This is a genomic window from Iodobacter sp., assembly GCF_025352645.1.
Taxonomy (GTDB): Bacteria; Pseudomonadota; Gammaproteobacteria; order Burkholderiales; family Chitinibacteraceae; genus Iodobacter.
The window spans coordinates 1-56,683 of the sequence record NZ_JANXSO010000161.1 but is presented as its reverse complement, the minus strand read 5'-3'; the positions used below and the strand labels follow the sequence as shown (position 1 = coordinate 56,683).

The following is a 56,683-nucleotide window of genomic DNA, read 5'->3' as shown; positions in this document are numbered from 1 at the left end:
ACCAAGCCATATAACCAAAGAAGCTAGGCATTTTAATACCACGATCTTCCGCTACCGCTTTCACCATAAAATTAGGCGCATTACCAATATAACTAAGCGCACCCATAAATACCGCACCTGCTGAAATAGCCAATAAAGTGGATGCCATTGGCCCCATCATATGGGCCGCATCACCATGCGCCAAATTAAAGAACACTAAATAAGTTGGTGCATTATCTAAAAATGCCGATAACAAGCCGGTCATCCAAAAATACATATAGTCAACCGGGCCACCACTGGCATTCGATACGGTATTGACTAAAGGCGCTAAATGCCCAGCCTCACCCGCCCGTAAGATAGCAATTGCAGGCGCCATCACAATAAAGATGCCCGCAAAAAGCTTAGCCACTTCTAAGATAGGGCCCCAGTTAAAATCGTTGCCTGCACGTATTGGTTTTGGCGTAAATTTTAATGAAATCAGGGCAATAGTTAGCAATAGTAAATCACGCATTAAATCTTGGATCGCCAGCTCAGTGCCTGCAATATGCCAAGAAATACCTGGTTTCCAAATGCCCGACATCACCACGCTAGCCACAATAGCGGCAATTAAAAAGAAATTGAACTTGCCATGAATTTTAATCGGCGTGTCTTTAGTTGGGTCACGCGGCAATACGCCTTCCTTTTTAAAATAATAGCTATCGATAAAATAAAATACCGTTAGCAATACGCCTGCGGCAAAGGCCACCAAGGGCAACATATGGCTAAAGGTCCAGAAAAAATCAACGCCTTTTAAAAAGCCAAGAAATAAAGGCGGATCGCCCAATGGAGTTAAACCACCGCCAATATTTGCCACTAAGAAAATAAAGAACACCACCACGTGTACATTATGCTTGCGATTATCATTTGCCTTAATCAAAGGGCGAATAAGCAGCATAGCCGCACCGGTAGTTCCCATAATGGAAGCAAGCACAGTGCCTAAAGCCAAGATCCCAGTATTTAACTTGGGGGAGCCATGTAAATTACCCCAAACCAAAATACCACCAGATATGGTGTACAAGGCAAATAGAATCAAGATAAAGGGAATGTACTCATCAATCATGGCATGAGCGATCACCCCCAGCGAAGTAGACACGCCAAACACCGCGGTAAAAGGCAGCAAAAAACACGCGGCCCAAAACGCTGTTATTTTACCAAAGTGTAAATGCCAAAAGTGCGGCGCAAATAAGGGGAATAGCGCAATCGAGAGCAAAATACCCACAAAAGGCAGCGCCCAAGCCAAGCTTAAATCTGCACCATTAAAATCAGCGGCCAGCGCAAAGGCTGGCAACGCACTTAAAACTGCAAAGAGGATTTTTTTCATTTTTGAATAAATTCTATTTTGTAACCATCAGGATCTTCAACAAAGGCAATCACCGTGCTGCCATGCTTCATAGGGCCTGGCTCGCGCACAACCTTGCCACCCTTTTGACGAACATCTTCACAACAGGCGTAAATATCGTCGATTTCAATCGCGATATGCCCATAAGCGTTGCCCAAATCGTATTGCGTGGTATCCCAGTTATGAGTCAATTCTAATACCGTAGCGCTGGCTTCGTCGTTATAACCCAAAAATGCCAAGGTAAAACGCCCCTCAGGGAAGTCTTTGCTGCGTAATAAACGCATACCCAGTACTTCGGTATAAAACTTGATAGAAAGTTCCAAATTGCCCACGCGGAGCATGGTATGTAGCAAGCGCATGACGATTGTCCATATCATAGAAAAACTTAAGTTTACCGTGTTTCTATTCGCTTGCTGCATTCAAGGGTTTGCATAAATTCACGGTTTTTATAAAAAATATTCTTATTTTGCAATAGATCAATTGGGCAAATTCAGCGCCAATCAATCTAAACTTCTTGTAAATAAATAGTTATAAAAATCAGTAGTTAAGCGATGAACTGCTGGGGGCAAGCTAAATTTAGGATGTAAGGGGCTTGACACAAATTAAATTATCCTTATAATGCGACCTCTCTGAAGTGTGAGCGGGTCGTTAGCTCAGTTGGTAGAGCAGTGGACTTTTAATCCATTTGTCGCAGGTTCGAATCCCGCACGACCCACCAATCACACAATATTTGCAGGGCTGTTAGCTCAGCTGGTAGAGCAGCGGACTCTTAATCCGTAGGTCGACAGTTCGAATCTGTCACAGCCCACCAGTTAAATACAGTTGCCTTACCCCTATATGGGTCGTTAGCTCAGTTGGTAGAGCAGTGGACTTTTAATCCATTTGTCGCAGGTTCGAATCCCGCACGACCCACCAAGCATTCATCAAAAAGCCCAGTCTTCGGATTGGGCTTTTTGTTTGCGCCATCCAGCCACCTCCATCGCCTGCCAATACGCCACCACCGGTCTATAACGGTGCATCACTGTGTTGGAAGCTCTGCTATGCGTGTCTTATATGCCTTAACCTTGCTCAGCGCCTTCAGCCCCGCTGCTGAGCTTATGCCGCAAGCTGGCCAGTGGGAAGTCGTTAGCGAAATGCCCGCTGAACAAAAAGCCATGTTTAGTAAAATGAAGCCCGAGCAAATCAAGCAAATGCAGCAACCTAACATGCATTTCGACCCGAAGGCTGGGACGATCACGATGTCACTCTGTTTATCAAAAGAAAAAATGGGTAGCTGGCAGCAAATGGGGCAAAAGCCCTCACAAAACTGCGAGCCACCCAAGGTAAGCAATAGTGGTAATACCGTCAGCATGGATATGCAATGCCGACAGCCACACGCCGCCACCATCCACAGCGTGATTCAATTTAGCCCCGCCAGAGATAGCTACCAATACGAGCATCAGATTCAAGCCCAAGGGAAAAGCATGGCGCTAAAAGGCAGTGCGCGGCGCTTAGGAGAATGCAAATAGGGAGGCCGTTACGCCTCCCTATTTAAGTAGGGGCACGGTATGCCGCGCCCTATCAGCATTTTATTACAGTGAGTTAAGCCTGAATAAAGCCGCGAATATGGCCGAGCAACTCTTCTTCTTGGTAAGGCTTACCAAGGAAGGTGTTTACCCCCAGCTCAAATGCATAGTTTTTATGCTTATCTGCCGTACGCGAGGTAATCATAATGATAGGAATATGCCGTGTTCCCTCATTGGCGCGCACATTACGGGTAAATTCAAAGCCATCCATACGCGGCATTTCGATATCCACCAACATCACATCTGGCTTGATATCCGATAGCTGCTGCAAGGCATCTAAGCCGTCTTTGGCCGTTAATACTTGGAAGCCTTCCTTAGCCAATAGCCGCCCTGTGATTTTACGCACCGTCAGTGAATCATCCACAATCATCACTACCGGCGTGGTTTTCAGTGCTTCTGGGCTGATATGAATCGCGGTACTGCGTGTTTCACCACGAGCCAACAGCGAGAGTGGATTCATAATCATTACCACATCGCCGTTACCCAACACAGTTGCGCCGGTTACGCCTGGAATCCGCGCTAATTGCGGCCCAATCGCCTTCACCACCACCTCTTGATTACGCAGCAGCTCATCAACGTGCAAGGCCATACGACTGCTACCACTACGCAGCAATATCACGGTGTTATAGCGTTTTTGCTCTGGTACGGATTGGGTATCGCCTAATAACCTTGGGAAGTAGGCAAACGGATAACGATGATCCATCCATTCTTGGAAGCGATTTTCATAAACATGCTCCAGTGGCCCCAGCTTAATTTCCTGCACCTGCTCCACCATCCCTGATGGAATCGCATATTGCTGGCCATTAGCCTTCACCAAAACCACTTGCGTAACTGCTAAGGTCAGCGGCAGATAGATCGTAAACGTAGTACCTACGCCGGTTTCGCTGCTCACCTCAATGCGGCCACCCAAGTCCCCTAGCTTATTCTTCACCACATCCATGCCAATACCACGGCCAGATAAGGTGGTTAGGCTGCTAGCGGTGCTGATGCCCGGCTCAAAAATCAACTCCGTGATCATTTGATCGCTGGCATTGTTATTGATCAGGCCTTTTTCAAGCCCTTTAGTACGCAAGCTGGCTAAATCCAAACCCTTGCCATCGTCTTTTAGCAGCAAGACCAGCTCATTGCCTTCTTGGCGCACTTCTACCTGTACTTCACCAAACTCTGGCTTACCTAAGGCAAGCCGCTGCTCGGTGGTTTCTAAGCCATGATCGATAGCATTTCGCAGCATATGTTCAAAGGGCGACATCATTTGATCGAGCACACCACGATCGATCTCTACTCGGCCACCACGTAATTCCAAGTTGACCTTTTTGCCAACCTCTTTACCGGTCTGACGAGTCAGGCGGTAAAGACGCTCAGACAAGCTACTAAACGGCACCATGCGCACCCGCATCAGGCTTTGTTGCAGCTCCTTAGTCATCCGCGCTTGTTGGGATAGCGCCGAGCTAGAATCGTCGTGATTTTTCAACAAGTTTTGCTGAATAGTGGCCACGTCATTCACGCTTTCAGCAATAAAGCGGGTCACTTCTTGCAAGCGGGTAAAGCGATCGAATTCGAGCGGATCAAAGTTAGCTTCATGCCCTTCGTGCTCTTTCACCTTGGCCTGCATTTGCGATTCGGCTTGGATCTCCATCTCACGCAGCTGGCTGCGTAGGCGGTTGACGTTTTCGGTTAAATCGAGCAGGGATGATTTCATCGTCAGCATTTCAGCTTCGATCCGCGATCTGGCGATCGATACCTCACCGGCCTGATTCACCAGCTGATCCATCAGCTCTGATTTCACTCGGATCGTGGTACTGGTATCAACTTCCGCCTGCTGTACAGCAACAGGAGCAATGACTTCTTCCGGCTTCTTACCGCCTTTTAGCTCATCGGCCAGCATTTGAATCAAATCAAAATCGGCATCAAATGCATCTAATAGCGATGCAGAGTAATGGCTACCAGCGGCCAGCAAGCGGCTTTCCATCTGATGAATGACTTCACCCATCCGCATCGCACCCGCCATCCGCGCGCTGCCTTTAAAGGTGTGTAAAACACGCGCTAAGGCACGGGCATCTTTTTCATCAGGCTCTGGCAAACGCAAGCCGCGCAATGACGCGCTAATTTGCTGGATCAGCTCATCGGCCTCTTCAATAAACACCGGTAAGAGCTGCTCATCAATATCGTCAGACTGCTCGCTATCTAGCTCTGCTTTGCGCTGTAAATCGTGCTTATCTAACAAGGGATCTAATGATGCAGGGTCGATCTCCAACAAATCGGCAAGGGCCGCGTGCTGTTCAAACTCAACTTCCTCTTCAACCTCATCCAATAGCTCAGCAGGTATTGCCATGCCACTTAAAGAATCAACGTCCAGCAACCCATTTAATAAGGGCGAGGCAATATTTTCTAGCTCGTTTGCGCAGGCTGTTTGGGCCTGCTCAGCATCATCGACAAGAGACGGCTCTATTGCTAATAAGCCATCTAATACTGGCGATTCAATACGAGGAGCAACATCAGCTTCCGCCTCAACGGCCTGTTCGATACTTTCACTGGCAAGAGATGGCTCTGTTGCTAATAAGCCGTCTAATACAGGCGATTCAATATGAGGAGCAATGCCAGCTTCCGCCTCAGCGGCCTGCTCGATACTTTCACCGGCAAGAGATGGCTCTGTTGCTAATAAACCGTCTAATACTGGCGATTCAATATGAGGAGCAATGCCAGCTTCCGCCTCAGCGGCCTGCTCGATATCTTCATCGGCTAGGAATGGCTCTGCCAACAAGCTATCTAGCAAGGACAATTCAAGAGCATCGGTGGCCGTAGTCAACTCAGCTGACTCTTCTAATTTGCCCTCACTAAGGTCTAAAGAGGTCTCTAATGGAGCTTCTGCAGCTTCGCTATGAGGCTCATACAAATCTAAATCAAGCGGCGCTACTTCTGCTTCCTCATCTAAAGAAATATCAAAAGGTTGAGCACGCAATTTTTGCAGCGCAAAAATCTCTGCCTCCGCAAAGCCCGGTGCTTCCAGCGCAAAAATAGCCCCTAGCATAGAAGCAATGCGATTCACCGCCTGCTCTAGCACAGGCTCGTCTGCAATCACCATTTCGCCGAGTTGCTGCACCACATGTTCTAGGGTGTAGGCTAGCTCGCCTAAGCTACGGAAACCCGCCGTCGAGGCAATGCCTCCCAAGGTATGTGCCGCCAATAAATAGGCCGATGGGTCACTATTTTTATTTTGCAAGGTCGACAGATATTGCAAAGCTTCATTACAAAATAGCGCAAACAGTGATGCAGACACGGTTACGGTGCCGATCATCACTTCATCGTTTTCTGCCTGCTCAGGATCTACTGATAAATGTATGTGCTCTACTGGCGCTAAAGCAGCCTCACCCAATTGTTCTTTGATTTTGTCCACCAAGGCGATTAAATCACTCGCCTCAATCAGCGCCGCTCCAGTGGTAGAAAGCTGCTGCACCCAGCCAGAAAACGCCCGATGTGCTTGATCAAGCAAATCGATTAGCTCAACACTCGCTGGGCGTTCAATTTGCATCAGCTTATTCATCAGTTGCTCTATCGCCCAAGCCACTTGCCCCAAGTGATTCAAGCCCACCATCCGACCACTGCCTTTTAAGGTATGGAAACTGCGTCTTACAACGGTGAGTGCTTCGCGATCGTGCGGGGTCTGTTGACAAATCCGTAGCTGCTCTGCAATGCTAGCCAAGACCTCTGCAGCTTCTTCTAAGAACACTTCAAGCAATTCGGCATCTACCGCAGCATCTGACACCGGCAAAGGCTTAGATGGGTCTGCCTGCGGGGCCACAATCGTAGTAATGGCCTCCAGCTCTGGCTCTTCTTCTAGCACCTCAAGCAAGCTATCTGCCAGAGAATCGACCGGCAGCGCGCCGGATAGCTTATCAATCATGCCCAGCAAAGACGCAGGCTCATCGCGGCTTTGCGCAATATCATCCAGATAAAAACCAAGGCTAGATAAGCCCTCAGCCAAGAGCTCTAGCTCTTCTTGAGCGGGCAGCAATAATTCACTACGGACAAATTGCTCAATCCGCTTTTGGCATAGCTGCAATAACTCAACCGCCTGGTGCTTATCCAGCATTTGCAGTGCGCCTTGAATTTGACGCAGGCTAGGCTCCACTTTAACCAGTTCTGAATTGTGATCAGGATTACGGAACCATCCTTCCAACACATCTTCAACCATTTGCAAATTGCTACGCATTTCATGCGCTAGCTGCGCTTGCAAAAGACGCTCTTGCGCTTGGCGTGATACCGCATCTAAATGAGGTACTTCGCTATTTAAAGATGGATTTAACAAGCGCTGGCTCATTGCATCCACTTGCGCAGGGAAATCATCGGCCAAGAGTGGGTAAATGGCTAAGCCGTTATCGATCAACAATAGCGCTGTTGCCACTTCCAAGGCTTGGCCGTCGCTAGGAGCAAGTCGATTTAAGCGGTGAATCGCCTGATGCAGCGCCTGCCATAAATCATCTAAACCAGGAATACTTAAAGGGGCAGAACGGACGGCCAAAGGCTCAAAATCGGCTAAAAAGGCGACTAGACGCTCGGATTGACCCGAACAAATTCGGCTCCACGTGTCTTTACATACCGCCAGATCTTCACGCAAACTGCGGGCGAGCTGCTTACGCAAAACAGCCGCTGGCGAGAGCAAATCAGCATCTTTACTTGGCAATAAACTCTCCAAGGCAAAGGCTTTACGCAGCCCAAGCGCCAAAGGGCTCGTCGTTTCTATGATTAATAAAGCATATAAAATATCGCGATACAGCCGCTCAGCCACCTTGCCAGAGCCATCACTTAAGCGGCGTAGCTGTAAATTGAGCCGCAAGATAAGCGTTTTAAAATCGATATCCGCCGATGCGCGGTGGCTGCTTAGGCCATCTAACAAGCCCGCAGCTGCCCACCAAAAATGCCGAGAAACGACATTGGGCTGCGTCGCGGCAATCTCTGCCAAACTTTTCGCCATAATACTGGCGGCACCCACATCTTTGCTAATCCAATTTAGCAAGCCAGCCTCAAAACGTTGCCGACGCAAGCGAATAAAGCCGCTCATATCCGCAGCCGGTAAATTTTTTACCGGCAATCCTAAGGGCAGCACTAATTCGGATAATTGCGGGAAAAATAATTCAGCGCCGCTTTCCGTCGTTTGGCGTAAAGCCGCCATTTTCTTAAAACTAGACAACAATCTAAGTGGCTGATTAGGCGCTCCGGCAGAGAGCTGCTCTAAGTAATGGCTGGCTTCGGCAATCCCCCGCTGAATAACCTCTAGGGCATCAGCACTGAGCTCATCAAATACGAGCGCCTGCTCAATCTCTTCGCAAAAACGCGCCAAGCCAGTGAGCTCCACCATCTGCACAGCACCATGGGCTTGATGCAAAAAGGTACGAGCATGCTTAAGCAGTGCACTATCGTTGGTCTCGCCAAACTGAGCCAGCGCTTGCGCTGCTTTTTGTAATGTTTGCTCGATTTCGCTCTTGACCCAGACCAGAGAGCCCAGATCGAATTCGGTATGCGCGCTCATTTAAAGCCTATTTTTAAGTGACACTAATAATCATTGGTGAAGGCGGGCTTACAAGCCGCCCTATACGTATCAAGTTAAGCCAATGTCTGCAGGATGAAAACTTAGGGCGCAACCCGCCAAATTTAAGCATCAAAAAGCTAAAAATGGCAGGTTTCATCCGCCCTAAGAAAAAACACGCTCTATTGAAAAGTAGTATTTTTTTATGACAAATGTCTTAGTGATACGTATAGGCAGATCTACCAGCCCACCTACATACTTTTCAACTTAAAGCTTAAAGCCCGATGCCGAGTCTTTCAGCTCTTGCGCCAGAGCAGTCAACTGCCCCACCGCGGTTGCAGATTGCTTGGTACCTGCCGAGGTTTGCTCAGTAATCGCCAAAATGTCACGCATTGAGGTATTAACCTTACTCGCCAGCAAGGTTTGATCTTCGGTTTCATGCGCAATCGACTCAATCAAACGTGCCAAATCACGCGAAACTTGCCCAATCTCGGTCAGCGCACGGCCAGCGGCATCTGATAGCTTGGCCCCTTCAACCACACCCTGTGTTGACACTTCCATCGCGGCAACCGCATCGTGGGTATCGGTTTGAATGGTTTTCACAATCGCACTAATCTGCTTGGTCGCCTCGCCGGAGCGCTCCGCCAAGCGTTGCACTTCTTCCGCAACAATCGAGAAGCCTCGGCCTGCTTCACCCGCCGCCGCCGCCTGAATCGCTGCATTCAACGCCAAAACGTTGGTCTGTTCGGTAATGTCAGAAATCAATTCAACAATTTCACTAATTTCTTGTGAGCTTTCACCCAAGCGTTTAATCCGTTTCGCAGTTTCTTGAATCTGCTCGCGAATCTCACCCATCCCCTTAATCTGATTCTGTACCGCTTCAGCACCTTTTTCAGCGGCCATCAAGGACGATTGCGCCACGTTGGCAGATTCAGCAGCATTGCTTGATACGCCTCGAATCGACGTAACCATCTGCTCAACCGTGCTATTGGTATCTTTAATCTCAGTAGACTGACGTTCTGCAGCGGCCAGTAATTCATCCGAAATACCCTGTGCCTCTTGAGTGGCAGAGTTAACTTGGCCGGTGGCACGGTTAATTTTGGTAATCAGAGAGCGCAGCTCTTCAATGGTGTAGTTAATCGAATCGGCAATCGCACCGGTCAAATCTTCAGTTACCGAAGCACGCACGGTCAAATCACCGTCAGCCAAGTCGGCCATTTCATTCAGCAAGCGCAAAATAGCTTCCTGATTCTTTTTGTTTTCAGCTTCTAGCACTAGGCGACGACGTACCGCTTCTTGGTTAAATGTGCGTACCAGTAAAAACAGGGCCAGCAAAGAAACAACAATAAAAATCACTTGCAAAGCATTAATTAAAAAGCCACCCACTCTATTTTCATAGGTATCGGCTAATTCACTGGTTTCTTTCAGTAGTTTTTCAGAATCCAACACGATAGTTTGGTTGGCCAAACGCGAGCTCACCAAGGGCTGCATGTTTTTAGAGAAGGAAGTAACTACCACCTCAAAATCATGGAAGCGGGTACGAATGTCATTTAATTTGCTCGCCATTTGCGAGCTAGAAATCGCCCGAATCGGTAATTCTGGGTTTTTACCATCCAAAAATGCCGTCACGATTTCATTAAAGACCGATACATCTTTACCCAATAAAAACACCACTTCTGGGTTAATCAAATCACTACCCAAAACCGCATTAGCATTTTTAGCCATCCGTTGCGACAGCATGGATAGTTGGTGAGCATAATCCAACTCACGCATCGTGCCGCCATTCTCCCCAAGCATGGTGGAGAATTGCTGAGTGTTTTCCAGCAATGAGGCATCCGTACTATTAATCGAACCCACCGATTGGCCCAAGGTCACCAAGGCTTTTTCTTGCTTAAGAATGGTATCAACTGTTGGCCGGGATTTATTCGGTGCAAACGATTGCGCCCATGTTTGACGCACTGAATTAATTAATGCATCAGGACTTCTTGCCAACAAATTAAAGAAAAAATCACCAGCCGATAATTGCGTTAAATTGCTATCGAACTTGCCATAGGAATCTTTAAGTGTGGCAAACGCATCAGGCTTACCCTGTACCGCTTGCGTAGATGCACGCGCAATACGCTGCGAAAGCATCTGCATCTCAGTTGAAACCGCACGACGCTCGGCATTAAAAGAAGAGCTTTGAAAAGCAACAAAGGCCGTAACAATAAACAAGGCCGCTGAAACCAACATCACAATCAGTAATAAAGCCATTTGCTGCCGCAGCGGCAAGCCCCCAATCAAAGGAATGGGTTTATTTAGTTTTGAGTCGTCGGCATCAGGCAAACTGATCCGGCCCATAATTGTTGATTTTGCAGGCTCATAATTTTCTGGAACAGGAGCTGCTTTTTTAAGTCCGGAAAAGAGGCGTTTTACGCCATCCAGATTTAGTGCCATTTTGTATTACTCCCGATCCCGTATATGTATTTATGAATGCTTCAAATGAACAATGTCTTAAAAAATAACGCCCACCGGTGATCGCTACTTGCTCGAACACGCTTTAAACACACAGTTTATCACCAATAAATTGCACTTAAAGACGGGCTATATTTTTCAAAAAATGACTATATTTGGCCTGTTTGCAAGAAAGCAGGCTGTGCAACTAATGCTTGAATATCTAAACTACGCCAAGTCATGCCTGCGGCATCACGATATGCGTCCCCTACCCAGCTCCCCGACCTTTCTAATGCATGATCTGGCGTTAAATCAGCCAAATGCTTTAAACCAAGCATTCGGTCTACCAAAATAGCTGAATGCAAGATATGCCGAGGATGTAGAAGCAATAACCGAGCTGCTGGCGTGGCAGATAAGCTGCCTGTGCCAATAAATGCGGCTAAATCACTAACACTGACTAAATTACCTCGCAAATTTGCCACGCCTTTAAACCATGCATGCACTAAAGGCACCGGCGATATAGCGGGTAAGGGCATTACTTCGGCAACATCAGATAAATCGAGCAGCCAATTCTCTCCGCCTATCTTCACACCCAAACGGGCATCTACTTGAGCGGTAGCTGCAACGCTTCTTAAACGTGCCATTACCCCTTCTTGATATTCACGCAGACTAATCCGTTTGGCCATTATTTTTCCGCTTAATAGGCAGGCATTTGAAAACGCAATAAGTTATTTAATTTACTTTTAAATAAAATAAATTACTTATTACGTGATCGATTTAAAATTTTACAATGCTGCAATTTTAGCAAGCAACTCTTGAGAATCAACTGGTTTAACTACATATTCTACTGCACCTTGTCTACGTCCCCATACCATATCTGTTTCTTGGTTTTTAGACGTACACATAATAATTGGAATATGTTTTGTGGCTTCATCACGGCTAATGGTACGTGTTGCTTGAAAGCCATTCATGCCCGGCATCACTACATCCATTAAAATCAGGTCAGGCATAATTTCTTTGACCTTTGCCACGGCTTCTTCGCCTGATTCGGCAGTCAACACTTGAAAGCCATTTTTATTGAGCAATTCGCCCAAAAAGTGGCGCTCTGTTGGCGAATCGTCGACGATTAAAATTTTTCTAATACTCATTGATGTTTTACCCATAAATAAAATCAAGTACTAAGCTCGGTTAACCTTTGATTTATAGCACTGCTAAATGCAAGGTTAAGTAAGTTTGATATGTGCACCAACAGCCAGTAATAGGCTGTCTTTAGTAAAAGGCTTAGTCAAATACTCATCAGAGCCCACCATTCTGCCTCTGGCACGATCAAATAAACCATCTTTAGAGGACAACATAATAACGGGCGTCATTTTATAGCGTGGATTCTTTTTAATCAGTGAGCAAGTTTGGTAGCCATCTAGTCTTGGCATCATGACATCAACAAAAATCACATCAGGCAAGCGATCACTGATTTTAGCCAAGGCATCAAAGCCATCTTCGGCAAGAATAACCTCACACCCTGCTTGGCCAAGAAAAATTTCTGCACTTCTACGTATGGTATTGCTGTCATCAATCACCATGACTTTTATTCCGGCGAGCTTTGACATTGCATTCCTCTCCTGTTCTTTTATCGAAGCAGTATTGCGGATTACTCAACTCATTTCTGCAGCGAAAGATCATATACTCGCCACAGCACGAACACCACATTGTATCTACGGCGAGCAGCTACTGCACCGCAATATAAGACAATTCTAAAGGATTACTAAGCGAATAAGTCAAAGATAGGTGAAATAGAAAAAAGAAACCCCGGTCAGAGCATGCATCGACCGGGGTTATATACGCTTTGGCACGTTGCCAAAGTACCCGCTCAGGGAGGAAAAAGCGGGAGGTGCAGGGGCGCACCTAAAGTCAAGATAGGACGTTGATATAGAACTGCAAGCTAGATCACTCCCCGTCTGTCGGTTCTGAATTTTCCTCGTCTATGTCATCATCTGCAGCAAGCATTTCTTCACGGTAATTCATGGCGTCAAACCAACCACCAACAACCTTTTCCGTGATATCCACACCTAACTTTTTAGAACTAGAAAAGAGCTGAACGGTAATCATCGCCTCATCAGCAAACTCCGCTTCTACCTTACGTAGAATCGCAATTTGTTCCTGACGATTCAGCTTATCGCACTTAGTTAAAATACAATGAATCGGCTTACCCGTCGGGCGAAACCAATTCAGCATCTGCCGATCTAAATCAGTAAGTGGGCGACGGGAGTCCATAATGAGCACAAGGCCGATTAAATTTGTCCGACGGACCAGATATTGACTAAGCAATCTTTCCCAGTGTTGCCTAACTGACACAGGTACTTCGGCATAGCCATAGCCAGGTAGATCCACAAGGCGGTTATTCGCATTACCAAATTGAAAATAGTTGATGTGTTGAGTACGGCCTGGTGTTTTAGAAACAAAGGCAAGCCGCGTATGGTTGGCCAGTGTATTAATAGCACTAGACTTGCCGGCGTTGGAACGACCGGCGAATGCAACTTCCATACCGTCAGCCGGAAGAGCCTTCAGGTCATTGACGGTTGTCAGGAATTGCAAGCCTTGAAAAAGCGACATTGGGTAACCACTGTGGTTTGTGAACAGGTCTTGTTATAGAATACCAGCATTTGAATGATCGTCGGCCGGTTCAGCTCGGCCACATTGCACTTTTGAGGATAATACTTATGCGCCGTGCGCCTGTTGCAGCAATCATTGCCACACTTTTGATGATGGCCCCGACCGCATTTGCCACCGGCAGCACGAAAGCAGATCCGGCTAAAGGTAAAATACTGGTTGATCAAGTCTGTGCGGCCTGTCATGGCGTAGATGGCAATAGTGCGGCTTCTGCCAATCCTAGCCTTGCAGGCCAACATCCTGAATATATTGTAAAACAATTGACCGAATTTAAGGCGGGTAAGCGCAAAAATCCCGTAATGATGGGTATGGCAGCGCCTTTGTCTCCAGAAGACATGCAAAACATTGCCGCCTATTTCTCTACCCAACAAGCTAAGGATCGTGGCGCTTCTGATAAAGAGCTGATCGAAGCAGGTAAAAAGATCTATCGTGGTGGCGTCATGGCCAAGGGTGTTCCAGCCTGTATGGCCTGCCACGGCCCTTCTGGCGCTGGCATTCCAGGACAATATCCACGTATGGGTGGCCAACATTCGGCCTATATCCTGAGCCAACTCAATGGTTTCCGCAGCGAAGACCCTAGCACAAGTCGTGCCAATAATCAGGTTATGAAAGATATTGCCAGCAGAATGTCTGACAACGAAATCAAAGCCGTGGCTGAGTACATCCAAGCTCTGCATTGATTAGCCTTAACTTGGCAGCACTTCGTTCTTTAGTGAGCGAGCACTGCCACTCCCTACTGGAACTTTTTCCGGTATCAGGGATCTCTCGTGCAAATGTCACAGCTTACATTCACCACTAGGGATCCCCAGACCAAGGGGCTTTTGCCCCTTTTTGACTTCTTATGACACCCAAAACTTCCTTTTCTAAAGCACTCTACGAGCTATTCTCGTCCATGCGCTTTGCCGTCAGCCTGCTAAGCATTCTGGCTATCGCCTCTATGATTGGCACTGTGCTCAAGCAAAACGAGCCTTATCCAAACTATAAAATTGAGTTTGGCGAATTCTGGTTCCAAGTATTCCACCCACTCGGCCTATTCGACGTTTACCACAGCGCGTGGTTTTTGCTCATTTTGGTTTTTTTAGTGCTATCTACCAGCCTGTGCATTTGGCGGCAATGGCCTGGAATATGGCGGGATGTACGTGGCTATCGTGAAAACGCCACACAGAATTCGCTACGTTTAATGTCGCACCACCACGAGATTAATCGTGAGCTTGCAGCTGGAGAGGTGATCGATGCGCTATCTAATCGTGGCTACCGTAGCCGAGTTAAAGAAGAAAATGGCCATGTACTGATCGCCGCCAAAAAAGGTAGTTTTCAGCGCTTAGGCTATTTATTTGCCCATGCCGCGATTGTAGTGATTTGTGTGGGAGGCTTGCTAGATGGCAATGTGCCCCTCAAACTCACCGAGTTATTTGGCTTTAAAACGCCAGAAACACGCGATTTGCCACAGAGTAAAGTCCCCGCGCAAAGCCGCCTACCCGAAGATAATTTATCTTTCCGTGGTAACGTCACCCTGTCCGAGGGCACGGTAGGTGATGTGGTGTTTTTAAATGCAGGCCAAGGTTATTTTGTCCAAGACTTGCCCTTTGCTGTGAAGTTAAATAAATTTCATATCGAACATTACTCCACCGGCCAGCCCAAGTTGTTTGCCAGTGATATCGATTTGCTAGATAAGAAAACCGGCAAAGTACTTAAAAGAGCCAAAGTCGAAGTTAATAAACCATTAATTTACAATGGGGTAGCGGTTTATCAAGCCAGCTTTAGCGATGGCGGCTCCAAGCTCGATATGCAGCGCTGGGATTTAAACAGCAATACGGCACGGCCACTGATTGCCCGCTCACAAGCCACCCAAGCCATACAAATTAATGGCCAGCCTTATCAATTAGAAATGGGCGATTTTCGCGCGTTTAATATTGAAAATATGGGCAAGGTTGCTAATAACACTATGGCGGTGAGCAAATTCGCCCAAGCCATGGCCTCCGCACAAACGGTGCAAAGCGAGCACAATTTAAAAAATATCGGCCCGTCGATTCAATTTAAATTACGCGATAAAAATGGCCAAGCCACTGAGTACCTCAATTACTTTGCACCATTCTTTGAAAAAGGTGCGGGCTATGCCGTCACCGGCATGCGTACCGAAGTGGCAGCACCCTTTCAGTTTGTACGTATTCCACTGGATAAGGAGCTAGAAGCTAACACCTTTATGCGTTTACGTGCGGCCCTGCTGAATAAATCGCTCTACCCAGAAATTGCCCGCCGTACTGCCGCTAAAGCCTTCCAAAGTGGTGGTATTTCTAAGGCTGGTGAAGCGCAATTTAGTGATGTAACTAGCGGCGTATTGATGCGCTTTAGCGAAGGTGGCTTTCCCGCAATTGAAAGCTTCCTCGAGCAAAAAGTACCTAAAGATCAGCGCCAAACCGTAGCCCAAACCTATATCAAGATCTTGCAAGGTGCCGTTATTGACGTGATGGATGTGGCGCAAGAAAAAGCGGGGCTGGCGGTATTACCCATGGATGAAACGCAATATCGCTTTTTGATGGATAGTTTAGTGGCGGTGAGCAGCTTATTTGAATATGGCCCACCGGTATGGTTAGCCGCCAATCACTTTGAAGAAGTCAAAGCCAGCGGCTTTCAAATTACCCGCGCTCCTGGGCAAAACATTGTCTATTTTGGCTCGCTATTATTGGTAATCGGCATTTTCTGCATGTTTTATATTCGTGAAAATCGCGTTTGGGTTCGCCTTGCTGGTGGAAAAACCCTGATCGCGATGAGTAGCAATCGCAAAAACTCCGATCTAGATCGAGAATTTGCCGAGCTCAGCTCGGATTTTGCCGAAGGAAAAACCCCATGAGTTTCACTATCTCCAAACGCCGTGTATCGCTATTTGACATGCTGTTTGCCTTTGTCATTATTGCTGGCGGCCTGTTTGCGTATAAGCGCTACGCCAATTTTATGGATTATTACGAAGAAGGCATCTTGCTTGGGGCCATAGCAGCCATTGTGTGGTTTGGCCGCTTTTGGCCTGCCATGCGCGTCTTTCTGCCTATCAGTGCCCTCTTTGCCCTCGCAGGGATATCGCTCTACCAAGGCAACCTTGCCAATGGGCAAAGCGTATTCTGGCTGAAATATATTTTATCCAGCCAATCGGCAGTAATGTGGATGTGCGTGCTTTATCTACTCGCCACCTTAATGTATTGGTTGGGTATGTTGCGCCGCTCCAACACCGCTTTAGACATCGCCAGCAACCTCACTTGGGCGGCCGCTTCAGCCGCCTTGGTCTCTAAACTGGTGCGCTGGTACGAAAGCTATTTGATTGGGGCAGACGTGGGGCATATCCCCGTTTCTAATCTTTACGAAGTATTTATTCTGTTTTGTATGATCACCACTTTGATGTATTTGTATTACGAACAGAAATTTCAAAATCAGGGTAAAGCCAAAACCATGGGCGCATTTGTGCTGCCTATTATCATGGCGGCGGTGGGCTTTATTCTTTGGTATAGCGTGGATCGCCAAGCCCACGAGATTCAACCATTGATCCCCGCCCTGCAATCTTGGTGGATGAAGATCCACGTACCGGCTAATTTTGTTGGCTACGGTGCTTTTGCCCTATCTGCAGGGCTTGCAGCGGCTCAGCTGCTGGTTTCCAAAGGCATTTTAGCCAGCCGCCTGCCTAGCTATGAAACGTTGGGTGAGGTGATGTATAAGGCCATCTCTATCGGCTTTTTATTCTTTACGATTGCCACCATTCTAGGCGCAATGTGGGCAGCCGAAGCGTGGGGCGGCTACTGGAGCTGGGACCCAAAAGAAACTTGGGCGCTCATCGTGTGGCTCAATTACGCTTCATGGCTGCATATGCGTTTAGTAAAAGGCTGGCGAGGAAATGTATTAGCTTGGTGGGCCCTAATTGGCCTGTTTGTTACTAGCTTCGCCTTTATTGGCGTGAATATGTTTTTATCTGGTTTACATTCCTACGGCGGCCTTTAATAAGCCACTTCTACCTAATAATAATCGCCTCTATATGGGGCGATTTTTTTTGCTTAAACTTTAAGCCCAATCCTCTTTCTAAGCCACCGTTACAATTTAATGTCAGATAAATGAACTTTAAGTAAACATTTAATATTTTAATGTTGGCTTATATAGGGTCTTGGAGTAATCTCATCCAACACAACTCTATTTGGTCATCATCAATGGATCAGCAGTGCTACCGTAAAACGGCCAAAGGCAATAAGGAAATCGACGAGCGTAGTGGTTTGCTTTCTTCCACGGCACGTCGCCTGCTGATTATGCTTGATGGCAAAAGAACACGCAGTGAATTGCTTAAAGCCATGAGCTTAGATGAACTAGAAGAAGGCTTGGCTCGGCTAGAGCTACTGAAAATGGTCGAAGAAGTGAGTGCCCTTAACCAAATTGGCCTTGAAGGGATTGATAAGCAAGCCTTAGCGCAAGTATACAAAATGATGTTTATGAGTAATCAGCAGTATTTGGCAGGCAAGCTCGATCGCTTTTTAGAACAAGACTTTGCTCTTATCCAAAATAGAGCGGGGCTAGAAACAGTATTAGAACATTGGCACAAACTATTATGTGATGCTGGCCATGAAGTAACGGCTTATGCTTACTTAAAACAAATTAAATCGGCTTTAGGGTGGAATAAAAAAGTCCCATCGCTATAACGATGGGACTTTTTAAAAAGACTTTAATTAACTCATCAAGTCTCAAATAAAGCACAAAACTTAGCCTAACACTACCAAACACCACATCAGGGCTAAATTCAATAAACAAACCAATTGTGCTGCGCTGCCTAAATCTTTAGCACGTTTAGCAAGTACATGCCGCTCTAGCGAGGTGTGGTCAACTGCCGCTTCAATCGCTGAATTCAGCAATTCCACAATCATGGTGGCAAAGTGACTGGCAATTAAAATTGCACGCCCCCAATGGGGCAAGCCTGGAATAAAAAAAGCGCAGGCAATCCCTATGCATGCCAATAAACTGACTTGGCGAAAAGCCGCTTCATTCAACCAACCGGCCTTTAAGCCGTCTAAAGAATAGCCCAGTGCGTTAAAAACACGGGCAATTCCTGTTTTTCCTTTAAATGGACTTTCTAGCACGCGGATGCTCCATCAATGCCAATTGGCGTTGCTTCAAAAATTTCTTGGTAAGCTGCATACTGCATCAACATCATGACAGGCAGCACAATCAATAAGCCCAGCAATAAAGTAAATGCTGAGAAAACACACAGAACAATTGTAATCAAACCACTGACTAAAAACGCCTGCCAATTACGGCAAACGCCGGTAAAAGACAATTTCATCGCCTCTAGCGGCGTATATCCTTCAAACAAAACCAGCGCCGGAGCAAACCAAACGGCACAAATCATCGGCGTCATCAAAATTAAATTAAGTGAAGTATGCAAATACAATGATTTCATTTGTTCGGGTGTAGGCAAAGTTCCTGGAGTGATATCTGCCAAGCTGCCTTGATTACCAAATAAACTCAGCAATACCGTAACCAGCAGAACGGCGAGCACATTAATAAAACCAATCCGCAACAATGGTTTTACCTCAGACTTAAAAGCGGCAAATAAATCCAATGGGCCCACTTTATTCCCTATATCGCATTGCTTAGCGGCTAAGAATAGACCCGCAGAAAGAACCGGCGAAACTAGGGTATAGGCTATAGCGGCCACTGCAGGCAGCACGCTGGCCAGCAAAGCTAACACTAGAAATTGCAGCGCCAGCACAATCCACATGCCTGGTTGGCGACGAAATAGCTTGAATCCCTGCACATACCACTGCCAGCCTCGCCCAGCCTTTAGACGACGCGGTTCTGGCAATAAATCGATTACAGTGTCTTTATCCATTATTTTTTGTCCACTCGGACTCCGGCAAGGCCTGAAGGATACGTGAACCGGCTTCAAAGTTAAACCAAACAAAATCCATTTCAGGGTTGAATCGGTAATTAGATACGCAAAAAAAAACGGCCACATGGATCATCTCCAGTGGCCGTTTGATATGGCTAGGTATTTAAGCTGCTACACACTTTAAAGCATGGCGAGCAATCATCAGCTCTTCATTGGTTGGGATAATGTAAACAGGGATACGGCTGCTTGGCAGCGAGATGCAACGCGGCTCACCAGAGCGCTTAGCGTTTTCTACCTCATTCAGCTCCACCCCCATCCAACGCAATTCATTACACACGGTAGCACGGGCAATATCGTCGTTTTCACCAATACCTGCAGTAAACACCAGCGCATCAAAGCCTTGCATCGCAGCCGCCAAAGAAGCCGCTTCACGTACTACGCGGTGAGCAAAGTAATCGACTGCAAATTTTGCATGTGGATCTTTGCTAGCGTGTAGATCACGCATATCGCTAGAAATACCCGACATGCCCAATAAGCCCGATTTTTTGTACATCAGCTCTTCAATTTGCGCCACATCCATTTTTAGATGGCTCATAAAGTGCAGAACCAACGCTGGATCGATCGTACCGCAGCGTGTGCCCATAGGCAGGCCTTCTAAGGCCGTGAAGCCCATGGTGGTCGCTTGGCATACGCCATTAAGCAAAGCCGCCATCGACGAGCCATTGCCCAAATGAGCCACTACAGTGCGCCCTGCCGCTGCCTTGGCATCAATGGTAGGTAATACGCTGGCGATATATTCATAAGACAGGCCGTGGAAGCCATAGCGGCGAATACCATGCTGCTCGCTAAATTCATATGGCAGCGCGTATTGCTGCTCAAGCTCAGGCTGAGTGCGATGGAAAGCGGTATCAAAACACGCTACTTGTGGCACGTTTGGCAAGAGTTGGGCCAAAACACGCATCGGCATAATATTGTGCGGTGCATGCAAAGGAGCCAAAGGCACGGTCTCATCCAAGCCTTTTAATACCTCTTCTGTGATGCGTACTGGATGGCAGAAATTTAAACCACCGTGTACCACGCGATGGCCAATAGCCGCAATATGGCGGCCATTAATATGGCTATTTAGCCAAGCCAACATATGGCGTAGCGCAGAATCATGATTTTTGGGCATATCGGCTGGCATAGACTCAGACACCAGCTTGTTATCAGCTGCATCTTTGGCTACAAACTTTGGATCAACATAGATCCCATCAGCCAGGCCTTTAAAGAGCAAAACAGGGTCAGCTGCGCCGGTTTCAAACAGGGAAAACTTGATGCTGGACGAACCGGCATTGATAACTAGAACCAACTCACTCATAAACTACTCCTTAAGTATTGCACTGGCCGTGATAGGCATCGCCTTAGCACTAGCTTGTATCGATAGATCAGAACAATCACCTAGCCTAGCAAACTTCAAGGCAGGTAGATCGCCGTTTCTTCCCTGAGCTTACACATGCGAAAAAAGGGCCATGCTTGCTACGCCCCAATAACTTTTGTGGTTTTCGTGAACTACTTCATTTTGCTGAGCATCACTTAGCTGCTGAGGTAATATCCGTATAACAATTACCCTGTAGGGGCGAATGTTAAAAACAGCGATGCTGCACCGCAACGGAATAATTACTGCTGCATATTTTAAGCAACACCAAATCACCCCGTATTGGCCAAAATCAAGCTAAATCATCCCAAAATAGGTGCATATTCACCATGACGGCATTTACCACGCACCTGATTTGCGTACCTGAACTAGACAATACAGCCAGCGTAACAGCCTTACATATCTTGCCTGGCCAGCATGTCCAAATAAATACGCCACTACTTACTTTGAAATGTGGAGGTGAATTAGTAGAAATCTGCGCTCCAGAAACAGGCTGGGTTTCTCATATGATGGTGACGCTAACAGAAACGGTAGCCTGTGGTGATTTGCTCTTGCAAATGGAAATCGAAGAAGTACCCGTGCAAACGTTTGGCACAGAAGAGTTATCTTTTGCCAGCGCTTGCCAACTTGATTGGCCCGCGGCCCCTCTACTCAGCGTCAGCCCATTGGCGGCCCAACTTGCCGCCAAATTAGGCGTTGATCTCAGTACAGTGACTCCGCAGGGGCCATCGATTGAAATTGCCGATGTAGAAGCCCATGTGCGCTCGATCATGCTGCAATGGTTAGATGCTAGGTGCAACACTTAATGAGTTGAAGCAATCTACATCCATTGCATGGCATGCTTTAAGCACTCTGTATCTTTTATTTTTCCTGTAATTTTTCCATAATTTCTGTAGGGTTTTGGCTTGCAGCTAGCACTGCGCGAACTACATTAAACGCGGAAGCTGCCTCTGTAGGGTGCTTACCATACGACACCACACTGGCATGCTTCCAACCCGCGGAGAGCAAAGCATTACGCTTAAAATTAGTGCCCTCAATCCCCCCTCCTCCTAATTGCATCAGCGCTTGCTCAATCAAGACATGGGGCAGTGGGGTGCGAGAAATAATATTAAAATGATCTGGAATAACTTCATCAAATTGCATGGACTTGCTCCTTATTAGCTAATCCCTTGGTTTAAATCAGTACCGTAAAAGATCTTATTCAAGCCAGCCGATTTTCAATATTAGTAAAGAGTCTCACCAAATCCAGCAATTCCATGCCCTACGGTCAGGAAAGATAAGCCACAGCAACTCAACAAATGGTTTTTATCGCGTTTTCAATGCACTAGCAGATGTTATGCAATGCATAAAAACAGCAGCCACAAGCCATAAGAAAACCTCAGTAGGGACAGCGGCTTGCTGACCCTTACATAAGCAAGCTCTTGATTTTAAATGCAAAAACGCCTCGATTAACGAGGCGTTTTAAAGGGCTAAACTATCAAGCTATTAAATATGCACCTTGGCAATTGCACGGCGATCAACCACCGCCTTAGCCAAATCGATCAGCATGGTTTCGGTTTGATCCCAACTAATGCAACCATCGGTAATCGATTGCCCATAGGTCAGCGGAGTGCCTTCCACATGATCTTGGCGACCGCCCACGATATGGCTCTCAACCATCACACCAAAAATCGCATTATTACCACGGGCTAATTGAGCACAAACATCAGCCGATACATTCACCTGACGGCGATAATCTTTGCTGCTATTGGCGTGGCTAAAATCAACCATGATTTTTTGTGGCAAACCCGCTTTAGCTAAATCTGCCGCCGCAGCTTGTACATGATTGGTATCAAAATTAGGCTCTTTGCCGCCACGCAAAATAATATGGCAATCAGGATTGCCAGCCGTAGCCACAATCGCCGAATGGCCCATTTTGGTCACAGACAAAAAGTGGTGAGATTGGCTAGATGCGCGAATCGCATCAAGAGCAATTTTTAAATTGCCATCGGTACCGTTTTTAAAGCCAACTGGACAAGATAAGCCTGAAGCTAATTCACGATGCACTTGTGATTCTGTAGTACGCGCGCCAATTGCACCCCAGCTCATTAGATCCGCCATATATTGTGGCGTAATCATGTCTAGGAATTCACCGGCGGTTGGCATGCCTTCATTGTTTAAATCAACCAGCAATTTACGTGCAATACGTAAGCCATCATTGATGTTGAAGCTGCCATTTAGGTAAGGATCATTAATTAGACCTTTCCAACCTACCGTAGTACGTGGCTTTTCAAAGTAAACCCGCATCACAATTTCAAGATCGTTTTTGTGCAACTCGCGCAACACTTTTAACTTAGCGCCATATTCATGGGCAGCCGTTGTATCGTGAATCGAGCAGGGGCCAATCACCACTAACAGGCGATCATCCGAGCCTTGCAGGATGCGTTGAATCGCTTGACGAGTTTCAAATACCGTAACGGAAGCCACTTCACTGACTGGAAATTTTTCCATCACCGCAATAGGGGGGAGTAGTTCTTTTATTTCACGAATACGGACGTCATCTGTTTGGTATTGCATATGCTTCCCCTGTCGCATTGCCGTCTACACTGCGGCAAGTTTTGAGTTTCTATGTGGAGGGAAGAGATTAGCGTCTATCGACAGTCGGCGCAAATGCCTTTAACTGTGATTTCCACCGTACGTGCCATGAATTGCGCAGGTAAGCTTACAGGTAAATCGCTGCTAACATTTTCTAAACAGAAAAAACGCCCACATTCTTCACACTGAAAATGCGCATGATGGTGTGGAGCAGGTGCAACAGAAAAGCGCCAAACTCGATCATCCCCAGATAGCTTATGCGCCAAATGTTGTTCATTTAGCCAATCAAGCACCCGATAAACGGTGACACGATCAATGGCAGGCTGCAGCGCAGCCAAGACATCTAAATGCGATAGCGGCCGCTGTGCATCCAGTAAGGCCGCCAGCACCCGCACCCGTGCTGGCGTTGTGCGGGCACGGGTCTGGGCGACTAAATCTCGCGCTTTAGCGATTGTCTCAGCGCTATTACTCATCAAAACAGCACATTAATCTGCGTACTGTTTTTTCATACGTTCACGACGCTCTTGCGCTTCCAATGACATGGAGGCGGTAGGGCGCGCCACTAAACGCGGCAAGCCGATAGGCTCACCCGTGTCTTCGCAGTAACCGTAGTTACCCTCGTCTAGCTTACGCAAAGTGGAGTCGATCTTCATCAACAGCTTACGCTCACGATCTCGCGTGCGCAGCTCTAATGCGTATTCTTCTTCCAAAGTGGCGCGATCCGCTGGATCTGGCGTGGCTTCTTGTTCTTGCAAGTGTTGGCTGGTCTGATTGGCATTCGCCAAAAGCTCTGCTTTCATTTGCAGAAGCTTAGCCCGGAAAAACTCGAGGTGATCCGGGTTCATGTAATCATCTTCTGAACCGTTCCAGCTAATGATTTCTTGTTCCGTGAGTTTGGCCATGGTGGTTCTCCCTTTCTGCAAATGGGGGCGGGGCGTGTGTGCTGCTGCGTTGTTTCATCATATTGAAACAAATACTAGACAGAACATAAACTTACGAGCATACACCCCACCAAATGGGGAGGCAGCATAATCAAGTCGCAGCCGCAATGCAATAACTCGTTTTGCCATACGGGCGGTATGGTATTAATGAGACAACACCCAATGGATAATAATTTTTAAATCTTTCTCTTCAATTTGCTGTGCTGGCATGGGGATTTTCCCCCATTTTCCTCCTGGCAAACCTGCACGTACTTCTTTCATTAACATCTCTTCTGCATCTTTTTGTCCGCGATATTTTGTCGCAACATCCTTATAAGATGGGCCTACAATTTTACTATCAATTGCATGGCATCCCAAGCAATTGTATTTAGCAGCGACCTTGGCGCCATCCTCGGCCCAAACTAAAGGTGTACAGACCAGTAATAGCGGTAAAAAATACTTAATCATTATTTATTTATCCTTACAGGTAGATGAATGAACTATTTTAGCAGCAAGTGAGTATCCAGCGCTGTGCTACACTCCCGCGATTAAAAATCTTAAGTATGTACGGGCTAAAAATGGATAGAGCGCAACGTTTTATGGCTCTGGGCGTCATGTTATCGATACTGGCCCATGCCGTTCCAATTTTTGGCATGAAGTTTGTAATGCCCGACCCTAAAACACTCTTTTCTGCACAGCCACTTGAAGTAGTATTGGTTAATCAGCGCACTCTACAAGACGCGCTTAAAGCCGATGCACTTGCCCAAGCCAACCTTAATGGTGGTGGCAATACCGATGTGGCCAATCAGCACGTTAAATCGCCTTTACCTGCCAATGATAATTTGCCATCTAAAGAAGTGGAACGAGTTAAAGAGCAACAAAAGAAACTTGAAGCTGATGCAGAAAAACTCATGCTGCAGCTCAAAGCCGACACCCATATTGCACAAGACCTAGGCAAAAGCACGCAAGTGGCGGATACCGGCCAAGATAGCGAGCAATTAAAACAACAAGCGCGTGAAATTGCCGGTTTAGCGGCACAAATCAGCAAGCAAACCAGTGCTTATCAAAGCCGGCCTCGTATGGCCTTTATTGGTGCAAGGGCGCGTGAATATCGTTTTGCCCGCTATGTTGAAGATTGGCGGATGAAAATGGAGCGCGTCGGTGCGCTCACCTACCCGCTAGATGGGCAAGGCAATAAAATGTATGGCCGTTTATTGGTTTCAGTAGAAATTGATGCCAATGGCAATGTGCGTAAAGCAGAAATCAGCAAGTCTTCGGGAAATAAGGAGCTGGATGCTGCCGCATTACGCATCGTAAAAATGGCCGCGCCCTTTGGTAAGTTTCCTGATGAGATTCGTAAAGACACCGATGTCATTAGCATCAGCCGCACTTGGACCTTTGCCAAGGGCGATACCGTTTTAGGCAACGATTAATGCGTATTCTAGGAATTGACCCCGGTTCTAGAGTAACCGGCTTTGGTGTGATTGATGTCGATGGACAAAACCGAACGTATGTCGCTTCAGGCTGTATTCGCACCCCTGGCGGGGAATTGGCCGCCCGCATCAAATCTATTTTGCGTGGCATTGCAGAGGTGGTTGAAACCTATAAGCCTGATATTGCCGCGGTTGAAATTGTGTTTGTAAACGTCAACCCACAATCCACATTAATGCTAGGCCAGGCGCGGGGCGCGGCGATGTCGGCGCTAGTATTGGCTAATTTGCCTATCGGCGAATATACCGCGCTGCAAGTCAAACAAGCCGTGGTGGGTAATGGTCACGCCGATAAAGAGCAAGTCAGCCAAATGGTGCAACGCATGCTACGTCTAAACGGTGCACCGCAATCTGACGCTGCCGACGCGCTTGCCGTTGCCCTCACCCACGCCCAGCACGATAGCGGCGCGATGAAGCAACTCGCCAGCTTAGGCCTCACTATTAAACGTGGGCGGCTAGCTTAATTATTAACAAATGTAGGGGCGCTGCTTGCTGCGCCTAGGCTGAAATGGGTGCTGCTTGCCGCGCCCCTGCAGCGTTTAAGATTGCCAAGCGCTTTGAACCTTTACGCGGCAAGATGGCAGTTGGGCATTAAAGCGGGATAAGAAATCAGGCTCTTCTTTTAATAAATGATGCGAAAAATACACGCCTAACGGTTTATCTTCTTGTAATTCAGAGCGTACTTTTTGCTCTACATGGGCCAAATGAATCGCCTCATTCATGGCCAAATCACTGGCCAGCACCGCATCCACTCGGCCAGCAAGCAGCATTTTTAATAGCTGATCATGTGCTGGCGGCGTGGCATAAATGCGATAACCAGCATTTTTTAACCACGTCAGCATATTGGAACCAAAATAAGCCCCTACCGTTGCAGAAAGGCGAAATTCCTCGCTCAAAGGTTTGGCCAAGCTTTCGGAGCGAAAATACCAACGCCACTGCTGTGGAGCAATCATTTGCGAAAGCGTCGCGTAGCGATCTCGCTCACTATTTTGTGAAGCAGAGAAAAACCCATCCGCCTCGCCCAATTCAACGAGGTTTTGTGCGCGCTTCCAAGGCACAAACTTGATATCCACAGAGCGCTGTAACTTAATCATTACACAGCGTACCGTCTCCAAAGCAATTCCGCTCTGGCGGCCATCCATTTGCTGATTGCTATAGGGTAATTGTTGCTGCGTCAGCAATCGAACAGGCGCTGCATGGACTTGCAGCACACAGACCCAGCAAAAAATACCTAACGTCCAATTCGTCAAGCTAATCTCAGGCATTTATACTCCCCGCTTTCCTTTAGAGATGCACATCATGATCGGACGCCTTTCCGGAACCCTGATCGAAAAACAGCCCCCACAAATTGTGATTGAAACCAATGGCGTGGGCTACGAAGTAGATGTGCCAATGAGCACGTTTTATGTGCTGCCCCACCTAGGGCAACCAGTAGGCTTATTTATTCACATGGTTGTTCGTGAAGATGCACAACTTTTATATGGCTTTGCCACCAAACCAGAACGCGATACGTTCCGCTCACTCATTAAAGTAAGCGGTATTGGCGCAAAAATTGCGCTGGCTATTTTATCTGGCATGAATGCAGACGAGCTGGCACAAGCCATTGCCGCAGAAGACCTTGTTCGCCTTTCTAAAGTGCCTGGAATTGGTAAAAAAACCGCAGAAAGATTGGTGCTCGAGCTACGAGGTAAGCTAAACAACCTACCTATTATGACTGCTGTAAGCGATAAAAGCGCACTGTTTCAAACGCCTGCATCAAATAAAGATGATGTGCACCATGCATTAATTGCCTTAGGTTATAGCGAACGCGAAGCCAGTAGCGCGGTCAAAGAGCTCGCGACGGATGTTGATGTGTCTGATGGCATTCGACGTGCCCTTAAACAACTGGTTAAAATTTAAATGCGAACACTGGCTATCACCGCCCTTGCCGGCACCCTTATTTTTATTATTCTGGCCGCAGCTTTAGGTACTCCGCAGCTCAATGCATTCGATGATGCTATCGGCAACGCGCTTTACGGTGGCCCTCAAGCCTTCATTACGGCAAGCAAAGTGTTAGCTTGGTTTGGCAGCGCATTTGGATCCCTGCTACTGGCTGCACTGATTAGTGCCGGCATCTGGAGAAAAACCCGCCAACGCTGGGATGCGATCGGCCTTCCCTTGGCTATTTTAAGCGGCTGGGTACTGAATGCCCTGCTCAAATTTACCATTCTGCGCCCAAGGCCTAGCCTAGAATTCTTAGCCTCCGCCCACGGCCCATCGTTTCCCAGTGGCCACGCCATGAGCGCTTGGATTATGTCTTTTGTATTAGCCATCATCGCCACTCACTACCGCCCCCAGCAACGTAGCCTTTGGTTTAGCATCGCCTTTTGTGCCGCGATATTGGGCGGCTTGGCTAGGCTAGTGCTGGGTGTACACCATTTCTCCGATATCATTGCAGGCTTTAGTGTTGCCAGCGTTGTAGTGCTGGCTTATTGCTACGCCACAAGCCGCTTTACCCGACTGGATTGCCTGCCATGATCGAAACTGATGCGCTCTCTTCTGCGCCTGCTGATCGCTTGATCAGCAGCAAAAAAATGTCGACGCAAGAAGAGAAACAAGAACACGCGCTGCGGCCTAAATTACTTGACGAATACGTGGGCCAAGCCAAGGCGCGTGGGCAATTAGAAATTTTTATTGAAGCCGCAAAAAAACGCGGTGAAGCGCTCGATCACGTTTTACTATTTGGCCCGCCGGGCCTTGGCAAAACCACGCTGGCGCATATTATCTCCCGCGAGCTGGGGGTAAATCTGCGCCAAACCTCCGGCCCCGTACTGGAGCGGGCGGGTGATTTAGCGGCAATTTTGACGAATCTAGAGCCACACGATGTATTGTTTATCGATGAAATCCACCGTCTAAGCCCCGTAGTAGAAGAAATTCTCTACCCAGCGCTAGAAGATTTTCAGCTCGATTTAATGATAGGCGAAGGCCCCGCTGCTCGATCGGTAAAGCTCGACCTACCGCCATTTACCTTGATTGGTGCCACCACCCGCGCAGGCATGCTGACCAATCCGCTACGCGATCGATTTGGCATTGTGGCAAGGCTAGAGTTTTACACTCCAGAAGAACTAACCCGCATCACGACACGTTCGGCACAATTACTCAAGGTGAATATCGCACCTGACGGTGCCTTCGAAATTGCGCGAAGATCACGGGGTACGCCGCGTATTGCCAATCGCCTGCTACGCCGCGTGAGGGATTACGCCGAAGTACGCGCCGACGGCCATGTCACCCGTGAAGTAGCCGACGCAGCGCTATCAATGCTCGATGTCGATCACGCAGGGCTGGATGTCATGGATAGGAAGCTTTTATCTGCCATCTTAGAAAAATTTGCGGGTGGCCCAGTGGGGCTAGATAACGTAGCGGCAGCCATTGGTGAATCAAGCGATACCATTGAAGACGTAATTGAGCCTTACTTGATTCAACAAGGCTTTTTACAAAGAACACCACGCGGCAGGATTGCTACACTGTCTGCATACGAGCATTTTGGCTTTACACCCAAAGATTGATTTAAATATTGTCAGGGTTTGCGATGAAACAACGCATCACAGCAGAAGAAGTGGTTCAAGGCCAGCTTGATGCCTACAACGCACACGATTTAGAGCGCTTTGTGGCTTGGTACGCTGAATCAGTGCTTGTTTATCATGCTGGCAAAGCGGAACCTATCCTTCATGGCCGAGCAGCCCTAGCTGCGCACTATGCATCGAAGCGCTTCAACCTGCCGAACCTCCATGCTGAGCTGTTAAACCGCATGGTGATTGGCAATAAAGTGATCGACCACGAGCGGGTGGTAGGTGTGGGCGAGCATCCTATTGAAGTTGCCGCCGCCTACGAAGTCATTGATGAAAGTATTCAGCGAGTTTGGTTTTTTAACCCAAGCTAAGATAGTGTTTCATGCCGCAAAGCTTCAAATACACGTAGCTTTACTTTGACAACACGGCGAGCCAACACCCGCCTTTAAGAATGCAAGGAATAATGAAAGTGGACGTTGCTGCAGCAAATCAAGATTTATCAATTATCACTTTAGTCTTACACGCCAGCCCTGTAGTACAAGCGGTGATGGGGCTGCTGCTGATCATGTCATTTATGTCTTGGTGGTATATTTTCAGCAAGCATTTCTCCATTTCTCACGCCAGAAAACAAACCGAAGATTTTGAAAATCGTTTCTGGAATGGCGCAGACCTTGCCACACTCTACGATCAAGTACGCCGTGGCCAAACGCTGGGCATGGAGAAAATCTTTCAAGCAGGCTTTGGCGAATTCTTAAAACTACGCCAACGTGCCGGTGAGCGCGGCAATATGGAATTATCTGACGTCATGGAAGGCAGCCGTCGCGCCATGCGTGCCGCCTGCCAGCGTGAACTAGATGAGCTAGACGCGCATACCGCGTTTTTAGCCACAGTTGGCTCCATCAGCCCCTATATCGGCCTATTTGGTACGGTGTGGGGCATTATGAATGCCTTTACCGGCCTTGCTAACGTGGGCCAAGCCACCTTAGCCACCGTTGCCCCCGGCATTGCCGAAGCGCTAGTCGCTACCGCGATTGGTCTATTTGCAGCCATTCCTGCTGTGGTGGCCTATAACCGCTTTGCCAATGACGTAGACAAACTAGCCAACCGCTTTGATACCTTTATCGAAGAGTTTTCAAATATCTTGCAACGTCAGGTGAAATAATGGCTCGCCGCGCACGCAGGATTAAAAACGAGATTAATGTTGTTCCCTATATCGACGTGATGCTGGTTTTGCTGGTGATCTTTATGGTGGCCACGCCCATGATGCAGCAAGGTGTGGTGAATCTGCCCACCGTTGGCAAATCTGATCAAGAAGTAACTGTAGCCCCGCTGCGCGTGGAAATTGATGCAGCTGGTGCAATAAAGCTGCACGATAAAGAAGAAAGCAGCGATCTAGCCGATCTAAAAGCGCTCGTCGCCAGCGTGCAGGCCAAACAAGCCATCACTCCCAATCGCCCCGTGGTAATTGCTGCAGATAAATCCATCCGTTACGAGCAGGTCATGAATGCGATGGACGCATTAAAACAGGCCAATATTGCCCGAGTTGGCCTGCTCGTTCAGCCGAAGTGATATGAGACAAACCGTATATCGCAATGAGCATCGCAAGCTAGCCTTTGTGCTGGCGGCGGCTATGCACCTGCTGCTGCTGCTCGGCTTATTGCTCTCCATGAATTGGCAAACTAAAAAGCAAGAACCCGTTGTGGTTGAGCTATGGGGTGGCCCACCAGCAACCAGCCAGCAAACAACACCTGCAGTAGAAACGCCTCCACCCAAAACACCTAAGCAGGAGCATAAGCCAGAGCCAAAACCTGAGCCTTTGCCTGAGAAACCTGCTGAGATTGCCATTGCAAAAATAAAACCAACACTGGCACCACGGCCAACACCGACACCAACCCCTAAACCAACAGCTGCGCCTAAGGCCACGCCAGTGCCGACGCCTATACCTACTCTGCCGCCTAAAGTCAGTGTAAAACCAACGGCTGCCCCTGTTGCGAAGCCCACTACCGCTCCCAATCCGAAAGCAAAGAATAACAAATCGGAAATGAATTCTATTTTATCAGTCGACAGTTTATTAGAGCCAAGCAAACCAGGAGCCAAACCTAGCGGCAAAGGCAATAACCCCAATTCAACCGTCAATACTGGCCCAGGCTCGGGCAGCGGTAATAGCCCCATAGCTAGCAAAGGCTTGGCTGACTATCGCAGTAAAGTGTCGCAACTGATTCGATCCAAATTGGTTTATCCCAACCCTAAGGGCAACCCATCCGCAGAGTTCAAAATCAATCTGCTGCCCAACGGCGAGATTCAAGAAGTCACGTTGCTCAAATCAAGTGGCGAAACAATGTACGACGAGGCCGCAAAACGTGCCATTTTGGCCTTACAACGTATGCCTCCCCTGCCTGATGGGCAGGCATTTAGTGGTGATATGCGCAATATTAAAATATTGTTCCGTTTGAATGATTAGAGCCCAATCTCTCAAAAAAATACGGCAAGCCGCCTTCGGCACAGCGCCCCGTTAACCGAATGCAATAGCCATTTATGGAGAACACCAATAATGCTTTGGCGTAAACTTTTTAAGCTACTGACCGCAAGCTTGCTACTAAGCAGTGTGGCTCATGCGGATATGACCATTGATGTAGTTGGCGTAGGCGCATCGCAATACCCTATCGCCATCGCCCCATTTCAAAATGAAAACCAACAAAAACAAGCGCTCACGCCGGTTATTAACGATGACTTAACGCGTAGCGGGCTGTTTAAAGTGATTGGTGCAGGCGATCTATCGCCCGTGCCATTTGCACCAGAGCAAGTCAATTACACAACGGCTCTGGCAAAAGGTGCACAAACCATGGCCATCGGCCGAGTCACGCCTGATGCGGGTGGCTTTAAGGTGCAATTTTGGCTCATTGATTTGGCGAGCAAAAAACCACTGATTAGCTGGGAGCGCAAAGCCACAGCTGGGCAAATGCGCCGAGTGGCGCATCAAATTGCCGACCTAATTTATCAGCAAATCACTGGCCAGCCTGGTGCGTTTAATTCACGGATCGCCTATGTGCTTAAACAAGGCGCACGCTTTGAGCTACAGGTATCTGATGCTGACGGCTTTGGCTCGCAAGCCATCTTAGTTTCCAAACAACCCATCATGTCGCCAAAATGGTCACCAGATGGTGGCAAATTGGCCTATGTTTCTTTTGAAGATCAAAAACCCGTGGTATATGTGCACGAGTTGGCTTCTGGACGACGCTGGAAAGCCGCTGGTTTTAAGGGCAGCAACTACGCTCCAGCGTGGTCGCCCAATGGCCGTGAGTTAGCGGTAGTGCTCACCCAAAGTGGCAGTTCACAAATTTACCTCGTTAACACCGATGGTAGCGATTTACGCCAACTCAGCCGAGGCGGTGAAATCAATACCGAACCTGCGTTTTCACCTGATGGCCGCTTTATTTACTTCACCTCTGATCGCGGTGGCAGCCCACAAATTTATCGCATGAACAGCAATGGTAGTAATACAGAACGAGTAAGCTTTCAGGGTAGTTACAATAGCTCTGCCAAGCTCAGCCCAGATGGTAAAAATTTAACCTTTATCACCCGTGATGGTGGCTACCGAGTCGCTATTATGGATTTGAGTACACGCCAAGTTCAAACACTTACCGACTCCGGCGCAGACGATTCACCGAGCTTTGCACCAAACGGGCAAATGATTTTATATGAAGCAAAAACAGGTGGCCGAGGAGTACTGGCAGCTGTTTCAAGTGATGGAAGAGTCAAACAGCGCCTTAGAGCGCAAGCAGGAGATGTAAGACAGCCCGCATGGGGACCCGTTTTACGGTAAAGATACCACTTACGGAACTTATGCCAAGCTGAATGTCATATGACCAAAGTTTGGATTTATTTGATTTCTTTACGATGTAAGATCTAAGGAAGAATACAATGAAAAAAGTAGCGCTTAGTTTAATCATGACTGCCCTGCTCGCCGCTTGCGCCAGCACCCCAGTACCTAAAACTCCGGCAGATACTAGCGGCTCAACCAGTTCAAACACGACAACACAACCATCAACCAACCCAAGCACAGTTGATCTAACCCAAGGCCAGACAAAGTCTTTTACCGAGCTAACAGATCCAAACAATATCCTGTCTAGCCGCCGTGTATATTTTGATTTTGATTCCTTTATTGTGCGCCCAGATTTCCATGAGCTGGTTCAAGCTCATGCTAAATACCTAAACACCCATAAAGACGCAAAAATCATCTTGCAAGGCCACACCGATGAGCGCGGCACTGCAGAATACAACTTAGCCTTGGGCCAAAAGCGTGCAGATTCTGTACGTAAAATGCTGAATGTGCTGGGTGTACCAGATAGCCAGATCGAAACAGTGAGCTTTGGTGAAGAGCGCCCACTTGAAGCAGGCGATAGCGATGCGATTCGCGAACGTAATCGTCGTGCTGAAATCGTTTACAACGGTGAAGCGGCTCAATAGTCACTTGCTGCTGATATAAAAAACGCATAGGCTTTGCCACGGACGGGCTAGACTCGTCCGTGTTTCCCCTTCTCACTTCAAATCAGACCATCAATCTATGAAACGAATTGCTACTCTGCTTCTGCTTGCTTTCTCTATTCAGGCTCATGCTGGTCTTTTTGATGACAACGTAGCACGTCAGCAATTAAATGATCTGCGTGATGCTCAAGCTCAAGCTCAAAAGAAAAACGACGAGCGCTTAATGCAATTAGAGGCGGGCAATGGCCGTTCAATTGAATTACTTGGCCAGCTAGAAAAACTACGTCAAGAACTCTCCACTTTGCGTGGTCAGAATGAAGTGCTGCAATTTAACTTAGATGAAGCCGCCAAGCGTCAGAAAGATCTCTATACCGATCTGGATGCGCGGATGCGTGCGATGGAGCTGGCAAAAGTAGAAAGCAAAGCCGCCGCCGTGGTTTCAGAACAACAGCAATTAGACGATATCGTACAGCTAAGCCGCACGGGCAAGCACAAAGAAGCCATTTTAGGGTTTCAAAAATTTATTACAGATAACAGCAGCAGCGCGCTAGTCTCTACAGCATGGTATTGGATGGGCACGAGCCAAACCGCCTTAAAAGGGTTTAAAGGCGCACAAAATTCGTTTCAACAGGTACTGGCTAGTAATGATGAAACCCGTGCTCCCGATGCGCTATTTGGCTTAGCGATTGTAGCCAATGCTCAGGGGGATAAAAAGTCCTCACGCAAATACTTATTACAGCTTATCGAAAAGTATCCACAGGCAGAAAAAGCCGCAGCGGCCAAAAAGGCATTATTAGCCACCGACTAAACGTCACAAACTCCATCACTCAAGGCTAAAACTGAGTAAAATCACATTGAATTGGAGTACGCTAAAACACAGCACGCTTTTCTAAATGTAAACACGCAGTATTATTTCCTCGGCGTCACCGAATGGGTTGACGCCGTTTTTATTTCCACCGGACTGTTCTCCGGCCAGGAGCATTATCTTGAAAGACGCATTACGCATTACCGAAATCTTCTGCTCATTGCAGGGTGAAACCACCCGTATGGGCCTGCCTACCGTGTTTGTCCGCCTCACTGGCTGTCCGTTGCGCTGTGGCTATTGCGACAGCGCCTATGCTTTTACCGGCGGTGAAACCCAATCGTTTCAAACTATCCTTGATAAGATTGCCTCATTTAACACCCACCATATCTGCATAACGGGTGGCGAGCCACTGGCGCAAAAAGGCGTGCATGAACTAATGCGCTTGCTTTGCGATGCGGGCTATTCACTCAGCCTAGAAACCAGTGGCGCTTTATCGATTGCAGATGTGGACCCGCGCGTTTCCCGCATTCTGGATATCAAAACCCCAGGCTCGGGTGAATTAGCCAAGATGCACTGGGAAAACCTTGATCACGTGAATAAAGCAGACGAAATCAAGTTTGTTTTATGCGATCGTGGCGATTACGAATGGGCGCGCGATTTAATCCGCGAGCGTCGTTTAGAAACGCTGGCCCCAGTGCTCATGTCACCGGTATGGGAAACACTGCAACCCGCCAACCTTGCTGCTTGGGTACTGGAAGATCATTTGCCCGTGCGGGTACAGGTGCAACTACACAAAATACTCTGGGGTGAACGTCCCGGCGTTTAACAGGCAAGCACATGTATTGGAAACGCTGGCTAGTACGCATAAAACACTTACCAGAGCGCAGCCGCGCCACGCTGGCACTCTGGTTTGGTGCTGCCTTAGTGGGCCTTGTAGCAGTTGTTCTGGCCAAGGCGGCTGATGGTGCCCTGGGCATATTCCATAGTCTTAGCCAGCGCTGGGCGTGGTGGCCTTTTTTTGCCTTACCCTTTGGTGGCATGGCCATACGCTGGCTGATGCAAAGAATTGGCAAGGGCTCTGAAGGCAGCGGTATTCCACAGGCGATGGCGGCATTGCAAGTAACCGATCAGCCCACCATCATCCAGCAATTACTTAGCATCCGCATCGCCTGCGCCAAGTTTATTGCCGTGGTTGCTGGCCTTGGATGTGGCTTTGTACTAGGCCGCGAAGGCCCAACGGTACAAATTGGCGCAAGTTTAATGTATGCCTGCCGGCGCTTTATCCCACTATCCGATGCTGTTTTTCGCCGCCAGCTGATTCTGGCAGGCGGAGCCGCTGGGATTGCCGCCGCGTTTAATACGCCACTCGCTGGGATTGTGTTTGCCTTTGAAGAGCTGGCGCGCTCGGTTGAGGAAAAAACCTCGGGTAAATTACTGGGTGCGGTGATTCTGGCGGGGGTGGTTTCTTTAGCAATTCAGGGCGACTACACCTATTTTGGCCGTATCCATGTGCCAGGATTTAATTACAGCATTCTATGGCCAATGTTAATCGTGGCGGTGAGTGCTGGCTTGATTGGCGGCTTTTTTTCTTGGCTATGCGTGCATCAAGATCGCTGGTTGCCCGTAAAAGTAAGGATGTGGCGAGCAACTAGGCCCTATTTATTTATTGCAGCTTGCGGCTTTTTGATTGCCTGCATGGGGCTGGCAGCGCCCATTTTTGGCAGCGGAGCAGAAATCACCAGTGATGTGGTGAGTGGGCATGGCACGATGGCTTGGTACTTTTTGCCGCTGAAGTTTTTAGGCCTGCTGTCCACGTTTCTAACCGGTTTGCCTGGAGGCATTTTTGCCCCATCGCTGTCTATGGGTGCAGGGGTGAGCAGCTGGTTTTTGCCATGGTTTGATAGCAGCATCCATATCAAACTGATCGCCATTGGAATGGCTGCCATGCTGGCCGCAGTAACGCGAGCACCGCTGACCTCGGCCATTATTTTAATTGAGATGACTGACGGGCACACGATGGTGATTTCTATCTTGGCCGCCGCGATGATTTCATCCACCGTGGCACGCCTATTTGGCACCAATCTTTATCATGATTTGGCAGAAAAAGCCTTGCAGCGCTTGGCTCAGCCACAACTTTTAAAGTGATCCTATGCGCTATTTTCTAGCTGTATTTGCCTTGATGGCTACATTTGCTCAGGCAGAGTCCACAGGCCCAGATGGGATGACAGCCGCTCAGCTGGGTGAGTTTTTAAAATCACTGCAAACGGCTGTTGCCAATGGTAATGCCGCCAGCGTGGCTAAGCTGGCCCGCTTTCCCTTGCGAGTTAATCTGCCACATAAAAAAACACTGAAAGCACCGCAATTTATTGCGCAATATTCAAGCATTATCACCCCCAAAGTTAAAGCTGCTGTGCTGGCACAAACCACAGAAACCCTATTTCGTAATAGCAATGGTGCAATGATAGGCAATGGTGAGCTCTGGTTTTCTGGCATTTGCTTGAACAAAGAATGCAGCAAGCAAACCACCAAAATTATCGCCATCAATCCATAAACAACATCTATTTAAATTGAAAATATCATGACCAAAAAACCAGCTGTGATCTTACTATCTGGTGGCCTCGATTCCGCCACCTGCCTTGCCATTGCCAAAGCTGAAGGCTTTGCACCCTATTGCCTGTCTTTTGATTACGGGCAAAAGCATAACGCCGAACTTAAAGCCGCCGCTCGCGTTGCAGAAGCACTGGGCGCAGTTGAGCACCGCATTCTGAAAATTGATTTAGCCGGCTTTGGTGGCTCAGCACTCACCGATGCCAATATTGATGTGCCAGTAGACGGCGGTAAGCCCGGCGAAATCCCCGTAACCTATGTGCCCGCACGCAACACCGTGCTGCTCTCTTACGCGCTGGCTTGGTCAGAAGTACTAAAAGCCGATGATATTTTTATTGGCGTCAATGCCGTGGATTATTCAGGCTACCCAGATTGCCGCCCAGAATATATTGCGTCTTTTCAAGCTATGGCAAGGCTCGCCACCAAGGTGGGAGTAGAAGGCTCAAAGCTCACCATCCACACCCCGCTACTGAAACTCACCAAGGCAGAAATCGCCCAAAAAGGCACCGAGCTAGGCGTGGATTACGCACTCACCGTCACCTGCTACAAAGCCGACGACGACGGCCGCGCCTGCGGCGAATGCGAAGCCTGCCGCCTACGCAGCGCTGGTTTTGCCCATGCTGGGCTGGCTGATCCGACACGGTATCAAAAGTAAGGCTTGCTCGAAGCTTAGCTAGGCGACGGTGTTTGTCGATCGGCGATAGTGCAGTACGCCAGCAAGTAGACGTAAAAAAATCGGCTTCGTGCAAGCACGGAGCCGATTTACAAGAATGCTATACAAGTGGGCTTCACTGCATGTGCGTTAACCGAGCCTAAAAACAATGCTTTTTAGTGCCTTCGGCACATTGATTTAGGTGCGGGCGTCCCGCTGGACCTTCCTTTCTTGCGCGGCCAAGAAACGAAGCCAAGCCGCAACCCCAAAAGCACGAAGGCCCCTCACTGCGGATAACCGGCTCGGCGAAAAAAGCTGCTCGGGAGCAAGCCCGCTACCCCTTTTCCGAAACCCCGAGCCGCTTATTCCTCGCTTCGGCGTGCTTCAAGGGGATTTTTAAGCCCTACGCCAAGATTGTGGATAGTATGTTTTCTTTGTTTGCCAAGAACAAAACAAACCAATTATCTCGTACTGGGCATCCCCCTAAGCAATCACTTCCCCGCCAACCACCGCGCCGCATCCAATGCAAAGTAAGTCAGAATCCCATCTGCACCCGCGCGTTTAAAGGCCATTAAGCTTTCCAGCACCACAGCTTCTTCATTTAACCAGCCGTTTTGTGCGGCGGCTTTGAGCATGGCGTATTCGCCTGACACTTGATAAACAAAAGTCGGTGCGGCGAATTCGTCTTTTACGCGGCGTACCACATCCAAGTAAGGCATACCCGGCTTCACCATCACCATATCTGCGCCCTCGGCCAGATCCAGCGCCACTTCATGCAAGGCTTCGTTCAGATTAGCTGGGTCCATTTGGTAAGTCTTTTTATCGGCCTTGCCCAGATTCGCTGCCGAGCCAACGGCATCGCGGAAAGGGCCATAAAAGGCCGATGCGTACTTAGCCGAGTAGGCCATGATGCGGGTGTGGATAAAATCTTGGGCATCCAAAGCCTTACGAATCGCGCCAATCCGCCCATCCATCATGTCTGACGGCGCAATAATATCGACACCCACCTCAGCATGGCAAAGTGCTTGCTTAACCAGCGCAGCCACGGTTTCTTCATTTAGGACATAACCATTGGCATCAATAATGCCATCCTGACCGTGAATGGTATACGGGTCGAGTGCACCATCTGTGATCAGACCCAGCTCCGGAAAACGTGCTTTTAACTCACGCACTACGCGTGGTACCAAGCCATTTGGGCTCCATGCCTCTGCCGCATCCAGTGTTTTTAAGTCTTGCTCAATCACGGGGAACAATGCCAAAGCAGGTATGCCTAGCTTAACCGCCTGCTCAGCCGTATAAAACAGCTGATCCAGACTCTGACGGCTCACACCAGGCATAGATGCAATCGCCTCTGTGCGATTTTCGCCATCTAAAACAAACACCGGCAAAATCAGATTACTGGCAGAGAGATGATTTTCGCGCATCATGCGGCGGGAAAAATCATCGTGTCGCATACGGCGTAAACGGGTAGTAGGGAACGAGCGATTGCTATGCATAAGGCGCCACCAAACAAATAAGTGCGCTTATTTTAGCGAAGATTCAGAAAGGAAGATTGAGCAATGCTGACAAAACATGAAAAAAATACAAACTGTAGGGTGGGCACGACCTTGTGCCCACGCATTATTAATCTATGCGTGGGCATAAAAACTTGCCCACCCTACATTTAAATAATCAATACCGTGCTAAAGCCAAACCACTGCTTTCAATCTCAGGGGTTTTCTTAGTAATCAAATCCGCCAGCACACGGCCAGAGCCGCAGGCCATGGTCCAGCCGAGTGTACCGTGGCCGGTATTCAGCCACAGATTTGGATACCTTGTACCCCCAACCAGCGGCGTGCCATCCGGTGTCATTGGACGTAAACCCGTCCAAGGCTCGCCCTTACTGGTGTCACCGGCATCAGGGAACAGATCATTGGTGACCATAGCCAGCGTGGCAACGCGGCCCATATCCAGATGCCTATCGTAACCCGCTACTTCAGCCATGCCACCTACACGCAGGCGCGAATCAAAACGAGTCAGCGCAATTTTATAGCTCTCATCCAGCACGGTAGAGCGTGGTGCAGCGTCGGCATTTTTCAAAGGAATAGTGAGTGAATAGCCCTTTACCGGATAAACCGGCAAATCCAAGCCAAGTGGCAAGGCCAAGGCGCGTGATGTGCAGCCTGCGGCCAGCACCACATGATCGGCATTCAATACCTCACCGCCCTTCAGCTGTACTTGCTTAATCTGCTGATTAGCCGCAATCAGGCGCTCAACTGTCACGCCATAGCGGAACACCACACCTGCGGCTTCGCAACGTGCTGCCAGCTTATCGGTAAACATTTTGCAATCACCAGTCTCATCATTTGGCAATTGCAAAGCACCCACTAATTTGCCCGGCACCCGCGCCAAGGCTGGCTCTACTTCAACCAAGCCCTGTGCATCCAGCAAATGATTTGGCACACCAATCGCGCTTAAGATATCTGAATCGCGTTGTGCGGCTTCTAACTGCTTAGCGGTGCGAAACACCTGCAAAGTGCCAAGACTGCGCTGCTCGTACTGCAGATCCAGCTCTTCACGTAAATCACGCAAACAATCACGACTGTATTCAGCCAAGGGCACCATGCGGCCTTTATTACGCTCGTAAGCGCTATGCGTGCAATTGGCCAACATTCTTGCCATCCACGACAGCTGAAACAAGCTACCATCCGGGCGAATTTTGAGCGGGGAATGCGGCTGGGTCAGCCACTTAACAGCTTTCCACGGAATGCCCGGCGCAGCCCAAGGTGCAGCGTAGCCCGGGGATACTTGGCCCGCATTGGCAAAGCTCGTTTCGGTTGCAGGCCCGTCTAGTTGTTCTAGTACGGTGACTTCGCATCCTGCTGCGCGCAGGTAGTGCGCAGTTGCTACGCCGACAACGCCAGCTCCGATTACAATGACTTGCATAGTATTTAATCCTTAACCCACTGGGTGATTTCTGTTTGCAGCTTACCGCTGGGGGATAGGTTCAGCGATAGGTGATTCCCCTTGCATAAGTATATTTGGGTATTTATTCCTTAATCAAATAAATAAAGAAACGATAAACCCTTTTTTTATAAATATCAGCAATTTAATTGCTAATTAAAATGATTAATTAGCATAAGATTTAAATCTAAACGAGCTTGATCCGTTTATAAAGGCTTTATGCCTATTATCTGCCAATAACTTGCCAAAAATAAAAACATACCGTACGATTGGTTTGTATTTTTAGCAGAGCATCCCATGGCAAAGCCAATCACTAGGCAACAACTCATCGAGCAAGCCACCGCCCTTTTTAGGATGAAAGGCTATGCAGCGACCAGCATCGGTGAAATTGTCCAAGCCTGCGGTATTAGCAAGGGCAGTCTCTACCATCACTTTGCCAGCAAAGAAGCACTGGGCTTAGCCACCTTGCAGGAGCTAGAAGCCTATTTTGATGAGCATATCTTTGCCCAAATAAACCCTCATCAGCCCGCCACCAGTCTTGCTGCGTTTAATTTGGCAATTGAGGAGTTTTTTTGGCAGCACCCTAATGGTTGTTTACTCGCCAATTTAAGCTTGGAAATCAGCGCGGGGGAAGGGCCATTTAAGCAGGGCATTCTAGATTTTTTCAGTAAGTGGCAAAGCTGCTACTACCAAGCTTTCAACGATTTTTACCCTAGCAATAAAGCTAAAGCACTTAGCGAAGATGCGCTCGCCATCGTACAAGGCTGCATTTTAATGTATCGCATTAACGGCAATATCGAGCCACTACAGCGCCAGCAGCAAGCGCTACTAAAGCTCTGTGCTTAAACCCTTGCGGCAAAGCTAATATTTAACTACAAAAAACATACCAATCGTTTGGTATCTTCAAAGTGATAAACATGGATAAACAGACTATAAAGCATGCGCTACTTGCTGGATCAGGTGGATTTTTAGCCATTCTACTACTCGCTAGCCTTAGCCAATTTGGCATGGCAGCTTTAATCATGGCGCCGTTTGGTGCTTCTTGTGTACTGCTTTTTGCACTGCCAGACGCGCCACTATCGCAGCCGCGAAACGTGATTGGTGGGCATTTAATCAGCGCCAGCCTAGGGTTTATTTTTTATACATTTGCCCCCAACACGCCTTTATTTGCAGCAATGGCCGTTGGGGTTGCCATTGCTGCCATGGTGTTGAGCAAAACCACTCATCCACCCGCAGGGGCCAATCCGCTGCTATTTTTTCTAGCAGCCAAGCCATTAAGTGCGTGGTTTTTACTCACCCCCGTTGCCAGCGGAGCCATTCTACTGGTGCTGATGGCTACGCTTTACCACCGTGCAACAGGGAAGCCTTATCCCACCGTACGTAAAATTTAAGCCGCCGCAATCAGCATATCGATATGTGGAATATCGTCTTCCAAATATTCCTGCCCAATCGTCACAAAGCCAAACAAGGCATAAAAACCTTGTAAATGCGCTTGCGCACCAATTCGATGGCCTTGCTGTGGGTAAAGCTGGCTAGACATACGCAAGCCCTCAGCAACCAACTTAGACCCAGTGCCACCACGCCTTGCATCTGGATGGGTAATCACGCGGCCTATCGATGGCTCGGCATATTTAAGGCCTGGTGGCACTAGGCGCAAGCTGGCTAAAACGCGGCCCTGTTCATCCAAACCGAGTAAATGTTGAGAAACGGCATCGTATTGATCCATATCGGGATACACGCAGTTTTGCTCAACAATAAACACGTCTTGACGCAATTTTAAATAAGCATAAAGAGTCAGCGGATCAAAATCTGCCAAACCAAACCAACGCCATTGCAGTTCCATCAATGAACCCCCTAAGAAAAAAGGCTGCCGAAGCAGCCTATTTGTACTCATTCCGCGAAAAGTTTTTCCCTCAAAAAAAGCCAAAAGATCTGTAGACACAGAGCAAGGAAGAGCACACGGAGAAAAACATGAGTATTTTAATATTTTCTCTGTGTGCTCTGTGTTCTCACTGATCTCTGTGCCTACAGGTTTGAAGTTTTTATAAGGGGCGGCCAAATGACTAGCAGCCTAGTTTTTCACGCCATTTAGCAATTTGCACTAGTACTTGGAATGGCGCAGTGCCGCCCACGTGGTTACGTGCATTTAAAGAGCCTTCTAGCGTCAGCACTTCAAAGATATCTTCACCAATCAGCGGTGAAAAGCTTTGCAGCTCGACCAATTGCAAATCGCCAAGGTCTTTATGCTTTTGCTCGGCATATCGCACGGCCAAAGCCACGGCCTCATGCGCATCACGGAAAGGAATACCACGCTTAACCAGATAATCCGCCAGATCGGTTGCGGTAGAGAAGCCCTGCTTCACCGCACGCACCATCGCTTCTGGTTTTACGGTAATACCGCGCATCATGTCCGCATAAATTCTGAGGGTATCAGTTAGGGTATCTACCGTATCAAACAGCGGTTCTTTATCTTCCTGATTGTCTTTATTGTAAGCCAGTGGCTGGCCTTTCATTAAAGTGAGTAGAGAAATCAAACTGCCATTGACTCGGCCCGTTTTGCCGCGCACCAACTCTGGCACATCGGGGTTTTTCTTTTGCGGCATGATGGAGCTGCCAGTGCAAAAGCGATCGGCAATATCAATAAAGCCATAGCGTGGGCTCATCCACAGAATCAGCTCCTCAGATAAACGCGACAAATGCGTCATCACCAGTGCTGCAGCAGCAGTAAATTCGATCGCAAAATCACGGTCTGATACGGCATCCAGCGAGTTTTGGCAGACTTCATCAAAGCCCAGCAATTTAGCGGTGTATTCACGATCAATCGGATAAGTAGTACCCGCCAATGCCGCCGAGCCAAGCGGCAGGCGATTCACACGCTTACGCGCATCAATAAAACGCTCGGAGTCGCGGCCCAGCATTTCTACATAAGCCATCATATGGTGGCCAAATGTAACGGGCTGCGCCACTTGCAAATGGGTAAAGCCTGGCATCACGGTAGAGGCGTTTTTTTCGGCCAGATCGATCAGCGATGCTTGTAACTCGTGAATCAAACCCACTAGCAAATCGATAGCGCCGCGCAGATACAGGCGAATATCGGTGGCAACCTGATCATTACGGCTACGGCCAGTGTGCAGGCGTTTACCCGCATCGCCTATCATTTGCGTCAGACGGCGCTCGATATTCATATGCACGTCTTCTAAATCTAAACTCCATTCAAACGTGCCTTCACGGATCTCATTCAGGATATCGGCCATGCCGCCCTGAATGGATTTCAGGTCTTCGATCGATAGCACACCCACTTTATTCAGCATGGTGGCGTGCGCTAAAGAGCCTTGAATATCCACTTCAGCCATGCGTTTATCAAAATCTACTGAGGCGGTATAACGCTTAACGAGTTCGGTAACCGGCTCGTTAAAACGGCCAGACCACATCTTTTTGCCCTGATCTTGCATGTTTGTTTCCTGATTGAATCTAGATTTAGAGCAAATTATATCTGCCCGCATCAACAATACGTAAAATTTCCGTTGAATAAAGGAACGACTCAAATTATTTATCAAGGATGGTATGTAGCGAGCCCAATAAGGAACCTATACTGAGTAAGCAACAGAAGCAAAGTAGATTATTACTTATGCCTTAAGGAATTACCCTGTAACAATGGAAATTAACTTATAAAAAACTAAGCACTACGACTGCTCCAAAAGGCTAAAGGGCCGTATAATCCGCAGCATATAGAAGTAGTGGTATAAAAAATGCTGAATAGATAAAAAAGCCGCTCTTTCATCATAAAAAAGACACTAAAATCTTCAAATAATATTAGCAATGTATCTTGTTAATTTACCCCGTTTAAGAATTGGAACCCGTGCCAAGCGCATAGGCCAATCTGCCCAATCATTATAAACACGGTGCAGCGCCACACCGGAGGCCCTAACAGCAATGTCTAGAGACATGAAAAAAACAACACGCAGCAGCAACAATCCTAACGGCCGCAAAAGCGGCGGTGGTGGATCCTTGCTCACGGGCTTACTCATAGGCTTATTTGGCGGTGTTGCAGTGGCCGTAGCGGTGGCCGTATTTTTAAACCGCAGTGCCAATCCTTTTGCAGGAAAAGCCAGCACAACGCCTGCAGATGCGATCTCCTCTGCGCCGCTCGGTGTTGCACCGCAGCAGCCAGAAGTCCTTTCGCCTGGTGGCAAAAATGATGTGGTGATTGTAACCCCAGTGCCAACCGCTTCCGCAGCTAAAAGCGAGAATGGTGAACGATTCGATTTTTATAAGATGCTGCCGGAACTTGCAGACAAAAAACCTGCCGAAGTGGCTAAGCCGGTAGAACCTAAAAAACCAGAAGCCAGCCCACCGGTAAAAGTAGAAGTCCCCAAAGGGGCTTATTTACAAATTGGCGCATTCCAAAATGAGCAAGATGCAGATAATCTTAAGGCCAAGCTGGCATTACTTGGCGTTGAAGCCCGTATCCAAACCAGCGATATTCCAGGCAAAGGAATTTGGCACCGTGTTCGTCTTGGGCCATTTAACTCTAGCAATGAATTAGAAAGCGCCCGCTCACAACTCAAATCCAATGGCGTAGATAGCGCCGTGGTTAAATAATTTCAAAAACAGTTAGCAACGAGAACGACAAGGCAGGCAATACACAGGGCTCACGCTGCGTAGCCATGGAAGTGATCGTTTTTAAATGGTGTTGAAATAACTTTCAGGATCAGTTTATGTTGAATACTTGGCTCAAACGCTTACTTATCTCTACCACTCTTTTGGCAGCCAGCCTTGCGCATGCAGAAATCCGCGAAGGTGTGGAGTACAAAAAAATGGCAAAGCCACAGGCAGTTGCAGTGGCTGGCAAAAGCGAAGTTATTGAGTTTTTCTGGTACGGCTGCCCACACTGCTTTACCGTTGCCCCCTATGTAGAAGACTGGGCAGGCAAATTACCCGCTAATGTTAATTTCCGCCGTATCCACGTCGCTTGGCCAGGCCGTAGCGATATGGAAGGCCACACCAAGATCTTTATCGCCCTACAAGCCATGGGCTTGGAAGCTAAGCAGCAGCTTGCGGTAATGACTGCGGTGCAAAAAGATCGTATTGAGCTACGTAAAGAAGATGTGTTATTTGACTGGATCAAAAAACAAAGCATTGATGTTGCAAAGTTTAAAGCTCAATACAACTCATTTAGCAGCAGTGCTCAGCTAAATAAGCTTGCGCAAATGACGCGTGATTACCAAGTAGATGGCGTACCCATGTTTGTAGTAAATGGCAAATACGTCACCAGCCCAGCGATGGTAGGCAAGGAAGACGGCACCATTACTCAAGTGATCGATCAACTGCTTGCGCTAGATAAGCCAGCGGCAGCAAAAAAGAAATAAGCTTGCTAAATACCAGAACGCCCCGAGCTAATTAATCGGGGCGTTTTTTACGCCTTGAATAATCAAATGGCTTGCGCCAGATTTCCCTCTCCCCTAGCCCTCTCCCCAAATGGGAGAGGCAGACAAGCAGCGCCTGCGGCGCAATGCTGCTTTATAAGGAGCTTTAACATGCAATGGATCGATCTGCGTAGTGATACCGTCACCCAGCCTACAAATGCAATGCGTACCGCCATGATGAATGCAGTGGTGGGCGATGATGTTTATGGCGATGACGAAACAGTGAACGAGCTTGAGCGCCTTGCCGCAGGCATACTGGGCTTTGAGGCGGCGCTATTTTTGCCCACCGGCACCTTTGGTAATCAGCTCGCACTGTTTACCCATTGCGAGCGCGGTGATGAAGTCATTCTAGGCGAAGACAGCCATATTGTTTGGCATGAAGTGGGCGGTGCAGCGGTGATTGCAGGGGTAAATCTGCGCCCTATTCCCACAGTAAATGGTGTGCTGGACGCAAGCCAAGTTCGCCGCCGTATTCGCCCCGAAGGCGATATCCATCTGCCACGCACTCGGCTCATTTGCATGGAAAACGCCCACTCTAGCGGTCGTGTTATTCCACTGGCTGCCATGCAAGAAATCTGGGAAACAGCACAAACATCGGGGCTAAAAGTCCACTTAGACGGCGCTCGAGTCTTTAATGCCGCCACCAGTTTGGGCGTGGATGTAAAGCAAATCACCCAATATGCGGATAGCGTGATGTGCTGCTTATCCAAGGGCTTGGCAGCGCCAGTAGGATCAATCCTAGCTGGGGACAAAACCTTTATTGAAATCGCCCGCAAAAAACGTAAATTACTGGGTGGCGGCTGGCGACAAGCAGGTGTGCTGGCCGCTCCTGCACTATTAGCACTCACAGAAATGACCCAGCGCTTAGGTGAAGACCACACTAACGCCCAATATCTAGGCAAAAAACTAGCCGAGCTACCTAATGTGCGGGTCTGCACCGATCAGCTGCAAATCAATATGGTGTTTTTTGAGATCACTCAGCCGGTAGATGAAGCCAAAATACTGGCGCATCTAAGCGAATGTGGCATTAAATCTAATGGCACAGAAGCAGGCCAATGGCGCTTTGTTTGCCACTGGCAAGTTGGCAGGGCAGAGATTGATAGGGTCATTGCGGCCATGAAAGAAGCGCTAGCAGCAGCTTAATATTTCACTTTAAGAAGTGGGCACAATCTTGTGCCCACTTGATCTTAATTACCTTAACTTATCCACAACCGCTAGCAAAGGCAGCAATACGCTAGCGCCAAATTGACGGCTACGCTCGCCGTTCCAACCCACTTCGGGCAATGGGCGTTTTGCGGTGTCTTTAAATGGCATTTCAATGGTGTAAGCCAAGCAATCAAAAGCATCGCCTACCCAGTTGGTGCCAATGGTGAGTGTTTCTGGGCCAAACTTGCCTTTTTCATAGCCAAATTCAGTCTGAAAATCTGGGCAAGTCGCCAGCCATGAGGCTTTAAATGCCGTTTGCAGCGCGTCTTGGTGCTTAGAAAACGATGCGTTGTCGTCACAGCCCGCCACAAAATTATGCGGAATCGCCTCATCACCGTGCACATCCAAAAAGGCATCGATACCGGTTTCCAGCATCATCTGGCGCACCAAGAAGACTTCTGGGCTGCGCTCCATGCTTGGCGTTGACCATTCACGGTTCAAATTGGCCCCCGCCGCATTGGTACGCAAATTACCGCGCACGCTGCCATCTGGGTTCATGTTTGGCACAATATAGAACACGGCTTTTTCCAACAGCACACGGGCTACGCTATTTTCTGGGTCGAGCAGTGTTTCCAGTAGGCCTTCAACAAACCACTCCGCCATTGATTCACCAGGGTGCTGGCGCGCCGTAATCCAGATCTTTTTCTTACCTGGCATTTCCACACCAACGCGCAGCAAATCCATATCACGGCCATCCAGCGTGCTACCTAAATGCACCAACTCACACAGGGGAGAAGCTTCTACCGCCTCGCCAATCAAGCGCATATGGCGCTCCCAAGAGTAAGGCTCAAAGTAAGCGTAGAACACCGATTCACGCTCTGGGCGATGGTGGATGCGCAAAGTTTTGCCATCGTAATCACTGGCCACGCGGAACCAGTTCTCGGTGTCGTAACTGGCCACGGCATTATAATCAGGCCAGCCATCGGGATAAGCACTGCTGGCTGCATTATCAAAATGAATCACACAGTCTTGGTCTTTAGCGCCAAGCAGCCGAAAGTGAAACCACTGGCTAAATGGCGAAGCATTATCACTACGGATATTCAGATGAATGTTTTGTGCATCAGCAAGGCTGACCACTTCAATCGCGCCAGAATCAAACTGGCTGGAAATTTTTAACATAATGCGATCCTAAAATAGAAAATATTGAAGCTAAAAAAACCCAAATCTTGAAACACGGAGTTAAGGAGAACACAGAGAGCCACGGAGAAAAGCAAACGTGAATGACGATTATTTAGCTTCATCATTTGAAATGAAATTGATTGGTTTTCTTCGTGAGACTCCGTGTTCTCTGTGCCCTCCGTGTTTCAAGATTTGGGTTTATTAATAGAGATTAGCGGCCTGTTACTTCAAACGGATAGACTAGGCCTAGCTCGGCTCTGGCTGCGTCCATCATAGCTATCATGGCTCTGGAATGGGCATAGGGCATTAGCGGGCTTTCGCTTTGGCCGGTGCTCAATAAATGGTAAAAATGGGCGGCTTCGTATTGCAGGCCCGACCCTAAAGCTGGTTTTTCCAGCCTGACTTTACGGCCATCTTTATAAAAAATGGTCGCGCCCGTCGGGTTCCACCATTTTTCATCCAAAACCACATACCCATCTGGGCCTGCCAGCAGCGCCTCGCCAGATCCAGCTAAATCAAGCCCACAATACAGCTGGCTAATCCCTGCGCGGTGCTGGCTATTTAAACTGGCAAAGGTATCCACACCGCCTTTTAACCGGCCCAGAGTCTGTACTTCCTCTACATCACCCAGCCAGTCTACCGCTAAGAAAGCACCATAAATACCAATATCCAGCAGGCCACCACCCGCCATAGAGGGCTTAAGCACCGCATGATCCGCGCTTACATTCGGGTTAGCAAAGCCGCAGCGTACAAAAGCCACCGGCCCGATCGGATCATCCAATAAATGTTCACGCAGCTGCTGATACAGAGGATAAAACCCAGGTTTCATCGCCTCCATAAACAACTGGCCGGTTTGTGTCGCCACAGCCAGCACGCGTTCCAGCTCGGCAAGGCTAGTCGCCGCAGGCTTTTCACACAGCACTGCTTTACCTGCCTGCATAGCAGCGATGCTGTATGCCGCATGGCTGGTATGTGGCGTGGCGATATACACCGCGTCGATATCGCTAGCGAGCAAATCATCCACGCTTTGATGCACCACCCCACCATACTGATCCGCAAAAGCCGCCGCCTTAGCCTGATTGCGGTTCCACACCGCAGCAAGCTGGGCCTCGCCCGAAATAAAAGCCAAACCCTGAGCAAAGCGATGAGCGATATGGCCAGTGCCGATAATCCCAAAACGAATAGTCATTGAGCGCCTTTGTATGTAGTAACTGGTGTTACACAGTTCTTGTCTTTTTAGTGCCTTCGGCACGATGATTTTGGTGCGGGATCCCCGCGGGGACTCCCTTTCTTGAACGGCCAAGAAAGGAAGCAAAACCGCAAACTCAAAAGCACGAAGGCCCCTCGCTGCGGATAATCGGCTCAGCGAAAAAGGCTGCTCGGGAGCAAGCCCGCTACCCCTTTTCCGAAACCCCAAGCCGCTTATTCCTCACTTCGGCGTGCTTCAAGAGGCTTTTTAAGCCCTGTGCTGAGAGTTGCGATATAAATCCATTTAGCTGAAATTGAAACTACTCAAAGCCCAATGAACGGCTTAGTTCAAAATGGTTTTCTCCGTGAAACTCCGTGCTCTCTGTGTCCTCCGTGTTTCAAGATCTGGGTTTGCTTAAATCACGATTAAATTTTATTAAACCTAACCAAAGCCAAGCTACCGAGTAGATTAGGTAGAAACTCTACTTTTTCGCCCTGATTCAATACCAATTGGTGATCGATTTTTAAGCCTAATTTATTCAATAACTTTGCAAAATCATTCACGGTGCAAAAGTGAATATTAGGCGTGTTATACCACTCGAATGGAATCGTTTCTGATACCGGCATACGGCCCATTAGAATTTGCCAGCGGTTTTCCCAGAAACCAAAATTAGGAAAGGTGACGATACCGGTTTTACCCACCCGCACCATTTCTTGCAAAATACCTTCAATATTGTGCATAGCCTGAATCGTGAGCGAAAGCACCACATAATCAAAGGAATGGTCTTCAAAAGTCGATAAGCCACTTTCCATATCGCTTTGAATTACATTTACACCATTGGCCACGCAGCCCACCACGCCATTGACATCAATTTCAACGCCATAGCCGCTGACTTCTTTTTTAGCCGCCAGCCAGGCCAGCAATTCGCCATCGCCACAGCCTAAATCCAATACCCTAGATTGTGGGGGAATCCAATCGGCAATATATTGCAAATCAGGGCGTAAAGTTTTTAGCTCGCTCATTGGGCAATCTCCTTAGCAATCCGCTGCATATAGTTCCGCATAATAGAATGATAAGGAGCGTCTTCCATTAAGAAGGCATCATGCCCATGTTCTGATTCAATTTCTGCATAAGAAACCTGGCGCTTAGCCGCGAGTAAAGCTTTTACAATTTCTTTAGAACGAGCAGGGGAAAAACGCCAATCGGTGGTAAATGAGACGACCAAGAATTGCGCTTTAGCTTCGCTTAAAGCCGCGACTAAATCATTATTGTAATGACGCGCTGGATCAAAGTAATCGAGCGCCTTGGTCATCAATAAATAAGTATTAGCATCAAATATTTCGGCAAATTTATCGCCTTGATAGCGCAAATACGATTCGATTTCGAATTCCACTTCAAAGCCGTATTTATATTCACCCGAACGCAGCAGGCGGCCAAATTTCTCGCCCATGCCATCGTCGCTTAAATAGGTGATATGCCCCAACATTCGGGCCAATCGCAGGCCACGGCGTGGCAATGTATTGTGCTGATAATAATCGCCACCATGAAAATCAGGATCGGTCAGAATGGCTTGGCGGGCCACATCATTAAAGGCAATATTTTGCGCGGTTAATTTAGGCGCAGAGGCAATCACCAAGCAATGGCGAATTCGTTCTGGATGGGTAATGGACCAGCGCAGTGCTTGCATGCCACCCAAGCTGCCGCCAATCACCGCAGCAAATTGCTGGATACCAAGCCGATCAGCCAGTCTTTTTTGCGTTTCTACCCAATCACGCACCAGCACCAGCGGGAAAGTTGAACCATAGGGCTGACCCGTAGCGGGGTTAATCGAGGAAGGCCCGGTTGAGCCATGACAGCCACCCAGATTATTTAAACCAATCACAAAAAATTTATCAGTATCGATGGGCTTACCCGGGCCAATCATGGTATCCCACCAACCTGGATTTTTATCATCAACCGTATAACGGCCAGCTACATGATGATTTCCAGAAAGGGCGTGGCAAACCAGAATGGCATTCGATGCATCGGCATTCAGCGTGCCATAGGTTTCATAAACCAACTCGTAATACGGCAGGATAGCGCCGGAAGCTAATGTAATTGGCTCGTCAAAAACCGCTTTTTGAGCGGTGACTAAACCAACGCTGCGAGGTAGCTGCATTGTTTTTCCCAAGTCTAAAAAGCCCAAACTACAGTCCACAAACCATAAACCTTCAACATGGAGCACACGGAGAAAGGCAAAAACGAGAGTGAAAAAATATAAATTTCTCTAAAGGTTTTCTCCGTGAAACTCCGTGCTCTCTGTGTGCTCCGTGGTTTAAGATTTGGATTTTAAGCCCTTATTTATTTAATTGCTGTAATTGCGCCCGCTCAGCTTCGGTCCATTTATCTTCCAGACCAATCAGCTGATCACGGTCAGCAAATGGCGGATAGCCTGCTTTCATGGTGAGGCGAATATAGTGGTGGATAAAAACATCCAAGCAAACATGCATGGCGCGCATATCGCCCTCTTCTTGCTCACGCTTTTTAGTGCGCAAATATAAATCAAAATCTGCGGCCTGAATGCGCTCATCCCACAAACCAATTTTAGCCAATGCACTACGGGCTATCATTACTGTATTGCCAACAAAGCCTTCTTTCACCTGATGCTTAAACCGATTTTGTCTATCCAGACAAAAAGCCTCCCAGTTACGATACATTAATTTATGCATCCAACTGAGCGTTATGCGGTTAAAGCCAAATAAACCCAATAGATTTTTAATTTTTTGCCAGCGATGCTTTAATTTTTTAGTGGCCTGCGCATTTTCAATTTGCTCAATTCCACATACCGTGGCGACTTCTAAACCATTCGCCTCCATGGATGCGATTAGCTTTGCGTCCCATTGGGGGGATACGATAATGTCATTATTTAGAAAAGCAAGCCAGTCATATTTTGCAATGGCAATCCCTTGATTCTGGCTATGCGGATAGGCGTAATTAGCGTGATTACGAATCACGGTTGCGCCCACCGAATCAAAGAATTCAGCACTGCCGTCATTTGAGCCATTATCAATAATAATCAGCTCAAAAGGGTGCTGGGTATAGCGCTGCAGGTTTTCCCAGAATAATTGATTCACGGCTAATTGATTATGGATGGCTGTAATAATGCTAATCATAAAGAAACCTTACGCTGAAAACTGGTGCCCGCCAACAAGGCGCAAGCCAATAAAACATAAGCCAAGCCCGTAATATTATCGGTAAAAAAGGAATTGGCTAAAGTCGATATGCCATAAGAGCACATCAGCACCAAGCCCAACCAGCGCTCAGCCGAAATGGTATTCCATGCTTGTTTTGCTGTAGCGAGTAAAACTAAAACCAAGGACAACATCCCCACAATACCCAGCTCTACACCCAGCCATAAATAATCATTATGCGGATTAGCAAAAGAGCGGCGCACTTCCGAATCGCCAGCATTTTTTAAATAATTCTGCTTATAGCTGCCGGTGCCGTGTCCTAAAACCGGCGCTTCTTTAATTAAGTCTTTAGCTACTTTATGAAAAAATAATCGCAAGCCTACCGAAGTATCAATATCGCCTTTATCGTAGCTTTGCACATCGCTTTGCACGGTGCTCATTCCTGTACGCAATGAACTGGAGCCTAAATAAAGCAAGGGGCCCATTACGGCAGCAGCAATCAGCGCAATAAAGAAACCACGCCTACCCTGCCATAGCACCACTAATAAACCTAAAAGTAAAAGCAGTAATACTTGTGCCGTGCGCCCTTTCACCATAAAAAATACATCAAAAATACACAGGGCAATGGTGATTGCCGCTGGCCAGCGCCATTGCTTAGGCAAGCGCCCTGCCATCCAATAAGCGGCAATACCGCAGGCAAGAAAACTCACAAAGGTGCTGTGATAGGTATGGGTTCTAAAAACAGAATAATCACCGATTGCGCCTTGAATAATAGGCGTGCCACTCAGGCCACTGCCAATTGAAAGCACAAGAGTAATCACCGCTCCTAAACCAAATCCGGTTAATAAATACTGGCGAACAGGGGCCAAGGTACACACGGCAAAAAACAAAGGCGCTAATAAATAAGCCCGCATTTTAAGCAACATACCAAGCGCATCGTTAATCGAGGCATCGGTCCAAAATACGCCCAATACAAACAGCGAATACATCAAAAGGCAGGCCTGAATCAAAGGCTGGCGTAATGCATTAGCAATATGTTGGCGGATTTCCGGCGTAAAAATCGCGAATAAAACCAAGACCCCCGCGCTAATATTTTGCATGGCCGTTGAAACAGGAATAGCAAACCCCGCCAAAAATGCAAACCAGAGCAGAGGTTGCCGAGCGATATTTAGATTCATGCCACCACCAGACGATAATGTTTTTTAGTTAAATCGCGGCCCAGTAGTTTTTCTACTTTCATTTGCCAGCGATGACGCTTTTCGCGTTTAGATAAACGATATTGCGGATCAGCCGTGAATACTAATTCGGCATAATCTTGAAACCAAGGCTGCACAATCGCCGGGTGCTTGCCTGTAAAGGGCTGCAAAATACTGGCATCAATCTGACTGTAATCATGCGCCTTGGGCGTGTGATTCCAATAACGGGAAACCTGGCGAATTTTTTCATTCATTTTGGCGCTAGAGCGCACGTGGCCATAGTGATAAATCGGGCAGCCCACTAAGGCCGCATTTGGGTAACGGCCACGCTTATTCTGATGCATCACCACCCAGAACAAGCCATCAGGCGCCCAACTACGGATGGTATTGCGGATAATTCTAGGCGCACGGCGATACCAAGCAGGGCTTTTAGCCACTAAATCTGGGCAGCCATAAAAATGGTGATAATCAAACACCAGCGCTTCTACCTGGGCATTGGCTAAATGTTTTTCCATGGCGGCACGAATCAGTGGTGCATCGTCCTCATGAATCACTTCATCACCTTCCAAATAAAAAGCCCAATCGCCGCCGCAATTAAATTGCGCAATCATTTTTTGCTGGGCATAGACATAACCACGGTCTTGCATATCCTCATTCCAGGTGGTTTCAATCACTCGGAGACGGGGATCATTGATGCCGCGCACACGCTCTAAAGTATCGTCATCACTTTTACCCACAGCTACGACCACTTCATCACAAACGCTAAGTAAGCTATTTAAACTTTCAATATAGGGATAGCCAAGTAGAGTGCCATTGCGTAGGAAGGTAAAACCGCTAACTTTCATAGGGAGTCCGTAAAATGGGGGATCTATTAAGCATTATTTATCTAATAATTATGTTAATAGAGTCTTGCGGGCAACAAGCCAATCGGGAGATTATAGCAGCCTCAATACAGCTATCTTGCGTCTTATACGCTCGCACAAAATGTTAAAAATAAGTGGTCTAATTATTACGTTTAATGAAGCGCACAATATTGTGGAATGTTTAGCTTCCATGAAACAAGTTTGCGATGACATTGTGGTGGTTGATTCTTGTAGTAGCGATAATACGGTGGAATTAGCAAGGCAAGCAGGTGCTACCGTCATTTCGCAGCCCTTTCTGGGTGATGGCCCGCAACGCAGCGTCGGTCTACCGCATTGCCGCCACGATTGGGTGCTTAATTTAGATGCCGATGAGCGCCTAGAAGACGATTTGGTGGCTTATTTAAAAAATACTGATTTAAGCCAGCAAAATGTCAGTGCCATTGAAACACGCCGCCGCAATTATATTGGCAATCAAACCACCCGCTTTGCTGGGCAATATCCGGATTATGTGCGGCGTATTTTTAATAAAACACAGGTCAATTTTTCACCTGTCGCTGCACACACCAAAATTCAAAGCAATTCATTAAAAAAAATACCCGCACATATTACTCATTATTCTTATAAAGATTATCCAGATATTTTTAAACGGGCATGTCTTTACGGCACGTGGCAGGCACAGACCATTGCTAAAACCAGCAAGAAAATAGGCCCATTCACGCCTGGCTTTCACTGCCTGTTTTCATTTTTAAAACACTATGTGATTAAGCTCGGCTTTCTGGCTGGGCACGATGGATTAGCCATCTCGCTAGGCAAAGCCATCGCCTCCTACATCAAATACGCCCATGCGATTGAGTTACGCCGAAATAAAAACTAAAAAACACAAATCTTAAACCACGGAGTTTAGGAGGGCACGGAGGATCACGGAGAAAACCAAAAGAACAGAAGGTATTTCTCCGTGTCCTCTGTGTCCTCTGTGGTTCAAGATTTGGGTTTATAAATTCACATCATAGCGGCCAAGATGGCCGTCTCTATCGCCGCCCAATCGGGCACGGTTTCGCTGCTCACTATCACTTCAAAACGCGAATCGCGGCGGTAAGCCGTAGTGGTGGCGCCCGGCATGCCGTCTACCCAATCAAAGCGATACCAATCGCGTTCGGTATGAAACACGCCTTTGGCGCGGGATAGGTCGGTCAAACCCAAGCTTTGTGGGCTAGATAGCGCATCAAATAAATCAGCGAGTTTGGCGCTAAAAAACAGTGTTTCCGGGGCAAAAATCCAGCCACAACTATGTGAGCCTAAGGCGGAATGGGATTTTTTAATCGGCCAAACCAACTCTTCTTCCACGGCAGCCACGGGTTTAACCCGTTTACGCAGATTATTGCTATGCGTATTAGGCGTGCTGGCGGCTGGCCAGCGCTCAGGGTGCAGCTCTAAATCCAGTAAAGCAGGATCAAACACGCCCTGCACCGCCTCTACAATGGCGAGCTTTGGCGGGAACATAGCTTGTGCCATTTTCCACGCTGCGGCCATTTGATCGACATCAGCCAGATCGGCCTTACTCAGCACAATCACATCGGCCAATTGCAGCTGATCGCGCCAGGTTTCATGGCTGGTATAGCGGCTATCTTGCAAATGCCGCGCATCCAGCAGGGTGAGCACCGCCCGTACATCCA

The 56,683-nt window shown here is 47.9% G+C and carries 57 protein-coding genes and 3 tRNA genes (1 of these 60 cut by a window edge); 31 read left to right on the top strand and 29 right to left on the bottom strand.

Annotated features, from left to right (window positions below; genetic code table 11):
- Together Q0R17_RS17920 and gloA are read right to left on the bottom strand one after the other, a co-directional pair.
- On the bottom strand, positions 1–1,339 hold the 5' portion of the coding sequence (locus tag Q0R17_RS17920) for a sodium:proton antiporter (protein ID WP_293937529.1). The gene continues 65 nt to the left of window position 1, outside the view; 1,339 of the gene's 1,404 nt are visible here — the first part of the coding sequence; it begins with the start codon at positions 1,337–1,339; its stop codon lies off the left edge, out of view.
- Positions 1,336–1,716: a lactoylglutathione lyase gene (gene gloA / locus Q0R17_RS17915; protein WP_293937527.1), complete on the bottom strand. Its 381-nt coding sequence runs from the start codon at positions 1,714–1,716 to the stop codon at positions 1,336–1,338. The genes Q0R17_RS17920 and gloA overlap by 4 nt, the downstream gene beginning before the upstream one ends.
- Positions 1,717–1,999: 283 nt before the next feature.
- On the opposite strand from gloA, the gene Q0R17_RS17910 reads away from it, so the two are divergent.
- The 4 genes from Q0R17_RS17910 (at position 2,000) to Q0R17_RS17895 (ending at position 2,865) form a co-directional block, all read left to right on the top strand.
- A tRNA-Lys gene (locus tag Q0R17_RS17910) sits at positions 2,000–2,075 on the top strand.
- A gap of 17 nt (positions 2,076–2,092) precedes the next feature.
- Positions 2,093–2,168: transfer RNA gene (locus tag Q0R17_RS17905), tRNA-Lys, on the top strand.
- 28 nt (positions 2,169–2,196) lie between these two features.
- Positions 2,197–2,272 (top strand) — tRNA-Lys (locus Q0R17_RS17900).
- 125 nt (positions 2,273–2,397) lie between these two features.
- Entirely contained in the window at positions 2,398–2,865 is a 468-nt protein-coding gene (locus tag Q0R17_RS17895) for a DUF3617 family protein (protein ID WP_293937525.1), read from the top strand.
- A gap of 73 nt (positions 2,866–2,938) precedes the next feature.
- Here Q0R17_RS17895 and Q0R17_RS17890 read toward each other — a convergent pair whose 3' ends face one another.
- The 6 genes from Q0R17_RS17890 to yihA form a co-directional block, all read right to left on the bottom strand.
- Entirely contained in the window at positions 2,939–8,449 is a 5,511-nt protein-coding gene (locus Q0R17_RS17890; RefSeq protein ID WP_293937522.1) for an Hpt domain-containing protein, read from the bottom strand.
- A 264-nt stretch (positions 8,450–8,713) separates the two neighbouring features.
- Positions 8,714–10,882, bottom strand: a complete 2,169-nt coding sequence (locus Q0R17_RS17885; RefSeq protein WP_293937519.1) for a methyl-accepting chemotaxis protein — start codon at positions 10,880–10,882, stop codon at positions 8,714–8,716.
- A gap of 167 nt (positions 10,883–11,049) precedes the next feature.
- Positions 11,050–11,565 carry a chemotaxis protein CheW gene (locus Q0R17_RS17880; protein ID WP_293937516.1) on the bottom strand — a complete coding sequence of 172 codons (516 nt, stop codon included), beginning with the start codon at positions 11,563–11,565 and terminating at the stop codon, positions 11,050–11,052.
- 99 nt (positions 11,566–11,664) lie between these two features.
- Positions 11,665–12,021, bottom strand: coding sequence for a PleD family two-component system response regulator (locus Q0R17_RS17875; protein WP_374759884.1), 357 nt, complete (start codon positions 12,019–12,021; stop codon positions 11,665–11,667).
- Between the two features lie 81 nt (positions 12,022–12,102).
- Entirely contained in the window at positions 12,103–12,486 is a 384-nt protein-coding gene (locus tag Q0R17_RS17870; RefSeq protein ID WP_293937510.1) for a PleD family two-component system response regulator, read from the bottom strand.
- Between the two features lie 337 nt (positions 12,487–12,823).
- Complete coding sequence (yihA, locus tag Q0R17_RS17865; RefSeq protein ID WP_293937507.1) at positions 12,824–13,489, bottom strand: ribosome biogenesis GTP-binding protein YihA/YsxC; 666 nt, start codon at positions 13,487–13,489, stop codon at positions 12,824–12,826.
- 107 nt (positions 13,490–13,596) lie between these two features.
- Between yihA and Q0R17_RS17860 the strand changes: the two genes are divergently transcribed.
- The 4 genes from Q0R17_RS17860 (at position 13,597) to Q0R17_RS17845 (ending at position 18,216) form a co-directional block, all read left to right on the top strand.
- Positions 13,597–14,226, top strand: coding sequence for a cytochrome c (locus Q0R17_RS17860; RefSeq protein WP_293937504.1), 630 nt, complete (start codon positions 13,597–13,599; stop codon positions 14,224–14,226).
- A 161-nt stretch (positions 14,227–14,387) separates the two neighbouring features.
- Entirely contained in the window at positions 14,388–16,397 is a 2,010-nt protein-coding gene (locus Q0R17_RS17855; protein WP_293937502.1) for a cytochrome c biogenesis protein ResB, read from the top strand.
- Positions 16,394–17,530, top strand: coding sequence for a c-type cytochrome biogenesis protein CcsB (gene ccsB / locus Q0R17_RS17850; protein ID WP_293937500.1), 1,137 nt, complete (start codon positions 16,394–16,396; stop codon positions 17,528–17,530). Before Q0R17_RS17855 ends, ccsB begins: the two co-directional genes overlap by 4 nt.
- 203 nt (positions 17,531–17,733) lie before the next feature.
- The gene (locus Q0R17_RS17845; protein WP_293937497.1) at positions 17,734–18,216 is read left to right on the top strand and encodes a hypothetical protein; all 483 of its coding nucleotides are present in this window, start codon (positions 17,734–17,736) and stop codon (positions 18,214–18,216) included.
- A gap of 60 nt (positions 18,217–18,276) precedes the next feature.
- Here Q0R17_RS17845 and Q0R17_RS17840 read toward each other — a convergent pair whose 3' ends face one another.
- The 3 genes from Q0R17_RS17840 to Q0R17_RS17830 form a co-directional block, all read right to left on the bottom strand.
- Positions 18,277–18,657, bottom strand: a complete 381-nt coding sequence (locus Q0R17_RS17840) for a diacylglycerol kinase (RefSeq protein ID WP_293937535.1) — start codon at positions 18,655–18,657, stop codon at positions 18,277–18,279.
- The gene (locus Q0R17_RS17835) at positions 18,645–19,403 is read right to left on the bottom strand and encodes a BPSS1780 family membrane protein (RefSeq protein ID WP_293937494.1); all 759 of its coding nucleotides are present in this window, start codon (positions 19,401–19,403) and stop codon (positions 18,645–18,647) included. Before Q0R17_RS17835 ends, Q0R17_RS17840 begins: the two co-directional genes overlap by 13 nt.
- A 163-nt stretch (positions 19,404–19,566) precedes the next feature.
- Entirely contained in the window at positions 19,567–20,760 is a 1,194-nt protein-coding gene (locus tag Q0R17_RS17830) for an acetate/propionate family kinase (protein WP_293937491.1), read from the bottom strand.
- Between the two features lie 386 nt (positions 20,761–21,146).
- Between Q0R17_RS17830 and Q0R17_RS17825 the strand changes: the two genes are divergently transcribed.
- Positions 21,147–21,623, top strand: a complete 477-nt coding sequence (locus tag Q0R17_RS17825; protein WP_293937488.1) for an E3 binding domain-containing protein — start codon at positions 21,147–21,149, stop codon at positions 21,621–21,623.
- A gap of 55 nt (positions 21,624–21,678) precedes the next feature.
- Here Q0R17_RS17825 and Q0R17_RS17820 read toward each other — a convergent pair whose 3' ends face one another.
- The 5 genes from Q0R17_RS17820 to Q0R17_RS17800 all read right to left on the bottom strand — a co-directional run bounded on the left by Q0R17_RS17820 (position 21,679) and on the right by Q0R17_RS17800 (position 24,779).
- A complete protein-coding gene (locus Q0R17_RS17820; RefSeq protein WP_293937486.1) occupies positions 21,679–21,960 on the bottom strand; it encodes a hypothetical protein in 282 nt (93 codons plus the stop codon).
- A gap of 342 nt (positions 21,961–22,302) precedes the next feature.
- Complete coding sequence (gene aroG / locus Q0R17_RS17815; RefSeq protein ID WP_293937483.1) at positions 22,303–23,373, bottom strand: 3-deoxy-7-phosphoheptulonate synthase AroG; 1,071 nt, start codon at positions 23,371–23,373, stop codon at positions 22,303–22,305.
- A gap of 74 nt (positions 23,374–23,447) precedes the next feature.
- On the bottom strand, positions 23,448–23,864 hold the full coding sequence (locus Q0R17_RS17810) for a Fur family transcriptional regulator (protein ID WP_293937480.1): 417 nt from the start codon (positions 23,862–23,864) through the stop codon (positions 23,448–23,450).
- A gap of 12 nt (positions 23,865–23,876) precedes the next feature.
- On the bottom strand, positions 23,877–24,293 hold the full coding sequence (dksA, locus tag Q0R17_RS17805; RefSeq protein ID WP_293937477.1) for an RNA polymerase-binding protein DksA: 417 nt from the start codon (positions 24,291–24,293) through the stop codon (positions 23,877–23,879).
- A 183-nt stretch (positions 24,294–24,476) separates the two neighbouring features.
- Complete coding sequence (locus Q0R17_RS17800) at positions 24,477–24,779, bottom strand: c-type cytochrome (protein WP_293937474.1); 303 nt, start codon at positions 24,777–24,779, stop codon at positions 24,477–24,479.
- A 110-nt stretch (positions 24,780–24,889) separates the two neighbouring features.
- On the opposite strand from Q0R17_RS17800, the gene Q0R17_RS17795 reads away from it, so the two are divergent.
- Both Q0R17_RS17795 and ruvC read left to right on the top strand, forming a co-directional pair.
- Positions 24,890–25,744, top strand: a complete 855-nt coding sequence (locus Q0R17_RS17795; protein WP_293937471.1) for an energy transducer TonB — start codon at positions 24,890–24,892, stop codon at positions 25,742–25,744.
- Positions 25,744–26,265 (top strand): crossover junction endodeoxyribonuclease RuvC, encoded by a 522-nt coding sequence (gene ruvC, locus Q0R17_RS17790; protein WP_293937468.1) that lies wholly within the window; start codon positions 25,744–25,746, stop codon positions 26,263–26,265. The genes Q0R17_RS17795 and ruvC overlap by 1 nt, the downstream gene beginning before the upstream one ends.
- Before the next feature lie 75 nt (positions 26,266–26,340).
- On the opposite strand, the gene Q0R17_RS17785 is transcribed toward ruvC, so the two are convergent.
- Positions 26,341–27,066 (bottom strand): ABC transporter substrate-binding protein, encoded by a 726-nt coding sequence (locus tag Q0R17_RS17785; RefSeq protein ID WP_293937465.1) that lies wholly within the window; start codon positions 27,064–27,066, stop codon positions 26,341–26,343.
- A gap of 34 nt (positions 27,067–27,100) precedes the next feature.
- On the opposite strand from Q0R17_RS17785, the gene ruvA reads away from it, so the two are divergent.
- From ruvA to queC, 14 genes are all read left to right on the top strand, one after another.
- A complete protein-coding gene (gene ruvA, locus Q0R17_RS17780; protein WP_293937462.1) occupies positions 27,101–27,700 on the top strand; it encodes a Holliday junction branch migration protein RuvA in 600 nt (199 codons plus the stop codon).
- Complete coding sequence (locus Q0R17_RS17775; protein WP_293937459.1) at positions 27,701–28,318, top strand: phosphatase PAP2 family protein; 618 nt, start codon at positions 27,701–27,703, stop codon at positions 28,316–28,318. It abuts the gene before it with no gap.
- Entirely contained in the window at positions 28,315–29,346 is a 1,032-nt protein-coding gene (gene ruvB, locus Q0R17_RS17770) for a Holliday junction branch migration DNA helicase RuvB (RefSeq protein WP_293937456.1), read from the top strand. Before Q0R17_RS17775 ends, ruvB begins: the two co-directional genes overlap by 4 nt.
- 23 nt (positions 29,347–29,369) lie before the next feature.
- Entirely contained in the window at positions 29,370–29,720 is a 351-nt protein-coding gene (locus Q0R17_RS17765) for a nuclear transport factor 2 family protein (protein WP_293937453.1), read from the top strand.
- 92 nt (positions 29,721–29,812) lie between these two features.
- Entirely contained in the window at positions 29,813–30,511 is a 699-nt protein-coding gene (tolQ, locus tag Q0R17_RS17760) for a protein TolQ (protein WP_293937450.1), read from the top strand.
- A complete protein-coding gene (gene tolR / locus Q0R17_RS17755; protein WP_293937448.1) occupies positions 30,511–30,918 on the top strand; it encodes a protein TolR in 408 nt (135 codons plus the stop codon). The genes tolQ and tolR overlap by 1 nt, the downstream gene beginning before the upstream one ends.
- Position 30,919: 1 nt before the next feature.
- Positions 30,920–31,810 carry an energy transducer TonB gene (locus tag Q0R17_RS17750; protein ID WP_293937445.1) on the top strand — a complete coding sequence of 297 codons (891 nt, stop codon included), beginning with the start codon at positions 30,920–30,922 and terminating at the stop codon, positions 31,808–31,810.
- Positions 31,811–31,900: 90 nt separating this feature from the next.
- The gene (gene tolB / locus Q0R17_RS17745; RefSeq protein WP_293937443.1) at positions 31,901–33,172 is read left to right on the top strand and encodes a Tol-Pal system beta propeller repeat protein TolB; all 1,272 of its coding nucleotides are present in this window, start codon (positions 31,901–31,903) and stop codon (positions 33,170–33,172) included.
- 98 nt (positions 33,173–33,270) lie between these two features.
- Positions 33,271–33,816, top strand: a complete 546-nt coding sequence (gene pal, locus Q0R17_RS17740) for a peptidoglycan-associated lipoprotein Pal (protein WP_293937441.1) — start codon at positions 33,271–33,273, stop codon at positions 33,814–33,816.
- 97 nt (positions 33,817–33,913) lie between these two features.
- Positions 33,914–34,642, top strand: a complete 729-nt coding sequence (locus tag Q0R17_RS17735; protein WP_293937440.1) for a YbgF trimerization domain-containing protein — start codon at positions 33,914–33,916, stop codon at positions 34,640–34,642.
- A 178-nt stretch (positions 34,643–34,820) separates the two neighbouring features.
- Positions 34,821–35,465, top strand: a complete 645-nt coding sequence (queE, locus tag Q0R17_RS17730) for a 7-carboxy-7-deazaguanine synthase QueE (protein ID WP_293937438.1) — start codon at positions 34,821–34,823, stop codon at positions 35,463–35,465.
- Between the two features lie 11 nt (positions 35,466–35,476).
- Positions 35,477–36,784 (top strand): chloride channel protein, encoded by a 1,308-nt coding sequence (locus Q0R17_RS17725; RefSeq protein ID WP_293937435.1) that lies wholly within the window; start codon positions 35,477–35,479, stop codon positions 36,782–36,784.
- A 4-nt stretch (positions 36,785–36,788) separates the two neighbouring features.
- Positions 36,789–37,190 (top strand): hypothetical protein, encoded by a 402-nt coding sequence (locus Q0R17_RS17720; RefSeq protein WP_293937432.1) that lies wholly within the window; start codon positions 36,789–36,791, stop codon positions 37,188–37,190.
- A gap of 27 nt (positions 37,191–37,217) precedes the next feature.
- Complete coding sequence (queC, locus tag Q0R17_RS17715; protein ID WP_293937430.1) at positions 37,218–37,901, top strand: 7-cyano-7-deazaguanine synthase QueC; 684 nt, start codon at positions 37,218–37,220, stop codon at positions 37,899–37,901.
- A gap of 488 nt (positions 37,902–38,389) precedes the next feature.
- On the opposite strand, the gene hemB is transcribed toward queC, so the two are convergent.
- Positions 38,390–39,394 carry a porphobilinogen synthase gene (hemB, locus tag Q0R17_RS17710; protein WP_293937427.1) on the bottom strand — a complete coding sequence of 335 codons (1,005 nt, stop codon included), beginning with the start codon at positions 39,392–39,394 and terminating at the stop codon, positions 38,390–38,392.
- Between the two features lie 175 nt (positions 39,395–39,569).
- Positions 39,570–40,823: a D-amino acid dehydrogenase gene (locus Q0R17_RS17705; protein WP_293937425.1), complete on the bottom strand. Its 1,254-nt coding sequence runs from the start codon at positions 40,821–40,823 to the stop codon at positions 39,570–39,572.
- Positions 40,824–41,138: 315 nt separating this feature from the next.
- On the opposite strand from Q0R17_RS17705, the gene Q0R17_RS17700 reads away from it, so the two are divergent.
- On the top strand, positions 41,139–41,687 hold the full coding sequence (locus Q0R17_RS17700) for a TetR/AcrR family transcriptional regulator (RefSeq protein ID WP_293937423.1): 549 nt from the start codon (positions 41,139–41,141) through the stop codon (positions 41,685–41,687).
- A gap of 71 nt (positions 41,688–41,758) precedes the next feature.
- Positions 41,759–42,232, top strand: a complete 474-nt coding sequence (locus Q0R17_RS17695) for an HPP family protein (protein WP_293937422.1) — start codon at positions 41,759–41,761, stop codon at positions 42,230–42,232.
- On the opposite strand, the gene Q0R17_RS17690 is transcribed toward Q0R17_RS17695, so the two are convergent.
- Together Q0R17_RS17690 and argH are read right to left on the bottom strand one after the other, a co-directional pair.
- Complete coding sequence (locus Q0R17_RS17690; RefSeq protein ID WP_293937420.1) at positions 42,229–42,684, bottom strand: GNAT family N-acetyltransferase; 456 nt, start codon at positions 42,682–42,684, stop codon at positions 42,229–42,231. The two genes, Q0R17_RS17695 and Q0R17_RS17690, sit on opposite strands and share 4 nt — an antisense overlap.
- Positions 42,685–42,904: 220 nt before the next feature.
- On the bottom strand, positions 42,905–44,293 hold the full coding sequence (gene argH / locus Q0R17_RS17685) for an argininosuccinate lyase (RefSeq protein ID WP_293937418.1): 1,389 nt from the start codon (positions 44,291–44,293) through the stop codon (positions 42,905–42,907).
- Between the two features lie 493 nt (positions 44,294–44,786).
- Between argH and Q0R17_RS17680 the strand changes: the two genes are divergently transcribed.
- The 3 genes from Q0R17_RS17680 to ltaE all read left to right on the top strand — a co-directional run bounded on the left by Q0R17_RS17680 (position 44,787) and on the right by ltaE (position 47,410).
- Positions 44,787–45,443: an SPOR domain-containing protein gene (locus Q0R17_RS17680; protein ID WP_293937416.1), complete on the top strand. Its 657-nt coding sequence runs from the start codon at positions 44,787–44,789 to the stop codon at positions 45,441–45,443.
- 116 nt (positions 45,444–45,559) lie between these two features.
- Positions 45,560–46,210, top strand: coding sequence for a thiol:disulfide interchange protein DsbA/DsbL (locus Q0R17_RS17675; protein WP_293937414.1), 651 nt, complete (start codon positions 45,560–45,562; stop codon positions 46,208–46,210).
- A 168-nt stretch (positions 46,211–46,378) separates the two neighbouring features.
- Positions 46,379–47,410, top strand: coding sequence for a low-specificity L-threonine aldolase (gene ltaE, locus Q0R17_RS17670; RefSeq protein WP_293937411.1), 1,032 nt, complete (start codon positions 46,379–46,381; stop codon positions 47,408–47,410).
- A gap of 48 nt (positions 47,411–47,458) precedes the next feature.
- Here the strand turns inward: ltaE and Q0R17_RS17665 are convergent, their stop codons facing one another.
- The 7 genes from Q0R17_RS17665 to Q0R17_RS17635 all read right to left on the bottom strand — a co-directional run bounded on the left by Q0R17_RS17665 (position 47,459) and on the right by Q0R17_RS17635 (position 54,992).
- Positions 47,459–48,592 (bottom strand): M14-type cytosolic carboxypeptidase, encoded by a 1,134-nt coding sequence (locus Q0R17_RS17665; protein ID WP_293937409.1) that lies wholly within the window; start codon positions 48,590–48,592, stop codon positions 47,459–47,461.
- 211 nt (positions 48,593–48,803) lie between these two features.
- Entirely contained in the window at positions 48,804–49,781 is a 978-nt protein-coding gene (locus tag Q0R17_RS17660; protein WP_293937407.1) for a Gfo/Idh/MocA family protein, read from the bottom strand.
- 425 nt (positions 49,782–50,206) lie between these two features.
- On the bottom strand, positions 50,207–50,803 hold the full coding sequence (gene metW, locus Q0R17_RS17655; protein ID WP_293937404.1) for a methionine biosynthesis protein MetW: 597 nt from the start codon (positions 50,801–50,803) through the stop codon (positions 50,207–50,209).
- On the bottom strand, positions 50,800–51,939 hold the full coding sequence (locus tag Q0R17_RS17650; protein WP_293937401.1) for a homoserine O-acetyltransferase: 1,140 nt from the start codon (positions 51,937–51,939) through the stop codon (positions 50,800–50,802). Before Q0R17_RS17650 ends, metW begins: the two co-directional genes overlap by 4 nt.
- Before the next feature lie 178 nt (positions 51,940–52,117).
- Positions 52,118–52,933: a glycosyltransferase family 2 protein gene (locus tag Q0R17_RS17645; protein WP_293937399.1), complete on the bottom strand. Its 816-nt coding sequence runs from the start codon at positions 52,931–52,933 to the stop codon at positions 52,118–52,120.
- On the bottom strand, positions 52,930–54,129 hold the full coding sequence (locus tag Q0R17_RS17640) for an O-antigen ligase (protein ID WP_293937396.1): 1,200 nt from the start codon (positions 54,127–54,129) through the stop codon (positions 52,930–52,932). Before Q0R17_RS17640 ends, Q0R17_RS17645 begins: the two co-directional genes overlap by 4 nt.
- Positions 54,126–54,992 (bottom strand): hypothetical protein, encoded by an 867-nt coding sequence (locus Q0R17_RS17635; protein WP_293937393.1) that lies wholly within the window; start codon positions 54,990–54,992, stop codon positions 54,126–54,128. Before Q0R17_RS17635 ends, Q0R17_RS17640 begins: the two co-directional genes overlap by 4 nt.
- A gap of 139 nt (positions 54,993–55,131) precedes the next feature.
- Between Q0R17_RS17635 and Q0R17_RS17630 the strand changes: the two genes are divergently transcribed.
- Positions 55,132–55,884 carry a glycosyltransferase family 2 protein gene (locus Q0R17_RS17630; protein WP_293937391.1) on the top strand — a complete coding sequence of 251 codons (753 nt, stop codon included), beginning with the start codon at positions 55,132–55,134 and terminating at the stop codon, positions 55,882–55,884.
- Between the two features lie 125 nt (positions 55,885–56,009).
- Here Q0R17_RS17630 and Q0R17_RS17625 read toward each other — a convergent pair.
- Positions 56,010–56,683: GTP-binding protein (locus tag Q0R17_RS17625; protein ID WP_293937388.1), on the bottom strand; the 674-nt coding region annotated here is incomplete at its 5' end.

What these genes read in the sequence shown, in the direction of transcription:
- gloA (WP_293937527.1), bottom strand. Translation starts at nt 1,716, where the DNA reads ATGCGCTTGCTACATACCATGCTCCGCGTGGGCAATTTGGAACTTTCT.
- Q0R17_RS17895 (WP_293937525.1), top strand. Translation starts at nt 2,398, where the DNA reads ATGCGTGTCTTATATGCCTTAACCTTGCTCAGCGCCTTCAGCCCCGCT.
- Q0R17_RS17890 (WP_293937522.1), bottom strand. Translation starts at nt 8,449, where the DNA reads ATGAGCGCGCATACCGAATTCGATCTGGGCTCTCTGGTCTGGGTCAAG.
- Q0R17_RS17885 (WP_293937519.1), bottom strand. Translation starts at nt 10,882, where the DNA reads ATGGCACTAAATCTGGATGGCGTAAAACGCCTCTTTTCCGGACTTAAA.
- Q0R17_RS17880 (WP_293937516.1), bottom strand. Translation starts at nt 11,565, where the DNA reads ATGGCCAAACGGATTAGTCTGCGTGAATATCAAGAAGGGGTAATGGCA.
- Q0R17_RS17870 (WP_293937510.1), bottom strand. Translation starts at nt 12,486, where the DNA reads ATGTCAAAGCTCGCCGGAATAAAAGTCATGGTGATTGATGACAGCAAT.
- yihA (WP_293937507.1), bottom strand. Translation starts at nt 13,489, where the DNA reads ATGTCGCTTTTTCAAGGCTTGCAATTCCTGACAACCGTCAATGACCTG.
- Q0R17_RS17860 (WP_293937504.1), top strand. Translation starts at nt 13,597, where the DNA reads ATGCGCCGTGCGCCTGTTGCAGCAATCATTGCCACACTTTTGATGATG.
- Q0R17_RS17855 (WP_293937502.1), top strand. Translation starts at nt 14,388, where the DNA reads ATGACACCCAAAACTTCCTTTTCTAAAGCACTCTACGAGCTATTCTCG.
- ccsB (WP_293937500.1), top strand. Translation starts at nt 16,394, where the DNA reads ATGAGTTTCACTATCTCCAAACGCCGTGTATCGCTATTTGACATGCTG.
- Q0R17_RS17845 (WP_293937497.1), top strand. Translation starts at nt 17,734, where the DNA reads ATGGATCAGCAGTGCTACCGTAAAACGGCCAAAGGCAATAAGGAAATC.
- Q0R17_RS17835 (WP_293937494.1), bottom strand. Translation starts at nt 19,403, where the DNA reads ATGGATAAAGACACTGTAATCGATTTATTGCCAGAACCGCGTCGTCTA.
- Q0R17_RS17830 (WP_293937491.1), bottom strand. Translation starts at nt 20,760, where the DNA reads ATGAGTGAGTTGGTTCTAGTTATCAATGCCGGTTCGTCCAGCATCAAG.
- Q0R17_RS17825 (WP_293937488.1), top strand. Translation starts at nt 21,147, where the DNA reads ATGACGGCATTTACCACGCACCTGATTTGCGTACCTGAACTAGACAAT.
- Q0R17_RS17820 (WP_293937486.1), bottom strand. Translation starts at nt 21,960, where the DNA reads ATGCAATTTGATGAAGTTATTCCAGATCATTTTAATATTATTTCTCGC.
- aroG (WP_293937483.1), bottom strand. Translation starts at nt 23,373, where the DNA reads ATGCAATACCAAACAGATGACGTCCGTATTCGTGAAATAAAAGAACTA.
- Q0R17_RS17810 (WP_293937480.1), bottom strand. Translation starts at nt 23,864, where the DNA reads ATGAGTAATAGCGCTGAGACAATCGCTAAAGCGCGAGATTTAGTCGCC.
- dksA (WP_293937477.1), bottom strand. Translation starts at nt 24,293, where the DNA reads ATGGCCAAACTCACGGAACAAGAAATCATTAGCTGGAACGGTTCAGAA.
- Q0R17_RS17800 (WP_293937474.1), bottom strand. Translation starts at nt 24,779, where the DNA reads ATGATTAAGTATTTTTTACCGCTATTACTGGTCTGTACACCTTTAGTT.
- Q0R17_RS17795 (WP_293937471.1), top strand. Translation starts at nt 24,890, where the DNA reads ATGGATAGAGCGCAACGTTTTATGGCTCTGGGCGTCATGTTATCGATA.
- ruvC (WP_293937468.1), top strand. Translation starts at nt 25,744, where the DNA reads ATGCGTATTCTAGGAATTGACCCCGGTTCTAGAGTAACCGGCTTTGGT.
- Q0R17_RS17785 (WP_293937465.1), bottom strand. Translation starts at nt 27,066, where the DNA reads ATGCCTGAGATTAGCTTGACGAATTGGACGTTAGGTATTTTTTGCTGG.
- ruvA (WP_293937462.1), top strand. Translation starts at nt 27,101, where the DNA reads ATGATCGGACGCCTTTCCGGAACCCTGATCGAAAAACAGCCCCCACAA.
- Q0R17_RS17775 (WP_293937459.1), top strand. Translation starts at nt 27,701, where the DNA reads ATGCGAACACTGGCTATCACCGCCCTTGCCGGCACCCTTATTTTTATT.
- ruvB (WP_293937456.1), top strand. Translation starts at nt 28,315, where the DNA reads ATGATCGAAACTGATGCGCTCTCTTCTGCGCCTGCTGATCGCTTGATC.
- Q0R17_RS17765 (WP_293937453.1), top strand. Translation starts at nt 29,370, where the DNA reads ATGAAACAACGCATCACAGCAGAAGAAGTGGTTCAAGGCCAGCTTGAT.
- tolQ (WP_293937450.1), top strand. Translation starts at nt 29,813, where the DNA reads ATGAAAGTGGACGTTGCTGCAGCAAATCAAGATTTATCAATTATCACT.
- tolR (WP_293937448.1), top strand. Translation starts at nt 30,511, where the DNA reads ATGGCTCGCCGCGCACGCAGGATTAAAAACGAGATTAATGTTGTTCCC.
- Q0R17_RS17750 (WP_293937445.1), top strand. Translation starts at nt 30,920, where the DNA reads ATGAGACAAACCGTATATCGCAATGAGCATCGCAAGCTAGCCTTTGTG.
- tolB (WP_293937443.1), top strand. Translation starts at nt 31,901, where the DNA reads ATGCTTTGGCGTAAACTTTTTAAGCTACTGACCGCAAGCTTGCTACTA.
- pal (WP_293937441.1), top strand. Translation starts at nt 33,271, where the DNA reads ATGAAAAAAGTAGCGCTTAGTTTAATCATGACTGCCCTGCTCGCCGCT.
- Q0R17_RS17735 (WP_293937440.1), top strand. Translation starts at nt 33,914, where the DNA reads ATGAAACGAATTGCTACTCTGCTTCTGCTTGCTTTCTCTATTCAGGCT.
- Q0R17_RS17725 (WP_293937435.1), top strand. Translation starts at nt 35,477, where the DNA reads ATGTATTGGAAACGCTGGCTAGTACGCATAAAACACTTACCAGAGCGC.
- Q0R17_RS17720 (WP_293937432.1), top strand. Translation starts at nt 36,789, where the DNA reads ATGCGCTATTTTCTAGCTGTATTTGCCTTGATGGCTACATTTGCTCAG.
- queC (WP_293937430.1), top strand. Translation starts at nt 37,218, where the DNA reads ATGACCAAAAAACCAGCTGTGATCTTACTATCTGGTGGCCTCGATTCC.
- hemB (WP_293937427.1), bottom strand. Translation starts at nt 39,394, where the DNA reads ATGCATAGCAATCGCTCGTTCCCTACTACCCGTTTACGCCGTATGCGA.
- Q0R17_RS17705 (WP_293937425.1), bottom strand. Translation starts at nt 40,823, where the DNA reads ATGCAAGTCATTGTAATCGGAGCTGGCGTTGTCGGCGTAGCAACTGCG.
- Q0R17_RS17700 (WP_293937423.1), top strand. Translation starts at nt 41,139, where the DNA reads ATGGCAAAGCCAATCACTAGGCAACAACTCATCGAGCAAGCCACCGCC.
- Q0R17_RS17695 (WP_293937422.1), top strand. Translation starts at nt 41,759, where the DNA reads ATGGATAAACAGACTATAAAGCATGCGCTACTTGCTGGATCAGGTGGA.
- Q0R17_RS17690 (WP_293937420.1), bottom strand. Translation starts at nt 42,684, where the DNA reads ATGGAACTGCAATGGCGTTGGTTTGGTTTGGCAGATTTTGATCCGCTG.
- argH (WP_293937418.1), bottom strand. Translation starts at nt 44,293, where the DNA reads ATGCAAGATCAGGGCAAAAAGATGTGGTCTGGCCGTTTTAACGAGCCG.
- Q0R17_RS17680 (WP_293937416.1), top strand. Translation starts at nt 44,787, where the DNA reads ATGAAAAAAACAACACGCAGCAGCAACAATCCTAACGGCCGCAAAAGC.
- Q0R17_RS17675 (WP_293937414.1), top strand. Translation starts at nt 45,560, where the DNA reads ATGTTGAATACTTGGCTCAAACGCTTACTTATCTCTACCACTCTTTTG.
- ltaE (WP_293937411.1), top strand. Translation starts at nt 46,379, where the DNA reads ATGCAATGGATCGATCTGCGTAGTGATACCGTCACCCAGCCTACAAAT.
- Q0R17_RS17665 (WP_293937409.1), bottom strand. Translation starts at nt 48,592, where the DNA reads ATGTTAAAAATTTCCAGCCAGTTTGATTCTGGCGCGATTGAAGTGGTC.
- Q0R17_RS17660 (WP_293937407.1), bottom strand. Translation starts at nt 49,781, where the DNA reads ATGACTATTCGTTTTGGGATTATCGGCACTGGCCATATCGCTCATCGC.
- metW (WP_293937404.1), bottom strand. Translation starts at nt 50,803, where the DNA reads ATGAGCGAGCTAAAAACTTTACGCCCTGATTTGCAATATATTGCCGAT.
- Q0R17_RS17650 (WP_293937401.1), bottom strand. Translation starts at nt 51,939, where the DNA reads ATGCAGCTACCTCGCAGCGTTGGTTTAGTCACCGCTCAAAAAGCGGTT.
- Q0R17_RS17645 (WP_293937399.1), bottom strand. Translation starts at nt 52,933, where the DNA reads ATGATTAGCATTATTACAGCCATCCATAATCAATTAGCCGTGAATCAA.
- Q0R17_RS17640 (WP_293937396.1), bottom strand. Translation starts at nt 54,129, where the DNA reads ATGAATCTAAATATCGCTCGGCAACCTCTGCTCTGGTTTGCATTTTTG.
- Q0R17_RS17635 (WP_293937393.1), bottom strand. Translation starts at nt 54,992, where the DNA reads ATGAAAGTTAGCGGTTTTACCTTCCTACGCAATGGCACTCTACTTGGC.
- Q0R17_RS17630 (WP_293937391.1), top strand. Translation starts at nt 55,132, where the DNA reads ATGTTAAAAATAAGTGGTCTAATTATTACGTTTAATGAAGCGCACAAT.